This window comes from Dyadobacter chenwenxiniae (assembly GCF_022869785.1).
GTDB classification, from domain to species: domain Bacteria; phylum Bacteroidota; class Bacteroidia; order Cytophagales; family Spirosomataceae; genus Dyadobacter; species Dyadobacter chenwenxiniae.
This window is the reverse complement of record NZ_CP094997.1, coordinates 1,845,489-1,903,159: the sequence shown is the minus strand read 5'-3', so window position 1 is coordinate 1,903,159 and position 57,671 is coordinate 1,845,489. Positions and strand designations below refer to the sequence as shown.

General features: G+C 45.8%; 53 protein-coding genes (2 of these 53 cut by a window edge). 29 read left to right on the top strand and 24 right to left on the bottom strand.

Features of this window, described 5'->3' with window-relative positions; translation table 11 throughout:
• The 4 genes from MUK70_RS07865 to MUK70_RS07850 form a co-directional block, all read left to right on the top strand.
• Nucleotides 1–334: the final stretch of a DUF1553 domain-containing protein gene (locus MUK70_RS07865; protein ID WP_234655991.1), read on the top strand. 2,900 nt of this gene lie to the left of the window's left edge; only the last 334 of its 3,234 coding nucleotides appear in the window; its start codon lies off the left edge, out of view; it ends in the stop codon at nucleotides 332–334.
• 3 nt (nucleotides 335–337) lie between these two features.
• The gene (locus MUK70_RS07860) at nucleotides 338–1,849 is read left to right on the top strand and encodes a DUF1501 domain-containing protein (RefSeq protein ID WP_234655992.1); all 1,512 of its coding nucleotides are present in this window, start codon (nucleotides 338–340) and stop codon (nucleotides 1,847–1,849) included.
• A 78-nt stretch (nucleotides 1,850–1,927) separates the two neighbouring features.
• Nucleotides 1,928–2,389: a hypothetical protein gene (locus tag MUK70_RS07855; protein ID WP_234655993.1), complete on the top strand. Its 462-nt coding sequence runs from the start codon at nucleotides 1,928–1,930 to the stop codon at nucleotides 2,387–2,389.
• On the top strand, nucleotides 2,390–4,204 hold the full coding sequence (locus MUK70_RS07850) for a M64 family metallopeptidase (protein ID WP_234655994.1): 1,815 nt from the start codon (nucleotides 2,390–2,392) through the stop codon (nucleotides 4,202–4,204).
• 117 nt (nucleotides 4,205–4,321) lie between these two features.
• Here MUK70_RS07850 and MUK70_RS07845 read toward each other — a convergent pair whose 3' ends face one another.
• From MUK70_RS07845 to MUK70_RS07785, 13 genes are all read right to left on the bottom strand, one after another.
• The gene (locus tag MUK70_RS07845; RefSeq protein ID WP_234605123.1) at nucleotides 4,322–4,624 is read right to left on the bottom strand and encodes a hypothetical protein; all 303 of its coding nucleotides are present in this window, start codon (nucleotides 4,622–4,624) and stop codon (nucleotides 4,322–4,324) included.
• A 4-nt stretch (nucleotides 4,625–4,628) separates the two neighbouring features.
• Nucleotides 4,629–5,393 (bottom strand): ParA family protein, encoded by a 765-nt coding sequence (locus MUK70_RS07840; RefSeq protein WP_234655995.1) that lies wholly within the window; start codon nucleotides 5,391–5,393, stop codon nucleotides 4,629–4,631.
• Nucleotides 5,394–5,715: 322 nt separating this feature from the next.
• Nucleotides 5,716–6,978 carry an MFS transporter gene (locus tag MUK70_RS07835; RefSeq protein WP_234655996.1) on the bottom strand — a complete coding sequence of 421 codons (1,263 nt, stop codon included), beginning with the start codon at nucleotides 6,976–6,978 and terminating at the stop codon, nucleotides 5,716–5,718.
• A 15-nt stretch (nucleotides 6,979–6,993) separates the two neighbouring features.
• A complete protein-coding gene (locus MUK70_RS07830) occupies nucleotides 6,994–7,233 on the bottom strand; it encodes a hypothetical protein (RefSeq protein WP_234655997.1) in 240 nt (79 codons plus the stop codon).
• A gap of 37 nt (nucleotides 7,234–7,270) precedes the next feature.
• Nucleotides 7,271–7,858: a TetR/AcrR family transcriptional regulator gene (locus MUK70_RS07825; RefSeq protein WP_234655998.1), complete on the bottom strand. Its 588-nt coding sequence runs from the start codon at nucleotides 7,856–7,858 to the stop codon at nucleotides 7,271–7,273.
• 92 nt (nucleotides 7,859–7,950) lie between these two features.
• Nucleotides 7,951–9,438 (bottom strand): Eco57I restriction-modification methylase domain-containing protein, encoded by a 1,488-nt coding sequence (locus tag MUK70_RS07820; RefSeq protein WP_234655999.1) that lies wholly within the window; start codon nucleotides 9,436–9,438, stop codon nucleotides 7,951–7,953.
• Nucleotides 9,439–9,441: 3 nt separating this feature from the next.
• A complete protein-coding gene (locus tag MUK70_RS07815) occupies nucleotides 9,442–9,891 on the bottom strand; it encodes a PIN domain-containing protein (protein WP_234656000.1) in 450 nt (149 codons plus the stop codon).
• Nucleotides 9,888–10,169: a DUF6364 family protein gene (locus tag MUK70_RS07810; protein WP_234605110.1), complete on the bottom strand. Its 282-nt coding sequence runs from the start codon at nucleotides 10,167–10,169 to the stop codon at nucleotides 9,888–9,890. The genes MUK70_RS07815 and MUK70_RS07810 overlap by 4 nt, the downstream gene beginning before the upstream one ends.
• 48 nt (nucleotides 10,170–10,217) lie before the next feature.
• Nucleotides 10,218–10,883 carry a hypothetical protein gene (locus tag MUK70_RS07805; protein ID WP_234656001.1) on the bottom strand — a complete coding sequence of 222 codons (666 nt, stop codon included), beginning with the start codon at nucleotides 10,881–10,883 and terminating at the stop codon, nucleotides 10,218–10,220.
• On the bottom strand, nucleotides 10,865–11,365 hold the full coding sequence (locus tag MUK70_RS07800; protein WP_234656002.1) for a hypothetical protein: 501 nt from the start codon (nucleotides 11,363–11,365) through the stop codon (nucleotides 10,865–10,867). Before MUK70_RS07800 ends, MUK70_RS07805 begins: the two co-directional genes overlap by 19 nt.
• Nucleotides 11,366–11,463: 98 nt before the next feature.
• On the bottom strand, nucleotides 11,464–12,483 hold the full coding sequence (locus tag MUK70_RS07795; RefSeq protein ID WP_234656003.1) for a Ppx/GppA phosphatase family protein: 1,020 nt from the start codon (nucleotides 12,481–12,483) through the stop codon (nucleotides 11,464–11,466).
• Nucleotides 12,484–12,531: 48 nt separating this feature from the next.
• The gene (locus tag MUK70_RS07790) at nucleotides 12,532–13,545 is read right to left on the bottom strand and encodes a hypothetical protein (protein WP_234656004.1); all 1,014 of its coding nucleotides are present in this window, start codon (nucleotides 13,543–13,545) and stop codon (nucleotides 12,532–12,534) included.
• 19 nt (nucleotides 13,546–13,564) lie between these two features.
• Entirely contained in the window at nucleotides 13,565–14,257 is a 693-nt protein-coding gene (locus MUK70_RS07785; RefSeq protein WP_234656005.1) for a hypothetical protein, read from the bottom strand.
• Nucleotides 14,258–14,439: 182 nt separating this feature from the next.
• Here MUK70_RS07785 and MUK70_RS07780 point away from each other — a divergent pair, with 182 nt between their 5' ends.
• Nucleotides 14,440–15,360: a sugar phosphate isomerase/epimerase family protein gene (locus MUK70_RS07780; RefSeq protein WP_234656006.1), complete on the top strand. Its 921-nt coding sequence runs from the start codon at nucleotides 14,440–14,442 to the stop codon at nucleotides 15,358–15,360.
• A gap of 42 nt (nucleotides 15,361–15,402) precedes the next feature.
• Here MUK70_RS07780 and MUK70_RS07775 read toward each other — a convergent pair whose 3' ends face one another.
• Entirely contained in the window at nucleotides 15,403–16,404 is a 1,002-nt protein-coding gene (locus MUK70_RS07775) for an alpha/beta fold hydrolase (protein WP_234656007.1), read from the bottom strand.
• Between the two features lie 80 nt (nucleotides 16,405–16,484).
• Nucleotides 16,485–17,648, bottom strand: coding sequence for an MFS transporter (locus tag MUK70_RS07770; RefSeq protein WP_234605095.1), 1,164 nt, complete (start codon nucleotides 17,646–17,648; stop codon nucleotides 16,485–16,487).
• 308 nt (nucleotides 17,649–17,956) lie between these two features.
• On the opposite strand from MUK70_RS07770, the gene MUK70_RS07765 reads away from it, so the two are divergent.
• The 4 genes from MUK70_RS07765 to MUK70_RS07750 all read left to right on the top strand — a co-directional run bounded on the left by MUK70_RS07765 (nucleotide 17,957) and on the right by MUK70_RS07750 (nucleotide 21,005).
• Nucleotides 17,957–19,093 (top strand): serine hydrolase domain-containing protein, encoded by a 1,137-nt coding sequence (locus MUK70_RS07765; protein ID WP_244784755.1) that lies wholly within the window; start codon nucleotides 17,957–17,959, stop codon nucleotides 19,091–19,093.
• Complete coding sequence (locus MUK70_RS07760) at nucleotides 19,080–19,463, top strand: hypothetical protein (RefSeq protein ID WP_244784753.1); 384 nt, start codon at nucleotides 19,080–19,082, stop codon at nucleotides 19,461–19,463. Before MUK70_RS07765 ends, MUK70_RS07760 begins: the two co-directional genes overlap by 14 nt.
• A gap of 88 nt (nucleotides 19,464–19,551) precedes the next feature.
• Entirely contained in the window at nucleotides 19,552–20,190 is a 639-nt protein-coding gene (locus MUK70_RS07755; RefSeq protein ID WP_234656009.1) for a hypothetical protein, read from the top strand.
• Between the two features lie 194 nt (nucleotides 20,191–20,384).
• Nucleotides 20,385–21,005: a DUF6134 family protein gene (locus tag MUK70_RS07750; protein WP_234605087.1), complete on the top strand. Its 621-nt coding sequence runs from the start codon at nucleotides 20,385–20,387 to the stop codon at nucleotides 21,003–21,005.
• A 77-nt stretch (nucleotides 21,006–21,082) separates the two neighbouring features.
• Here MUK70_RS07750 and MUK70_RS07745 read toward each other — a convergent pair whose 3' ends face one another.
• The 3 genes from MUK70_RS07745 to MUK70_RS07735 all read right to left on the bottom strand — a co-directional run bounded on the left by MUK70_RS07745 (nucleotide 21,083) and on the right by MUK70_RS07735 (nucleotide 23,291).
• A complete protein-coding gene (locus tag MUK70_RS07745; RefSeq protein WP_234656010.1) occupies nucleotides 21,083–21,499 on the bottom strand; it encodes a hypothetical protein in 417 nt (138 codons plus the stop codon).
• Between the two features lie 326 nt (nucleotides 21,500–21,825).
• The gene (locus MUK70_RS07740; RefSeq protein ID WP_234656011.1) at nucleotides 21,826–22,707 is read right to left on the bottom strand and encodes a bestrophin family protein; all 882 of its coding nucleotides are present in this window, start codon (nucleotides 22,705–22,707) and stop codon (nucleotides 21,826–21,828) included.
• The gene (locus MUK70_RS07735; RefSeq protein WP_234656012.1) at nucleotides 22,704–23,291 is read right to left on the bottom strand and encodes a 3'-5' exonuclease; all 588 of its coding nucleotides are present in this window, start codon (nucleotides 23,289–23,291) and stop codon (nucleotides 22,704–22,706) included. The genes MUK70_RS07740 and MUK70_RS07735 overlap by 4 nt, the downstream gene beginning before the upstream one ends.
• Nucleotides 23,292–23,412: 121 nt before the next feature.
• Here MUK70_RS07735 and nspC point away from each other — a divergent pair, with 121 nt between their 5' ends.
• Entirely contained in the window at nucleotides 23,413–24,570 is a 1,158-nt protein-coding gene (gene nspC, locus MUK70_RS07730) for a carboxynorspermidine decarboxylase (RefSeq protein WP_234656013.1), read from the top strand.
• Between the two features lie 129 nt (nucleotides 24,571–24,699).
• On the opposite strand, the gene MUK70_RS07725 is transcribed toward nspC, so the two are convergent.
• Entirely contained in the window at nucleotides 24,700–25,602 is a 903-nt protein-coding gene (locus tag MUK70_RS07725) for a PIG-L deacetylase family protein (protein WP_234656014.1), read from the bottom strand.
• Nucleotides 25,603–25,883: 281 nt separating this feature from the next.
• On the opposite strand from MUK70_RS07725, the gene pyrG reads away from it, so the two are divergent.
• The 5 genes from pyrG to MUK70_RS07700 all read left to right on the top strand — a co-directional run bounded on the left by pyrG (nucleotide 25,884) and on the right by MUK70_RS07700 (nucleotide 33,796).
• Nucleotides 25,884–27,548: a CTP synthase gene (pyrG, locus tag MUK70_RS07720; RefSeq protein ID WP_234656015.1), complete on the top strand. Its 1,665-nt coding sequence runs from the start codon at nucleotides 25,884–25,886 to the stop codon at nucleotides 27,546–27,548.
• An 84-nt stretch (nucleotides 27,549–27,632) separates the two neighbouring features.
• Nucleotides 27,633–29,456, top strand: coding sequence for a membrane protein insertase YidC (gene yidC / locus MUK70_RS07715; protein WP_234605081.1), 1,824 nt, complete (start codon nucleotides 27,633–27,635; stop codon nucleotides 29,454–29,456).
• A gap of 122 nt (nucleotides 29,457–29,578) precedes the next feature.
• A complete protein-coding gene (locus MUK70_RS07710) occupies nucleotides 29,579–31,291 on the top strand; it encodes an ABC transporter substrate-binding protein (protein WP_234656016.1) in 1,713 nt (570 codons plus the stop codon).
• Nucleotides 31,292–31,309: 18 nt separating this feature from the next.
• Entirely contained in the window at nucleotides 31,310–32,605 is a 1,296-nt protein-coding gene (gene hemL, locus MUK70_RS07705; protein WP_234656017.1) for a glutamate-1-semialdehyde 2,1-aminomutase, read from the top strand.
• Between the two features lie 180 nt (nucleotides 32,606–32,785).
• The gene (locus tag MUK70_RS07700; RefSeq protein ID WP_234656018.1) at nucleotides 32,786–33,796 is read left to right on the top strand and encodes a glycosyltransferase family 2 protein; all 1,011 of its coding nucleotides are present in this window, start codon (nucleotides 32,786–32,788) and stop codon (nucleotides 33,794–33,796) included.
• Nucleotides 33,797–33,839: 43 nt separating this feature from the next.
• On the opposite strand, the gene MUK70_RS07695 is transcribed toward MUK70_RS07700, so the two are convergent.
• Entirely contained in the window at nucleotides 33,840–34,613 is a 774-nt protein-coding gene (locus MUK70_RS07695; RefSeq protein ID WP_234656019.1) for a class I SAM-dependent methyltransferase, read from the bottom strand.
• A gap of 57 nt (nucleotides 34,614–34,670) precedes the next feature.
• Between MUK70_RS07695 and MUK70_RS07690 the strand changes: the two genes are divergently transcribed.
• Nucleotides 34,671–35,045 (top strand): hypothetical protein, encoded by a 375-nt coding sequence (locus MUK70_RS07690; protein WP_234605073.1) that lies wholly within the window; start codon nucleotides 34,671–34,673, stop codon nucleotides 35,043–35,045.
• 36 nt (nucleotides 35,046–35,081) lie between these two features.
• Here the strand turns inward: MUK70_RS07690 and MUK70_RS07685 are convergent, their stop codons facing one another.
• Nucleotides 35,082–35,234 (bottom strand): hypothetical protein, encoded by a 153-nt coding sequence (locus tag MUK70_RS07685; protein ID WP_169719995.1) that lies wholly within the window; start codon nucleotides 35,232–35,234, stop codon nucleotides 35,082–35,084.
• Nucleotides 35,235–35,464: 230 nt separating this feature from the next.
• On the opposite strand from MUK70_RS07685, the gene hisS reads away from it, so the two are divergent.
• The 13 genes from hisS (at nucleotide 35,465) to MUK70_RS07620 (ending at nucleotide 55,209) form a co-directional block, all read left to right on the top strand.
• Nucleotides 35,465–36,835 carry a histidine--tRNA ligase gene (hisS, locus tag MUK70_RS07680; RefSeq protein WP_234656020.1) on the top strand — a complete coding sequence of 457 codons (1,371 nt, stop codon included), beginning with the start codon at nucleotides 35,465–35,467 and terminating at the stop codon, nucleotides 36,833–36,835.
• Nucleotides 36,836–36,882: 47 nt separating this feature from the next.
• Nucleotides 36,883–37,746: an ATP phosphoribosyltransferase gene (hisG, locus tag MUK70_RS07675; RefSeq protein WP_234605069.1), complete on the top strand. Its 864-nt coding sequence runs from the start codon at nucleotides 36,883–36,885 to the stop codon at nucleotides 37,744–37,746.
• 4 nt (nucleotides 37,747–37,750) lie between these two features.
• Nucleotides 37,751–39,019, top strand: a complete 1,269-nt coding sequence (hisD, locus tag MUK70_RS07670) for a histidinol dehydrogenase (protein WP_234656021.1) — start codon at nucleotides 37,751–37,753, stop codon at nucleotides 39,017–39,019.
• 28 nt (nucleotides 39,020–39,047) lie between these two features.
• Nucleotides 39,048–40,121, top strand: a complete 1,074-nt coding sequence (hisC, locus tag MUK70_RS07665) for a histidinol-phosphate transaminase (protein ID WP_234656022.1) — start codon at nucleotides 39,048–39,050, stop codon at nucleotides 40,119–40,121.
• Nucleotides 40,122–40,172: 51 nt separating this feature from the next.
• Nucleotides 40,173–40,694 carry a hypothetical protein gene (locus MUK70_RS07660; RefSeq protein WP_234605066.1) on the top strand — a complete coding sequence of 174 codons (522 nt, stop codon included), beginning with the start codon at nucleotides 40,173–40,175 and terminating at the stop codon, nucleotides 40,692–40,694.
• Nucleotide 40,695: 1 nt separating this feature from the next.
• Nucleotides 40,696–44,031 carry a UvrD-helicase domain-containing protein gene (locus tag MUK70_RS07655; RefSeq protein ID WP_234656023.1) on the top strand — a complete coding sequence of 1,112 codons (3,336 nt, stop codon included), beginning with the start codon at nucleotides 40,696–40,698 and terminating at the stop codon, nucleotides 44,029–44,031.
• A gap of 152 nt (nucleotides 44,032–44,183) precedes the next feature.
• Nucleotides 44,184–47,609 carry a response regulator gene (locus tag MUK70_RS07650; RefSeq protein WP_244784751.1) on the top strand — a complete coding sequence of 1,142 codons (3,426 nt, stop codon included), beginning with the start codon at nucleotides 44,184–44,186 and terminating at the stop codon, nucleotides 47,607–47,609.
• A 3-nt stretch (nucleotides 47,610–47,612) separates the two neighbouring features.
• The gene (locus MUK70_RS07645; RefSeq protein WP_234605061.1) at nucleotides 47,613–48,428 is read left to right on the top strand and encodes a CheR family methyltransferase; all 816 of its coding nucleotides are present in this window, start codon (nucleotides 47,613–47,615) and stop codon (nucleotides 48,426–48,428) included.
• Complete coding sequence (locus tag MUK70_RS07640; RefSeq protein WP_234656025.1) at nucleotides 48,425–49,006, top strand: chemotaxis protein CheB; 582 nt, start codon at nucleotides 48,425–48,427, stop codon at nucleotides 49,004–49,006. The genes MUK70_RS07645 and MUK70_RS07640 overlap by 4 nt, the downstream gene beginning before the upstream one ends.
• Before the next feature lie 11 nt (nucleotides 49,007–49,017).
• Nucleotides 49,018–50,946 carry a response regulator gene (locus MUK70_RS07635; RefSeq protein WP_234656026.1) on the top strand — a complete coding sequence of 643 codons (1,929 nt, stop codon included), beginning with the start codon at nucleotides 49,018–49,020 and terminating at the stop codon, nucleotides 50,944–50,946.
• Nucleotides 50,947–51,068: 122 nt separating this feature from the next.
• On the top strand, nucleotides 51,069–51,833 hold the full coding sequence (locus tag MUK70_RS07630) for a hypothetical protein (RefSeq protein WP_234656027.1): 765 nt from the start codon (nucleotides 51,069–51,071) through the stop codon (nucleotides 51,831–51,833).
• A 58-nt stretch (nucleotides 51,834–51,891) separates the two neighbouring features.
• The gene (locus MUK70_RS07625) at nucleotides 51,892–53,739 is read left to right on the top strand and encodes a chloride channel protein (protein ID WP_234656028.1); all 1,848 of its coding nucleotides are present in this window, start codon (nucleotides 51,892–51,894) and stop codon (nucleotides 53,737–53,739) included.
• 1,035 nt (nucleotides 53,740–54,774) lie between these two features.
• Nucleotides 54,775–55,209 carry a MarR family winged helix-turn-helix transcriptional regulator gene (locus MUK70_RS07620; RefSeq protein ID WP_234605055.1) on the top strand — a complete coding sequence of 145 codons (435 nt, stop codon included), beginning with the start codon at nucleotides 54,775–54,777 and terminating at the stop codon, nucleotides 55,207–55,209.
• A 103-nt stretch (nucleotides 55,210–55,312) separates the two neighbouring features.
• On the opposite strand, the gene MUK70_RS07615 is transcribed toward MUK70_RS07620, so the two are convergent.
• The 3 genes in view from MUK70_RS07615 to MUK70_RS07605 are tightly spaced (at most 25 nt apart) and all read right to left on the bottom strand, a layout consistent with a single transcriptional unit that may run on beyond the window.
• A complete protein-coding gene (locus MUK70_RS07615; RefSeq protein ID WP_234656029.1) occupies nucleotides 55,313–56,146 on the bottom strand; it encodes a DUF4097 family beta strand repeat-containing protein in 834 nt (277 codons plus the stop codon).
• A gap of 5 nt (nucleotides 56,147–56,151) precedes the next feature.
• Nucleotides 56,152–57,015 carry a DUF4097 family beta strand repeat-containing protein gene (locus tag MUK70_RS07610; protein ID WP_234656030.1) on the bottom strand — a complete coding sequence of 288 codons (864 nt, stop codon included), beginning with the start codon at nucleotides 57,013–57,015 and terminating at the stop codon, nucleotides 56,152–56,154.
• 25 nt (nucleotides 57,016–57,040) lie between these two features.
• Nucleotides 57,041–57,671, bottom strand: partial view of a zf-HC2 domain-containing protein gene (locus MUK70_RS07605; RefSeq protein ID WP_234656031.1) — the 3' portion only. Its footprint extends 209 nt past the window's final position; only the last 631 of its 840 coding nucleotides appear in the window; the start codon falls outside the window, past its right edge; its stop codon occupies nucleotides 57,041–57,043.

Genomic DNA, 57,671 nt, shown 5'->3' with positions numbered 1-57,671 from the left:
GCAAGCGCTGGTGACATTAAATGATCCAACATTCAATGAAGCAATGAAAGTAATGGGGCAGCAAATGGCAGCAGCCAGGAATGCAAATGATGCGATTATCACGAGTTATCGTAAATTAACCGGAAGGAAACCGTCTCAAAAAGAGGTCTTTTTGCTGGCTGAGTTGCACAAAAAACAGTTGGAAAAATTCAGAAAGAACCCGGGAAAAGCGGCCGGCTGGCTTGCCGAAGGGCAATTTGTCAGCGATAAAAAAATGGATTTCGCACTTATAGCAGCTCATGCGGTTGTTGCGAGCACCATTTTGAACTCGGATGCATCCCTAACCAAGCGATGAACCATGGAAAACCATCACGAAGCACCATTCAGGATCAATAACCCTGAATTTGATATACTAAATAAAAAGCTGGAAAGGCGCAATTTCCTGGTCAAAACCTCGCTCGGGCTGGGTGCGCTGGCCATGGGATCGTTATTAGGTGCCCAAAAGCTTTTTGGTTCCGGAGCTGCTTCGGGACAAGGCGCTGAAACCTTGGAAGAAAAAGTCCTGAAAGCGTTGCCGCACATTGCTCCGAAGGCCAAAAGAGTGGTTTACCTGTTCATGGCAGGCGGGCCCTCGCAATTTGAAACATTCGATTATAAACCAAAACTGGTCAATCTGGCAGGCCAGAACTTGCCTGATTCGGTCCGGAAGGGGCAGCGGCTGACTGGGATGAGCGCAAATCAAAGTTCACTGCCCGTGGTTCCGTCCATTTATAGTTTTAATCAGCATGGGAAAAGCGGAACTTGGGTGAGCGAGCTAATGCCTTACACGGCGAAAGTTGTCGATGAATTATGCGTGATCAAATCGGTTTATTCTGAGGCGATTAACCATGATCCGGCCATTACTTTTTTTCAAACGGGCAACCAGCTGCCGGGCAGACCGTCGATTGGTTCCTGGGTTAGTTACGGTTTGGGGACAGATAATCAGAATTTGCCGTCCTTTATTGTTTTGGTTTCCAAAAACGGCTCCAAAGATCAGCCATTGTATGCCAGGCTTTGGGGAAACGGGTTTTTGCCGTCCAAACACCAGGGGGTTCAGTTCAGGTCCGGGAAAGATCCCGTGCTTTTTTTGAACAACCCGGAAGGTTATGATGGCGCTGACCGCAAGGAAATGCTGGATTATCTGGCAAAACTAAATCAGCTGCAAAACGAGCCTCATGGCGATCCCGAAGTGGATGCGCGCATTGCGCAATATGAAATGGCATTCCGCATGCAGACGTCCGTGCCGGAAGTGATGGATACGGCCGGCGAACCGGATGAAGTTTTTGATCTCTACGGCCCTGATAGCCGGGATTCAGGAACATATGCGGCCAATTGCATTCTCGCGAGAAAGCTTTTGGAGAAAGATGTCAAGTTTGTGCAGCTATATCATCAGGGCTGGGACAACCATGGCGGATTACCCAAAAGCATTGCCCATCAATGTAAAAATACGGATCAGGCAACCGCTGCATTGATCATGGATTTGAAACGCAGGGGTTTATTGGACGATACGCTGGTGGTTTGGGGAGGTGAATTCGGGCGGACCGTTTATTCCCAAGGCAAGCTCACCGCCGACGATTATGGCCGCGACCATCATCCGCGCTGCTTCACCATGTGGATGGCCGGGGCAGGGGTGAAGCCCGGGATCAGCTTTGGGGAAACGGATGATTTTAGTTACAATATTGTCAAAGATCCGGTGCATGTGCATGATTTTCAGGCCACATTAATGCACCTCATGGGCGTTGATCATGAAAAACTGACCTACAAATTTCAGGGCAGAAGGTTCAGATTGACGGATGTACACGGCAATGTTGTGAAGAGTATTTTGACATAACGAATATCAAATGCAACCGTTTTCCGGGAATTCGTGTCAGCGATAATGATGAATAGACAAAGCTTTTTACTAACTGTTATGATTGCTGCACAGCTTTTGGGCTGTAAGACTGTCGAGTCAACGCTCAGTCTTCAAAATGTTCGGAATTATGATCCCGGCGCTGCTAACCACATTCTTTTCCTGGATTTTAAGATCACCAAGCGGGATGGAAGAACCGAAATCGTTGAGCTGGTAAATGCTGTTTCAGGAAGCGGGAAGTTGAAAAACCTGGCGACGCCGGTTCACAGTCCTTACCAGATCAGTGTGATCCCACGCTATTCAGTAAGTCACGCGGAGATTCCGCTGGTTTTTGAGCACCCACTTTATAAATTTGTTGAAGTCGCGAGCCAGGATGGAAAGCTCAGCAAGCAGGATTTACATACGAAAGAAGGGAATATTTCTGTTCGTATTCAAAAAGATAATGGGTTGGAAAAGCTGGAAATTCATAGTCTCACGCCAGACAAAGGGAACATTAAAATTTACACACTGAACTTAAAATAAATGACCAGACTTTTTACCCTTGCACTTGTTTTACTCTTTTCTTTCAACTCTTTTTCCCAGACTTTCAAAGTCGATACCATTTACAAGCACGGGTCGATCGACAATCGGGTTAATGTGGTGATTTTAGGCGATGGCTTTACGCAGGCAGAGCTGCCGAATTTTACGGAAGAGGCCAGAAAATTCGCTGATTTCTTTCTCAATTATGCGCCGTACAATGCTTACCGCAACTATTTCAACTTCTTCTCCATTGCTACGCCTTCCAAAGAAAGTGGCGTGAGTAATCCCGGAAACGCGCCGGATGCTTATCCCGATCAGCCGGTTGGTAAGAAAGACACTTACTACGGAGCCAGTTTTGGTGAATACATTCACCGGCTGGTGGTTGTGCAGAATTATCAGAGGCTTACTGATGTGCTCGCCTATAATATGCCAACGGCCGATCTGGTGGTGATGTTGGTCAATACGCCGTTTTACGGTGGTTCGGGCGGTGGCATCGCGGTCCACACATTGCATACAACTGCAAATACGATTGGCGTGCATGAAATCGGACACACTTTTTCTGCGCTTAACGATGAATATTGGGCAGGCCCCCAATATGGTTGGGAGGCAGCGAATATGACCGCGATCAGCGACCCGGCGACAGTAAAATGGAAAAACTGGCTGAACGAAACAAACATTGGCGTTTTTCCCCATGGAGAAGGGGAGGCCGCAAAGTGGTTTAAGCCCACACATGCAAATTGCCTCATGGAATATCTCGATCGACCATTTTGTGCAGTTTGCAAGGAGGCAACGGCCGAGCGGATCTTGCAAATTGTCAGTCCGATTGATCGGTCATTTCCGGAAAACACGCGGGAAATTGTGCTGCAAGGAGACCCTACAACATTCAGACTCGAACTTGTTGAACCCGAGCCAAGCAGCTTGAAAGTAGAATGGTTTTTGGATAAAAAATTGATAAAAACGGGAAATGAAATAAGGCTGAATGCGGCTGATATGCAGGAAGCTGAGGGCACATTGCTTGCTTCCGTTTTCGACACAACACTTTTAAGCAGGCGTGAAAAGATGGAAGATCAGCGCACTAAGGCCGTTCAATGGACATTAGTCAAAAGTAATTCTCCGCAGGCTTTCGAGTTAAAAGTTTCCGATGCAAGCATTTGTCCTGGGGAGTTCAGTGTAATTACTGCGTCGGGTTGCCGGGGAGATATAACTTGGTCGACCAGCGAAACGGGTATCTCCATTAACGTTAAGCCGGAGAAAACAACCAGCTATTCCGCCACCTGTAAAACCACTGGCCAGCCCAACTTGACTGCGAGCGCGCAAATCACAGTTTTTGAACAGCCAAAAGCTTCTGCTACCAACACAGGACCATATTTTGAGAAAGCGACCATTGAAATTGCTGCAAGCGGAGGCATTTCCTATTTTTGGAATGGCCCCGGCGGCTATCTTTCCCAAGTTCAGGTTTCGCTGATCGAGAATGCGACTGTCGCAAATGCGGGCACTTATGAAGTAAAAGTGGTTGATATCAACGGCTGCACAGCTTTTGCCACAACGGAAGTGCGAGTAGATCCCATCCTGGCGGTTGAAAACCCTTCCGACGAAATCTTACAAGTGTCGCCGAATCCAGCAAAAGGTTTTGTGAAAATAAAAACGAAGCTGGGCGGGAGGTCACTTTTCACATTGTTTGATATCAACGGCAGAAAAGTGTTGGATAAGCATTTCGAAAACCAAACTGAACTGAACGTTCAGAAGAGCGCAGGTTTGTATTTGTATCGGTTCAGCAATGGTGGGCGGGAAGTGGCCGGGAAGTTGCTGATTGAGTAAAAAGCGAAAGGTTTATGCACTTGTCTGCCTGAGCGGCCCGGTACGCCGGGCGGTTGAAGGCGCGTCACTTCTCGGTAACGCGCCTTCGACTCCGCTCAGGCGGACAGGGTCGCCATTTTACTCACTGACCGATTTCGGCTTGCGGCCTACTTTCGTGCGGTTTCTTATTTTGTCTGGTCTTGGACGGATTTCTTTGTCTTGGAAATAGAGTTTCAGGGATTCGAGAATGATGTCCTTTTGCGTGAGACCTTCCCAGTAACCGTAATCTTTCATGTTTTCCATCAGGATGTAATCACAGTCAAAAGTTACTTTCGTAGGTGCACCGTCTGCCGCCTCACTGGGTTTATTGTTATCAAGCTCCTCCTGAATGTCAGCAACCAGCGGAAGCGGTGCAAACTCAAATTTCCTTTCCTTAGCCATCGTGTCAGTTATTGATTCGTTCTAAAATTTCTCTTGTCAATTTGTAATAGTCTTCGGCCCCATTGCTGTTCGGTGCATAATCAAATATGGTTGTTCCGTTTGCCTGTGCTTCGGAAAGCGCAATGTTGTCACGGATATAGGATGTCATGAACACGTCGCCAAGTTGTTCTTTCGTGGCATTGATCAGTTCATGGCTGATCTTTTTTCTAATCTTCGGGTTATATCTCGTTGCGAAGACACCGCCCAGATTTGTACTCGGGCTAATTTTCTTGATCTCTGCTGAGTAAACCAAAAAGTTGCGGAGACCTTCATAACTCAAAAACTCAGCCTGCAACGGTACATAATATTGATGGCACGAAACAAGCGCCAACCGCGTGTTCCCGTAAAGTGCAGGCGGGCAGTCAATGATCACGAAATCGTAACGGTCCTTTATTTTTTCCAATGCAATTTTCAGGTTGAACGGAAAAACCGGGGCAGCCTTAATCGTGTCTTCGCGGTGTATCAGTTCCGCCGATCCCGGCAACACATCAATATCCCCAACCCGCTTGACGATCTCATCAAATTCATATTCGCCGGTGATGAACGAGCCGCTGTCTTTTTTGAGTCCGGCGTGTTGAATGCCGAAACTTTTGGTAAGACTGGCCTGTGCATCCAGGTCAATTACCAACACTCTTGCATTGGCAAATTTGCTGAGACCGGCAGCAATACTTTGAGCCGAAGTGGTCTTTCCCACACCGCCTTTGTTGTTGACAATACTGATGATTTTCATTTAAAAGTATTATAAGTATAAAAAGATAATAGTTTATTTCAAGTTTGATATGTAAATAAACGTAAAATAAATTTATACCTAATCCATATAAATAGAAAGTCACAAAAGTTTTTTGCTTTGTAAATGTATCAATCTTTTTAAAAGAATAATTAGTATTAAATGAATTTATTTCTAAAAATTATTAAAGTTGCTTATTTCCAGTACGTTAATAAACTTGTCAGCCTGAGCGGAGACGAAGGCACGTTACTCCTTGGTAACGCGCTTTCGACTCCGCTCAGGCTGACAAGGGGGGTAGCTTGATTGGGTTCGACTCTTACCGAGCCTATACAGTAGGCTTCACCTCTGCGTCCGGTGCAGCCGCTAGCAGTTTCGCAGTAACATATTTATGAATCCTGTACATTAAAAAGGCAGTTATGACGACAGCAAAAACAACCACATTCCCTAATGTCGGATAATGTTCTATGAATCCGGTGCTCGTCTCGGAGACGATAAATCCTGCCAGTAGCGATGCAAGTCCGCCCGCTATTTGTTGGATCGAGGAGTTGATTCCCATAAATGCACCGCGGTCCTGTGGCTCCGGCACGGCTGTCATCAGAGCCGAAGCTGAGATCATCCTGCCGGTTATGCCGACGAAAAGCAGCACGTTCAAAATAATAATAATCCAAAGTGGCGTCACGCTCAGGTTACAATAAATGAGCGTCATCACGCAAGTGATTGCAGAACCGGCGAGGAAAACTTTATACTTCCCGATCTTGTCACTGAGCTTCCCGATGAACGGACTGAAGACGAGCATACAGAGTCCGGTGATCATATACAATGTAGGAAGTTGCGCTTCGTGGATGCCCAGGTTATTCACGCCATAAGCTGTCCCGAAAGGCATCAGCATGAAACCTCCGGTTGCCAATAATGTCGTTGCTGCAAAAGCTTGAAGATAGTCCGGGCGAGACAATGTTTTGCCCAAATGCTGGAATGCATTCCGCTGTGTCTGGATTTTCAAATGTGCATTGATAGGCTTCATGTAAGTCACGATAAGTAACCCGACAATTACGCTTAAACCAACGATCATTAAAAAAGGGGCATGCCAGCTGAACTCCTTCGCAAGGTAGAGCCCGATGGGAATTCCCAAAACCTGGCTGCTGGCAAAGGCCATTTGCACAAATCCCATCACACGTCCACGCATATTGATCGGGAACAAATCTGTGATGATCGCAAAGCTGATGGATCCGATCACGCCGCCAAAAAGTCCTGTGAAGACGCGCGCCATGAGCAAAAAATGATAAGTTGGCGCAATGCCGCACAGAAAAGTACCAACCATAAAGCCGGCATAGAAGAAAAGGAGCATTTTTTTGCGATCAAACCTGTCCGCAAAGCCAGCGGTAAGTAATCCCGCCGCTCCTGCACTGAAAGCATATGCGGATACGACAAATCCGAACTGGCTGGTGCTAATATCAAGCTTGTCGAGCAGGATGTAACCCAGCGGCGAAAGGACCATGAAATCCAGAACAATAGTAAATTGTAAAGTAGCAAGAACGGCTATAATAAACTTTTCATAGCCGGTAAAAGTGGTTTTTGGGGTTTCTGACATAAGTTTTGGTTGGTTTTAGTCTGTTAATTCCTCACAATTGTAACCCGCTTTCTTCACCAGGTGGATTACAGGCTCGTGGTTGGGATGCGTTGCTTCTATCCGCAGGACATTGTCGCAGTCAGCCAGATCGATATTCCATTTAATGATCTCGGAGCAGCCGTTAAGCAGCGGAGTCAGGGATTTAACATCTTTTTTGCGATGAATGTTGGTGCGGAAGACCAGTACAAATTCTTCGTTAGTAGCGTTCGTTTTCATGTTGAGCTAAATTTTAGACGGCTGCACGCCGCCTGTCTCATGGCTTTAATGCTTTGATAACCAGGCTCAATGCAAGGTTTATTTTAGACTCATCCAAGTTAAACGGCGGTCGGCCTGGCATACTTGACTTGGCGATATGAAATTTTACCAGTTGATAGAGCGGGGCAAAAGCGATCGACCAGTAGATCTCAACCGGCAGCGGAATAATCTCGTTTCGTTCGATGGCACGGTGCACGAAGCGATGCATTGCATTCAGAAAGCGCGTATCGATATTTGAGCGGTCGACCAAAGGCGAATGCTTGACTTGCTCGGTGAAAAACATGCTGTACGGATTCTCAAAGCAATAATTCATCCGGTTAAGCCATTGCACTTTCAAGCCTTCATCGAAATGGGATTCGGGATCGAAATCACGCAATGTTGCTTCCACCATTTTTTGCATTTCCTCTGCATACAGCTGCTGGATCAGGTCTTCGCGATCTTTGAAATAAATATAGATCGTCGCCACTGAAACGCCAGCCGCCTTCGCCAGCTTGTGCATGCTCAGACCTTCAAATCCATGATCGACAATCATTTCAATGGCCTTTTCACGAATGATGGTTTCCTTGTTAATGTCCCTGGTTCTCAACTCATAATGTATAAAATTTAAATACAAATATAAATGAACGTTCGTTTATTTATTGGTTTTTTAGATTAAATAATTTGTGCCAATAAATCGGTTTAGAGCTGTTCGGGTAACTTTATGATGAAGTTTTCGATGATCTTTTTGTTGTAGCCTTTGTATCCTCCCTGAAAATCGCGGCCTGCGACAGCAATGAATTCGGCCATTCGCCGTGAGTTTAATTGGGCTAATAGCGCATCGTAGTCGCCGTCATATTTTATAAAATAGCCTGAATAAACCGTCACATCCGGATTTTCGTATAAGACAAAATTCGGGGCCAGGTTCATCGGGGAAAATATGATTTTTTTGCCAAATGTGCTATCGAGGCCTTGCGCTCGTCCGAAAGCATACCATGCAACTGCATTAGGCTTCCCATTATCACGACGTTCAAGCGCGGGTTTTACTTTAAGCAAATAAGAAAAAGTTTGAGGGAATTGTACGCGAAGATCATTTTCAGGGATAATACGCTGTTTTCCAGCCGCATCTTTTTGATAAGGAAAGAGAATATATTCCGTAACCGGATCTGTTGACAACTTCAATTTAGAAGCCTTGATGATGGGTTTGAGGATGCTTTTTTCAAGATGGACAAGCATTCCGCTTTTGCTTTTGGCATAAACAATATTTTCATCTTCACTAATGATCGAAAACAAGTAATAATCGTCAGCCAAAGTAGTTAAGCCCACAGAAATTTGGCAAACATCGCCGAGCCTCTGACCTTCAATGTGCTCAGAAGTGCTTACGGACAGTTGCCACGGCCTCAACGCAGGGAGTTCGGAATGCTGAATCTGTCGTTTCTTGTATTGCAAAACAGCGCTCTCACATTGTTCAAATACAAAATTCTCCTGATCTAAATTTCCGAAAATAGTGATCGCTGAATAGGTTGCCGTATTGCCGAAAATGGGAACGGACCCGTAATTAGTGATTTGCTTTATCTTATTGTTTTGCAGAAAATAGGATCGGAGCGGCTTTCCTGTTTCCGAAGTTAGGAAGCCATTGGGCGTAACAAAGCCGCAAGTTCCGCTGCGAGAAAGCAATTTCGAGGCCAGCTCAAAAAACGCAATGTAAGCATCCGTTGAGCCTTTTTTGCAAAAATTATAATGGGATTGAATGAATGTTCTTTGCGAAATCGGGAGATGCTGAATGCGAATGTAAGGTGGATTACCAAATATAAGATCAAACTTCAAACGTCTTCGAAGCTGTTTAAGCGCATCGCAAAGTTTCAAATTCCAGCTAACACTAATGCCTAAAGGCTCGATCAACCCATTCAAATTCATTCGGCAACTTTCCAGTGCCTCCGGATCAATGTCCCAGCCATAAATCTGGTTTAAGCGATCAGTGAGTTGGTGGGTGGGAGTAATCTTAATGATGTGTTCAGCGATCGGAACCAGAAATCGTCCGTCACCGCAAGCCGGATCAAGGATTTTTTTATTGGTCAGATCAGCATCATAAAATCCGGAATCTCGCAGGATTTTTTCAACAATATGAGGAGGCGTATAAACCTGGCCAAGAAGCTTTTTTCTCTCGTAAGTGCGTGTTTTTGAAGCCATTAATTAAAAGTCGATGCCTTCCTTAGCCCCCAGAACATTCATTACAAAATCTCGTGGTGAAAAAATCTGGATGGAATCTTTTGCGAAAGGTTTAAAATCTGAGACGTTGGATGTAATAAGATAGTCACACTCATCTTTGATCGCATTCATATATTGATATGAATCTTCCAGGTCTTTGAAAGATGAGTCTAAGCCATCCGTGAAAACTTTTTTATCAGTTTTACAAATGTGAAACATCGTCAGATATTGGTCAATTTGCATTTTTAGCCGATCTCCTCTAACGCCCTGTCTGTGCAAAACATAAGTGAATGTGTAGATGCAGCCGGATGATATTACAATCGAAACATCGTTTTTCGAAGCCCAAAAGATTAAATAGGAAATTTCAATTGGCTGTCCCGTTGTGCGCATTAAGGCATGATCTAAAAGGACATTCGTATCGAAGAAAAGCCTCATAAACCGTAACGATCTTTGATTCGCATATCCTTGATTTCGTCGTCAGTCATATTGTCTAGTGGCCCGCCTTTTGCGCAGCCCATCAGTTGATAGGCTAACGAATTTTTAAAATCCGATTGATTCTCTGCTTTGCTCGTTTTTGAATACTCTACCAAATAGTCCTCAACAATGCTGGAAAGCGAAGACCCGTCTAATTGCGCATACTTCTTGGCGTTTTCAATAGCCGATTTTTTGACTGTCAGCGTCAATTTTACCTTTGGCTCCTTTGTAGATTTCATTTTACACGTGTGTTATTGAATAAAAGCATTTAAATATACGTATAAAATTCATGATTGCAACGCACAAATCCGAAAGCCTGGCAGTCTACTGATATGACTCGTCACCACAGGAGGATCAATGTCCCGGAACAAAACTTCATATGTGTTTTCATAAAATGTGAAGGAAGTTCCGTCGGAGCGGATGCGTTTTGTTCCGCTTTTGTAAAGGGTTCCGATTTCGCCTTTTTCTAAGGCAACCTTGTCAATGAAGCCGAGCAGGGAAGCGACGGTTCCTTCCGTCGGACATTGATGGAAGGAAATGCAGAAGTAATGTGAAGTTTTTGAATTGGGTTTGTGCAGTTGGGACGACGGAATGTTTAGTACATAATCGGAGCCCAACATGCCGGTTCGGCGCTTCATGGATTTGATGTCCACTGAAAATGAATGTTCTTCTGATTTGATCAAAAAGTCCTGACCCCAATCCTGACCATCCGTTGCTCCAAAGGATTTGGCCGGTCGTGGCAAGTGATAGCAGTCAGCGAAAATGACTTCGCCCAAACTTCCGGTAAAACGCATCATTCTTGTTTGCGAAAGTTTGTCATTGTGCTTGTCCCAAATATTGGCGACATGATGATGACGAAGTGAATGCTCAACCAGCTCGCGCGCGAAAATCCGCTGATTTTCGTCGATTGAGATTTGTATATACGAGCCCTTGGTCAGAACAATCTGCTCCATGCAAATCTAATCGCTATTAAAGTGAGCACAAAACCGACTAAAATGGCACTAAATGGAACGTAAGTCCATGCTACTAAGTGGATTCTGTCGACAAACCACATGACGCCGATGAGTGCAAAAATCAATGTCAGAAATCCGGAAATTTTGCCAAAACCAGGAATGACCGAAAACGGGATCTTACTTTTGATCAACATTAATGTCAACCCCATAGAAATGATCGGCAAAAACTGCATAATGATGTTTGCCTGCCAAACACTTTGCCTTTCAAACAAAAAAAGATAAATGTTAAGGGTGACGGCGAAAATTCCGGGAATGCAGACTGCGTAAACGAGTACGGCATAAACGTAACTCCAAAATTTGACATCTTTGCTGCCATGAGCGGCTAGTCCGATAATCCAGGCAAAAACGGGTAACATAATGAAGAAGATGGCCAGCGGCCAGGGGTTTTCCGAAATGGAAGTGAAGAGTTGGGATAGTGTCATGTGATAATTTGCAATAAAAGGGAAAGATAACAAAAGAGGAGGGGAGTTTTACATTTGTAAATTTCCCCTCCTCCAAAATCAGCTTAGCTTCTGTTAACTCATAATCCTAACAAAAATCCGATCGTAAAGTTTGCATCCCAGTCGAACACAAATTGCTGGCAGCCAGTTGCGTCCGTCACCGCTTTGTAAATGTTCACGCCGGCTTTTGATTTGGCATTTGTCAATTTTGAATATGCCAATGGCGCGCTCAATGTGGTGTAACGTTCTTTTCCTTTGCGCACTTCTTTTGCCATTTCAAAAGGAACGCCGCCGATGATGAAGCAAGTTTTTCTCAAATCCTCCGGAATTTGTTTCGCCTTGGCGCTTACTTCCTGATAAACCTTGGAATCATCCGTTCCGTCCTGAAAATATTTCGCACCATAAGATTCAAGCGCAGAAACCTTTCCATTCTCAATCCAGGAAATTTTAGTATTTCCAGAACCAACGTCAACCACAAATGCTTTGCCCGCGTACTCAGTCGGCAACACAGATTTTAATGCCAATTGACCTTCCTGCTCGGCTGTAACCTGGTTTACCACATATCCTAACGACTTCAAAACACGTGTAATTTTCACGGTAACATCAGCTTTTGCAGCGCCTGAGCTCACAACAAAGTGGATGTCTTTACTGCCTACGCCGTAATCCAGCATGCCGGCAATGTATTTTTTCAGGCCGATTCTGACATCTTCATCCGTTGCCATATTCTCAGTTACAAGGCTGTTTCCGAATTCAGATTTTTCCAGTGACCAGCGTTTTTCTTTGTCAACCTTAATAATGAATGAATTAAAACCGCTTGCGCCTAGCTCAACGACACCACGCAATTTTCCGTCCACCGGAGCAGGCGGCGTGTAGCTGAATGTTGAAACTTCTGTGCTTGTTGCTTCTGAATTTTCTGTCGGTGTTTCTGCCGAAGGCAAATCGGGATCGGTGTTGCTTGCCTCTGTCTGCGGACTTTGCGCCCTATCTTCACTCATTTGGTTCAAAGCTTTTTCGCCGCCCAGATATTTATATCCCAAAAATATGGCCCCGAGAATGATAGCGGTGATGATTAACCTGCCTGCAACTGTTAGTCTTTTCATTGATATTTTGTGTAAAATGAATAATGTAAATCGAAGTAAGGAAGAATTTTAGTCCAGTAAACCTTTATAGCTCGAATCTTTCGGAGTTTCTACCGAGCGGTTAACAGGCTGCGGATTATCGAGCTGGATGAGTTTGAACTGACCGGAATTATAAGCTTCAAGCATCGCCTGACCTTTGTCCGAAAGCAATCCGTTCTGAACATCCACACCGTTGATAAAGTCCAGTGACAGATCCATCGCACGTTTCATCTCACCCAATTTCTGGCTCATATCGTCCTGAATGTATTCCATCGACTCGTCGAAATAGAACTTTTTGTCCGGATTTCCCTTAAAGATGCTGATAGCCGTACGCAATGCATTGGAGCTTTCTTTTACAATTCTATATTCCGCTTCTTTAAGTTTAACCTTTATCTCCGTCTCCTTAATAATGTAATCAGCGCTTTTGTTTACTTTTTCCATAAATTCCAGCACCGTTTTCATATTGCGTTGCAGCGGGAAAAGCTTCTCGTTCATTTCCTGTAAACCTGCTCCTTCAATCGTAGCTAGCGAGGCCGTTTCCTTCATTCCCGGACGATCCAGCATGGTGCTCGCTTTGTTAGCTTCCGCGAATTTCTGCTTGATCTGCTCATTATTCTCATTAATGTTCTTATTCAATTTCACAAGCTGACCAGCAAGTGTGTTGATCTGACCCTGCATTTTTTCTCTCTTTTCTTTCAGGTCATCAATGTAAATTTTCATGATCGCAATCGGATCCAGCTTGATAATCAGCCCTGTAATGTTGCGCATGAATGTTTTGAACAGGAAGAAAACCGCTGTCCTAACGTCTTTGCTGGTAAAAAGGAATATAACTAGCGCGAGCATAGCCATTAAAAAGCCGAGATAGAGCGTGTTTTTTGTCACTTCTATCAGGAAAGCCGCGATTTTATTCCAAAAATAAAGGGTTATCGCCCCGGCTCCTCCAAGAAAAAGGAGTGAGGTTATGCCTTCGGGTTTACTCCAGTAAGATCGCTTTGAAGCGTCTTCCTGCGAGCCTCCGATTTGAGTAAAATCTGGTGTAGCCATTGTTGATCGAAATGTTAGGTTATTTAAGATATTGATTGATTTTATTTAAATCCGATTTAATCTGGTCCACGAAACTCAGATAGGTAATTTCAAAGCTATCCTTATTCGCATTGATCTTCGCACTTTGTTCCGCCACTTCCCCTGAAATCTGACCGAGCCGACTTTTGTTCTCGTCCATTTTCTTTTGAAGGTCAGCAATTTGCTGGGCAATGGCCTTGTTCGAATCTTCCAGCCGTTTTTCCTCATCCTGCAGCGCCCCGACACGGTCTTTGATCGCTTTTTCTACGTCTTTCAAGAAGGAAGCCCGGTCTTTGTCTAAAATGCCAAGATATTGGTTGGCCGATGTGTTTAAAACCGTGGTTTCCTTCACACCGCCCATAGCCTTGAAACTGGCCCATGCGGCCTGAAACTGCTTTTCTTCTCCTAACCCAAGGCCTTCCATGCTTTGCAGCGCCTGCTTGTATTCAAAATAATCGGGCCCCGGCAGGTTGGCTTTTTCTAGCAAACTCACGAAATGTTCTGTAAATTTCTTGTCGATGTTGCCTGTGCCCGCAGCATTCGGGGCCGTGTTCGCGATGACTGGTTTGGGAGCTTCCGGTGCCGCATTAGCCGCTGCCGCTGTTGGGGTTGCCGTCGGCCTGATCGGTTCCTCACCCTCCTTGATAAAAAAGCTGAGTATTCTCTTTCCAATACCCGGTTCTGAATCTGCCATATGCGTATAAAGTGTTGATTTTGTTAGATCAATATTACTAAAATTAAAAGGATTTCGTACCGTACGATAATTACCAATGGTGACCTGAATTGATGAAGCCGCGGAAAATTTGGATAGAATTGCGGATGATTCTTGAATGCCGCCGGTTTTTTGGTGAAGTTTGCCTCAAAAACTAAATCCTTATGCTTAAACTAGGTTTTAACAGCGCCATTCTGGGCGATTTCGGCTTTGAACACGTGGTTCAGTTTGCGGGTAACCACGGATTTTCTTGCGTGGAAATGATGTGCTGGCCATCGGATAATGCGGATAGCAGGCGATATGCCGGCGTGACGCACATCGACGTGAATAATCTGACGCCGGAGCGGATTTCGGTTATCAAACATACATTAAAAGAAGCAAATGTTACGATCTCCGCGCTGGGTTACTATCCCAATCCGCTGGACCCGGACGAGGAGCGTTCCGGATATTACATAGAACATATCAAACAGGTGATCCGTGGAGCGGCGAAGCTGAACATTCCGGTGGTGACCACATTTATCGGGCGTAATCCGGCGAAGAGCATTAAGGAGAACCTGGCCAAATTTGCGGATGTGTGGCCTGCAATCGTAAAGGTTGCTGAGGAAAATAATGTGAAAATCGGAATTGAGAACTGCCCCATGTTCTTCACGGACGACGAGTGGCCGGGCGGTAAAAATCTGGCGATCAGTCCTGCGGTTTGGGACCGAATGTTTGAGATCATTCCAAGCCCTATTTTTGGACTGAACTACGATCCTTCACACATGATCTGGCAAATGATGAGTGAAACCAAGCCGATTTATGACTACAAGGAACGGTTGCACCACATTCATTTAAAGGACGCCAAAATTTACAAAGACAAACTGGATAGGGTAGGCATCATGGCAAACCCGCTTGAATATCATTCACCAAAGTTGCCTGGGTTGGGAGACGTGAACTGGCGCGCATTCTTTGCAGCTTTAACGGACGTTCGCTACCGCGGTCCTGTTGTAATCGAGGTGGAAGACAAAGCTTACGAAGGAAGCATTACGGATGTGCAAAGCGCAATTTTAACCAGCAGGAATTATCTGCGCCAGTTTCTTGGCTGAGAATCCTACAGCCATATAAAATCTGCTTGTTAGCAAGCGATTTTAAATGGCTAAAAACTTCAAAAGTGGCTGAATAAAGCGTTCAAAATCTTCAATGTGCGGCGAATGGCCAATGTCATCAAGCTCGACCAATTGGCTATTCTTTATTTTTGACTGGGTAATTTTTCCCAATGCAGGATAATTTCCAAGCGTTTTTCTCACATCTTCCGGCGCCAGATTTTTTCCAACTGCACTGCGATCACGCTGACCGATGATCAGCAATGCTGGCGCCGTTATTTTATCAAAATCATAGCAAACGGGCTGCGTGTAAATCATATCATACGTTAACGCAGAATTCCAGGCGATTCTTGGATAGTCCTTATTCAATGTCCATCCCGCAAGCAAATTTACCCAGCGGCTGTATTCAGGCTTCCATTTTCCATCATAGTAACTTGTCAACTGATAGTTCTTAATGGACTTGACATCACTTTTTAGCTCACTTTGATACCATTTATCAACGGATTGGTAAGGCACTTTCAGCTTATAATCTTCCAGCCCGATTGGATTTTCAAGAATAAATTTTTCCACCATTTCGGGATACATGACTGCGAACCTGGTAGCGACCATTCCGCCCACAGAATGTCCCAGAACGATGACTTTGGTAATTTTCAGTTCATCCAAAACCCTTTTGGTGTTCGCGGCAAGCTCATGAAAGGAATATTGGAAATGTGCTGGCTTGGACGATTTCCCAAATCCGATTTGATCGGGAATGATTACCCGGTAACCCTTGTCTGTCAATGCTTTGGTGGTTTGTTCCCAGTAAGCGCCGTTGAAATTCTTGCCATGCAGCAGCATAATGCTCTTGCCGTTCGCTCGCGTCGGTTTAACATCCATATAGGCCATTCTCAACTTTTCGCCTTGGGATTCAAATTCGAGGTAAGAAACAGAAAACGGATAATTGTAATTTTCAAGATTGATATCCAGGTTACGCAGCGAGTCTTTCTGTGCATGAAGTTGTGGAACAAATGAAATTGCAAACACGAACGGCAGGAGCAGGTTCTTCATTTTGGAAATGCTTTAAATGTAAAAAAGGATAACCTCACGATTATCCTTTTTATAACTGAAAATAGTGTACCAAAGATGCCTTACTGAATCAATTTGGCTTTCGCTGACAGAAACGCCGTCAATGATGCAAGCACGCCGACGATGCCGAATGACCATCTCAAATCAGCGAACTGCGCTACAATCCCGATCAAAGGAGGCCCGATCAGGAAGCCGATGAAGCTGATGGATGAAACCGCTGCTAATGCCATTCCCGCCGACATGGTGGTTGATTTTCCGGCCGCACTGTAAACCAGCGGAACAACCGAAGAAACGCCGAATCCAACCAGTAAGAAACCAAAGGTTGCCGGAACCAGGAACGGGAATAAAACTGCAATCGCAAGCCCCAAGCCCATTAGCAAACCGCTGATCTGCAACATTTTCTTACGTCCGATGCGGTTAGCAAGCCAGTCGCCGGCAAAACGTCCGCCTGTCATTGTGCCCATGAAAGCCACGTAACCAAGCGTAGTCAGTGATGCCGGCACGTGCACTGCTTCCTGGAAATAAACGCCACTCCAATCGAACATCGCGCCTTCGCAGACCATCGCACAGAATCCGATAAGACCCAGCATTAGCAAATCACGGTCTGGTTTAACAAACATAGGTTGCGCTTCGTCTTCGTTTTTCTCGCTATCAGGCATGGTGTGCTTGTATGCGGTGAAAATGATAATGAATGCAGCCAGCGCAATAATACTAAAATGAATATGAGGAGGGATACTAACCGAGATAAAGAACGAGCCGATCATTGCGCTTACAAAGCCTGCCAGGCTCCAAAGGCCATGAAATGAGGCCATGATGGATTTTCCGTAGACTTGCTCAACCGCAACGGCTTGTGTATTCACTGCAATGTTGGTCAGGTTTCCCCAAAGTCCGAATGCGAAAAGTGCGATGACCAGATGCTCGGTCCTTGTCACGAAACCAATAAATGATAATGTGACAGCATATAAGATAGCGCCTATTAAGACCATTTTCTTGCTGCCATAATGTGTCACCATCCAGCCTGAGATGGGTAAGCTGGCCATTAAGCCGATCGGCAACGCTAAAAGAACAGTTCCCAAACCGCCTTCGGTCAGGTGCAGCATATTCTTGATATCAGGAATACGGCTGGCCCAGGCCGCGAAGCTAAGTCCTTGCACAAAGAAGAAAGCGGCAACGGCGAGACGTAGATACTTTCTGGAGTCGGAGGGGGCAAAAATTGAATAATTCATAGGAGTGAAAATTTAATGACGGATGTGTGTACAACTATCAATTCGTGTTTATTTGTTATAACTTTTTTAAGATTCTAATTTTTGTGAATAGTGAAAAACGAAGATGGCATTTATTCCTAGCTTCTTCCTGATGCAAAATTAACGGATTTCAGCACATTTTAATTCACCGTTGTTGTACTTTTTAAATAATATTAAAAAGTATGTGTTGTACAAAAGTAAGAAACAGGATTTTTGGACAATGCTTTTTGAAAATAGCGTAATCCATTTTGTAAATTCACCTTTCAGCCATCATAAAAATCATTGCGTAAATGAAATTTGCCCTTACTTCACTCCTTAGTTTTCTTTTAATATCAAACGGTTTTGGCCAGGACAGCAGCGGCGACCGGGCTGCCAGAATTAAGGCCACATTGCCGGTGATTGAAAAAATGTATCATGATTACGCTGAAAAGAACCATTTTCCTTCTGTTGCATTCGGGATCGTGGCCGACGGCCAGCTTGTGATATCCGGTGCGACGGGCTTTTCGGAGATCGCGACGGAAACCAAAGCTTCGCCGGGCTCATTGTTCCGGATCGCGTCGATGTCCAAAAGTGTAACGGCGATGGGAATTCTGGCACTCAGAAAAGAGGGAAAGCTGAAACTCGACGATCCTGCCTATTTATACATTCCTGAGTTGAAGGAAATGTCGTCACTTACCAATGACGCACCGGCTATCACTATCAGACATTTGTTAACGCATCAGGCAGGCTTTCCGGAAGATAATCCCTGGGGCGACAGGCAGTTGGATACAAAAGACGAGCAGTTGATTGAATTAATAAAAAAAGGAATTTCATTCTCTAATGTTCCTGGTATTACTTATGAATACAGCAACCTGGGATTTGCTATGCTAGGTAAGATCATTAGCAATGTCTCGGGAAAACCTTATCAACAATACATTGACGAAGTGATTTTCAAACCATTGGGCATGGACAACACCATTTGGGAATATACTAAGGCACCCCAAAACCTGTTAGCGCACGGTTACCGTTTCGAAGATGACGTATGGAAAGAGGAAGAATTGGAACATGACGGAACCTATGGCGCTATGGGCGGACTGATCACCTCCATCGACGATTTTAGCAAATACGTTGCGTTTCATTTGTCGGCATGGCCTGCGGGCAATGTGCCTGAAACAGGCCCTGTTTTGAGAAGCGTGCGGGAAATGCAGATGCCGTGGAATTTTAATAGTTTAAATGCACAATTTAAATATCCGGGCGGCCGTCCGTGCGCGATGGCTTCGGCCTATGGTTACGGTTTGCGTTGGAGCCGTGATTGCGAAGGTCGCACAGGCATCGGGCATACGGGAGGCCTGCCGGGGCTTTGGCAGTCAATGGCAGATCTTACCAGAATACGGCATCGGAATCCTGGCCCACGCAAATCGCACATACGCAGGAATGGCCACTATTAACACCGCCGTGCTCGACACGTTCATAACGTTAACAGGCATAAAACCGCTTGCTGTGGACGTTTCACCTGTTTTGAGGGAGAGAAAAGCAGCATTACTAAGCATTTTGCCGCATTGGGAGGGAGCAGAGCAAAGCGGAATTTTTGCTGAGAATTTCTTTCCGGACAGATCCGTAGGTCATCGCAAGAAAGAGCTGGACGACCTCATTGCCCAAACAGGCAATGTGACAGGATCAACCGAAATCAAGGCGGAAAATCAGCTAAGAGGCAGTTTTATGCTCAACTGCCCGAATGGGAACATCCGCGTATTTTTCACCTTGTCACCTGAAAACCCACCGCTGATCCAGCAGCTTGACTTTTCGCTGGCCAAATGAAAGGTAAGAAACCTGTGCTGAAATAATTTTAATGTTGAAATAGGGGAGTTGTTTTTCTGGATTGTCTGAGAGAAAACAAATCCAGAAAATGATGAAAAATATACGCTTGCTAATGATGTGCTTGTTAGCCCTTTCGGCATCCGACATGCTAGCACAAGAAAACGAGACCATTTTTAAAAGCTCCGGCATCCACCGCTCGGGAGGATATGCAGCGATCTCGAACAAGTTTACAAAAATAAACGGCAGCTATGCCAATATGCCGGGCATTTACGGAGGCTGGTTTATCAATCAGCGCTTTATGCTTGGGGTTGGCTTCGCGGCAACAACAAACTACATTCCCGTTCCTGCTGAAAGCGAGCTGTTTCCGGGTAGAAAAATGACTTATCAGTATGGACAGGTCGGTTTAATGACAGAATATGTGGTGGCTTCCACCAAATGGGTTCATTTCAACTTCAATTTACTCACCGGAACCGGTTTCACACTTCAATACGACCGTCGGGATGTGGACGACTGGGATTTCGAGTGGGACGAACATGATGATCAGGATCCGAAATTTTTCTTTCTGATGGAGCCAGGCGTGCAAGTTGAGTTCAACCTTTTGAAATGGATGCGGTTTAGCCCCGGTGTTTCATACAGGCAGGCATTCGGAGGCAAGGGAAATGGTCTCACCGATTCCGATTTGAGTAACATTACTTATAATGTTACATTCAAATTCGGGAAATTCTGAGTAACCACAAGCCTGACGGATAAGGTTTGATAATGGGTAAATATGCTCCATTCAGTCCGCATTTTACCCCTAACGATTTTTTGTGAGCGGCTGCTGAGTATGCTGGAATGCTGATTACCTTTATCGTAGGCAATAGGAACGATACTTTAGAGTTATATAAACTACGCACTATTCCGACAGCAAACAGACAAAAGATGAGGGTTTCAGGGTATTTGATTTTCGGCATGTTATTTATTTCGGCGTCAATAGCCAGGGCGCAAAATGTTTACGATGTGATTGTAGCCGGCCGCACCATCGGATCTTTAAAGGTTTTCGATGACCAGGGAAAGGATAATACAGAACAGCACCGCATTGAATCAAACTTCAAGGTGATGTTTTATAAAGGTCAATATTCTACGCAGGCTAATTACTCGGGCGGAAAACTGGTTTCTGCAACCTGTGCGCACCACGTGAATGGCGATTTGAAGGAAAAAACGCTTACAAAGAGCGCTGCGAAGAGTTCGTACGAAGTGCTATTTTCCGGTGAGGATGGTGAGGATAAGCCAAGGCTCTCATTCAACACACCGATCAGCGAGACGATTACAGGCCTTTATTACAAGGAGCCCATCAATATAACCGAGGTTTATTCTGAGCGCTATGGCAAAATGTGCAGCGTCAAGAAGTTATCCGAAGGAAAATACGGCGTAACGCTCCCGGACGGTAAGCAAGGCATTTATTCTTATAAGAATGGCCTTTGCAGGGAAGTGAAAACAGATTTGGCGGGATTTAAACTCAGGATCGTGCTGAATGAAAACAAGCAGGTTTCCGGGTTATAGGATAAAACCATTGAAATCAGTCAAAAAGAAAGCCGGTTCATATTTTGAACCGGCTTTCTTTTTGGATTTAGGAGTCATTAGTCGACTGTCGGATAAGCTGAGCTGTCTGAACTATTATAATAATCAGCAACCTCCGTGTTGTTGCTGCTTGCGGTATTCGTCGGCGTTTTGTAATTCCTCGGCGAAATCAGCGGGTTGATATCGACACCTTCTGGTGTATATCTTTTCGTGATAACCAATGTAGCCGGACGCGGCGCGTACTTAGGTGTGTTGCTTACGTAGCGACTGCGCTGGTGCTTGCTGTATGTTTCGATGGTGTTCAAATTATACACAACCACATCATTTCCGCGTTTCGCCTTGGCCTTCGCGGCTTTATTCGGGTGTTTATAATTGTGAACCGAAACGCCGGGATCAACAATGGACTGCGCTTTTGCATTCAACGTTACCAGTCCTGCAAACAAAAATATAGCTATTAAAAAGGTTGATTTATTCATGATACTAGTCATTTAATCGAACAATATAACCTCCCTTTCATGGGATGGCATGAATATAAAAACTTTCTTGCCAGGTCGCTAATGGCCGATTTTTGACTAAAAATGTTGCTTTTCGATTTTTCGGGTGATATTTCAAAGAGGAAATCGGGAAGTTTTGTTAGTATGACAATATTAGGTTTTTAACAAAACGAAAATTGAAGAGAATTTTGCAAAAAATTGAAAAAGACCTGTCAAATATGCTTTCCCTGTTTGTACAAAAAAAATTAAATTTTAATCAAATTCTAAACAGATTTTAACTTCTTGCTAATAACTGTGCCATTTAGTCATTATTGCAGCAATGCGTGTGCCGACGTTTGTATGCCATGACAGATCCGTTCCATGGGCAGGTCATTGCTGTCTTCCCCAAATGGGTCTTCAATTTCCTCAGCAATCACTTCCAGGCTGGCTAAAATGTAGAACACAAACATGACGAACGGAACCACCAAAAAATGCAGGCTGAAAACATAGCCGATAGGAAGTGTAAGGCAGTAGATGAAGATAAATTTTTTAATGAATGAACTGTACGACAAGGGAATAGGCGTATTCTTGATCCGTTCGCAGGCCCCGCAGATATTAGTAAAGGATTCCAGCTCATGATTTAGCACAAGGATATGTTCTGGCAGCAAAGTGCCATTCTTCTGCAGTTCAATAACTTTCCCAAAGATTGCGGCGGCAATCTGGTTAGGAATGTGGTTGTGGACATTCAGCTCGCTTTTTGAAAATAGGGCCGAATCATCAAACTCTGCTGGTCGGTAACCGGTGCGTAAGTGGTTTTTGAGTGCAAATGCATAATTAGGAATCATTTTCATGAAAAATGCCCGCTCTAATTTATGATCTTTCCCCAAAAGCGCATTCAGTTTAAGTGCCAGATTCCGACTGCTGTTCATGAGCGAACCCCATTGTTTCCTCCCTTCCCACCAGCGGTCATAGGCCGTATTGGTCCTGAAAACCAGTAACATAGAAATTACAAATCCCAGCAATGAGTGCATCAGGGAGATGTTTTTCAGATCTGTGTTCTCTTTCAGTTTGAAGTGAATCAGCAATAGATAGGCAACCGCAGTCGAGTACACTGCGATCGTCAAAATGAGCGGGGTGAGTTTCCGGACTGTGTCTCCTTTTTGGAAATAAAAGATGTATCGGAACCACTCCTTAGGATTGTAATCGATCATTTGAGTTTAACATTGTCAATTAGTTTAAAAAACTCTTTCAGACATTTTGCCGTCAGGCGGGCGTCTTCCAGTGCATTGTGCGTTTCTTCCTCACGCTCGAATCCAAAATAGGTCGCCACAGATCCGAGGCTCAGTGAGCGGGGAACCGTCTTGCCATTCTTTTCCAAAATCTGGAAAAACAAATAGGAGACCGTGTGCAGGTCAATCAGCTTGTTGGAAAAGCCCCATTTCATTTTCTCGTTGCGATAAGCATAACGAAGGAAATTAATGTCATTAATGACGCTCTGGCCACAAATGATGACGTTGGTAAGGTTTGGCTTTCCAGCATTCAGTTTTTTGAGCCACTTTTCAAACTCCGGCAAAACATCATAAATCATCGGCGCATCTTCCAGATCTGCCATCGAAAGCCCATGCACTTCCTCTGATTTTACGGAAAAAGCCTCCTCATTTTCAGGATAAACATTTTGTAAGTAGGTGCCTAGCGAACGCCAGTTGTCGTCAAAAAACTCTGCTCCGATCTGTATGATCTCATTCCAGCCCGGTTCCGGGCCTGTCATTTCAATGTCTAATACGAGGAATGCCATGCAGTGGTTTTATTGTTGACAGAAAATACGACCTGTTTTGAAACTCAAACTTATACTTTTGTGTACAAAATTAGAGAAACATTACATTTTAGCTGATTCATTCATTATTCATTTATATAAAATGCCCATCGATTACAACGAAATACCATCACCTTGTTTTGTTCTGGACGAAGCGCTGCTGCGCCAGAACCTCAGCCTGATCGATTCGGTGCAGCAGGCGGCAGGTTGCAAGATCATCCTGGCCCTCAAAGGATTCTCTATGTTCAGCGCTTTTCCCATTGTGAAAGAATATCTCAGCGGAGCCACAGCAAGTTCGCTGAATGAAGTGAAATTGATCAATGATTTCATGGGTTACCAGGCGCATACATACATGCCAGCGTATCTCGACAGCGAATTTGGTGAGATCATGGAACGAAGCAGTCACATTACATTTAATTCGCTGAGCCAATGGGAGCGGTTCAGCGATAGGGTAGAAGCATTCAAAACCGCCAACCCGGATCATGCGCTTTCGTGTGGTATTCGTGTGAACCCACAGTATTCGGAAGTTGCCACGGATATGTATAACCCCTGTGTTCCGGGATCACGGTTAGGAATCACGCGCGACAAAATGCCTGACACACTGCCCGAAGGAATTGACGGCATTCATTTCCACACGCTTTGCGAGAATGGCTCAGACACTTTGGAGCGAACATTGGAAGCGCTGGAATCCCGCTTTGGAGACTTGCTGCATCAGGCCAAGTGGTTAAACATGGGAGGCGGACATTTAATGACAAGAGAAGGCTACGATATTGAAAAACTAATAAATTTAGTTAGTAATATAAAGGCTAAATATGATCTGGATGTGATACTTGAACCAGGTTCAGCCATAGCCTGGCGCACCGGTGTTCTGGTCACTACTGTGCTGGATGTGATGGACAGTCAGGGCATTGATGTTGCGATCCTCGACAGCTCGTTCGCAGCCCACATGCCCGATACTCTGGAGATGCCTTACAAGCCCGCCATCACAGGTGCAAGCATGGAAGCTGTCATAGGAAAGCCTACATATAGAATGGGCGGGATGACATGCCTGGCAGGAGACTTTATTGGCGACTATTCATTCGACAGACCGCTAGCTGCTGGAGATAAAATCATATTTGAGGATATGATACACTACACAATGGTGAAAACTACAACATTTAACGGTGTTAATTTACCTTCCATTGGTTTGAAGGATATGGAAGGCGATTTTAAATTGATAAAATCGTTTGGTTACGAGAGTTTTAAATATAGGTTATCGTAGTAAACACTCCTTTTTCACGGGCGTATCGATTGAAAAAGTAATCCCTCGTTCAGGTTATCGTCATATTTTGACGATCCGAACGAGGGATTTTTGTTATATCAATTAGCGAATTAGTTCGGGTTTATGACATTAATTTCCCTGTGGTAACATGGGGAAAAGCCTTCTGATCTCTTCCGGTGAAGGCTGTTTTCCATATTCGGTAATCTCAAAAACTTCCACAAATCTGACCTTCTCAGCTTGCTCTTTTCCATACCACTTTTCTACCGTAAGCTTGATCTCCGGTGTGATAGAAGAACGTTTTTCCGTCGCTGCCAGCAGCCACTTTTTTCTCTCTTCCGTGCCTTTGGGAACATTAGCAAGATCCTGACTTGTCCAGGGTAGCCATTCATAAAACTGCGAGACATGTGCATCCAGCCCATCCACTTTTTTAGTAATAGCAGTTGTAATATCAATAGCAATGTCCGGGCGGAATGGATTCGGGCGCTGAAAGCGGTCTCTGAAATAGAGGAAAACTGGATTTTTGACCAATGGAGGCACACTACTAAGAATATTAGGCACGATAACGAGGTAAGATGCATCCTGTACAACCACGCCAGTATTGCGGTGATCAGGATGGTAATCGTTGGTTCTGGGTGCAATTACTACATCTGCACTCCATTCGCGTATTTTACGGATGACGGCCAATCGGTTTTCCAATGTCGGAAAAAGCTCGCCGTCGTGGTTGTCGAGCACGTCGTATTCGATGCCCAGTCGCTTCGCCACTTCTTTTGTTTCATTCAGCCTGCGTCTGGCGAGCTCTCCGCCGCCGATGTCCTGATGGCCCGCGTCGCCGTTGGTAAGCGAAACAAATTTCACCTTATGGCCCATGGAGGAATAAATGGAAGCGACACCGCCTGCACCCAGGTCGCAGTCATCGGGATGTGCTCCGAAGACGATAATTTTCAATGGCGTTTTCTCCGTTTCCTTTGTGGTTTGTGAATAAGCGACCGTTTGCCAAGTTAGCAGGACAGTCAGAAATAAAAATTTCTTCATCGGTTAAATTGATTTAGGTTGGGAATACTGCAAAATAGGAATTAAAATTTGTAGTTTTTTTTATTAAAAACTTTGTGCATTTTTTGAAGTCATCGCATCCGTTAAATGTGATGCAAAAGCGTCTTTTGGAGAAATGAGAGCAGAAAAATTTAGCCTTGTTAACATGCCAGATTCACAACCGGTTAATGTTCAGCGGCAAATATTTAAAGTGCCCCCGCTAAGATTCTTCTAATATTCCTGTATCTTTGTATCCCGTAATCATAGAAAAAAAGCAACGTCTTATGGCTTCCAAAGCACGAAAGACCGCGAAGTACATTTTCGTTACGGGCGGTGTAACATCTTCACTTGGCAAAGGAATCATTGCCTCTTCATTAGCAAAACTACTGCAAGCCAGAGGGCTTTCTGTTACGATTCAAAAATTCGATCCATATCTGAATATTGACCCGGGTACAATGAATCCTTACGAGCACGGGGAGTGCTATGTAACGGACGACGGTGCCGAGACGGATCTCGACCTGGGCCATTACGAGCGTTTTCTGAACGTCCGTACTTCTCAGGCCAACAATGTCACCACGGGGCGCGTTTATCACAATGTCATCACAGCCGAGCGTCGGGGCGATTTCCTGGGGAAAACCGTCCAGGTGGTTCCACACATTACCGACGAGCTGAAAAGAAACATGCTCCTGCTCGGGCAAACCGGCGATTACGATATTGTCATTACGGAAATCGGCGGCTGCGTGGGGGACATTGAGTCACTTCCTTTCCTGGAAGCAGTGCGTCAGGTAAAGTTTGAAATGGAGGAGCACGATACGCTCGTGATCCATTTGACATTGATCCCCTATTTGAATTCTGCAGGCGAGCTCAAAACCAAGCCGACGCAGCACTCTGTTAGAATGTTGCAGGAATCGGGAATTCAGCCTGATATCCTCGTCTGCCGCACAGAGCATCCGCTTCCTTATGATATCCGTAAAAAAATAGCGCTTTTCTGTAATGTTCAGGTGAATTCGGTCATTGAGGCGATGGACGCGGACACAATTTATGCCGTTCCTTTGCTTATGCTCAAAGAAAGGCTGGACCAGCGTGCGCTTTATATGCTGGATATTTATAATGACAAAGACGTTGACCTTGATTCCTGGAAAACATTTTTGTCCCGCTACAAAAATCCGGTCGATTCCATCCGCATCGGACTGGTAGGGAAATATGTGGAGCTGCATGACGCTTACAAGTCCATTGTTGAGTCGTTTATCCACGCCGGAGCTGCCAACGAATGCAGAGTGAATATAGAGTGGATCCACTCCGAAAGTCTGACGGCCGAAAACGCTGTTGAAAAACTGGAAGACCTGGACGGCGTTTTGGTAGCACCCGGTTTTGGGGAAAGAGGGATCGAAGGAAAGATCGCAGCGATCCAGTATGTGCGTGAAAACAACATTCCGTTCTTCGGGATCTGTCTGGGAATGCAAATGGCCGTTATCGAATACGCGAGAAATGTGATAGGCTGGAACGGTGCCCATTCTGTGGAGATGGACGCAAATACCGATCATCCGGTGATTCACTTGATGAAAGATCAGAAAGACGTTTCCAATAAAGGAGGCACAATGCGTTTGGGCGCATATCCTTGCAAGATCAAAAAGGATTCCCTCGCAAGCCGTATTTATGGCAAAACCAACATTAGCGAGCGCCATCGCCACCGCTACGAATTCAACAACAAGTATCTCAAAGATTTTGAGGAAAAAGGCCTGGTTGCGACGGGAATAAACCCGGAGAATAATCTGGTCGAAATGGTGGAGCTTCCGGGACACCCGTTTTACATCGGTGTTCAGTTTCACCCTGAGCTGAAAAGCACGGTGATGAACCCGCACCCTATTTTTGTGAATTTTGTGAGTGCCGCACTCGCTTATTCGCTCGAAAAGAGAGCAGTCGGTTCGCTGAACCCCTCAATCCACTGATCACAAAAAAGGCCAAAAAGGAAAAATCTTATTACCTTTGCCGTCCCGTAACGGGTATACTATTTCAATAATTTTAAGTAAATAATGGATAAAAATTTTATCATCGGCTTAGTATTAATCATGCTAATGCTGATTGGCTACCAGATCCTGGTTCCAAAACCTGTGGAACCTGCACCTGTGGAGCAAGTAAAACAAACTACTACAAAACCCTCTGTTTCAGCACCAACAGTTACGGATTCAACCACTTTATCTTCATCCACTGACTCGAATGCGGTAGCGCAGGTCGCTCCGAAGGACCTGGTTATTGAGACTAATGACACCCGTGTTGTTTTCTCTAACAAGGGCGGGATCATGAAGGAGGTAATGTTGAAAAAATACAAAACCTACGATCAGAAGCCGCTTTATCTGATCGCAGAAAATCACAATACTTTCCGCATTAATTTCCCGACAACTACCGGTGATGTGCATCTGACAGACATGTTCTTCACGACAGACGCGCAGGATCAGAAACTGGGGGAAAAGGATTCAGTAATAGTAACTTATCGCGCAAGCTTGAAAAACAATCAGTTTGTAGAGCAGACTTATGTGGTAAGGGGATCTGGTTATGTGATCGATTACGGCATTAAATCCAATACTACAGGAGCAAGCAACAAAGTCGTTCAGCTGGATTGGAACAATGACCTGCTGCAACTGGAAAATGATATGCACAAAAACCGTGAGGTGGTGACGATCAACTATTATACGGATGATCTGCAAAGCCTTGCCACAAGCCCGACGGAGACACAAGAAGAGAAGACTGCCGAGCCGGTAAAATGGTTTACGATCAAGCATAAATACTTTTTGGCTGGTTTGATTTCCGAGAAGCATCCGTTCAGCAATATGGCGATGCGGGCGGACGTCAACCCCGCCGATTCCACGGTTGTGAAAACCATGCACGTTACTGCCGGAATCCCGATGTCGGCCATCCAAAAAGGAGAAGCGAACTACCAGTTTTTCCTGGGCCCGAACGATTATCACCTTGTAGATAAAGTGAAGGCAGAGAATTTTGATCAGAATGTTTATCTCGGATATGCTTTCTTGAAGCCTATCAACAAGTTTTTCCTGGTTCCGTTATTCAACTTCCTGGAAAAATTCGTGAGCAATTACGGTCTTCTGATCATTCTGCTGGTGATTTTTGTAAAGACGATTTTAACGCCGCTGACTTACAAGTCTTACATTAGTATGGCCAAGATGAAATTGCTTGCGCCTGAACTGGAACAGATCCGGAGCCAGAACCCGGATGATATGGCTAAGCAGCAGCAAGATCAAATGAAGTTGTATCAGGAAGTAGGCGTAAGTCCGTTGAGCGGCTGCATTCCCGTGCTGGCGACGATGCCCATCCTGTTTTCGCTGTTCTTCCTCTTTCCCAATTTGATAGAGCTGCGACAGCAATCCTTCCTCTGGGCAAGCGACCTTTCCACCTATGATTCGTTCATTAAATTGCCATTTACCGTTCCCTTCGGTGTAGGGAACCACATCAGCTTGTTCACGGTTCTGATGACCGCTTCCAGCATTGGTTATGCCTATTATAACAACCAGATCACGCCAACACAACCTGGTCCGGTGAATATGAAAGTTCTGGGTTATATCATGCCTTTGATGTTCATGTTTGTATTGAATTCCTTCCCGGCCGGTTTGACGTTCTATTATTTTGTTTCAAACGTCGTGACGATCGCACAGCAGCTTTTGATCAAACGCTTCGTGAATGAAGACAAGATCAGAAACATTCTGGAAGAGAACAGGAAGAAAAATGCGAACGGCGAGAAGAAGCAGACCAAGTTTCAAAAGTATCTTGAAAAGTCACTGCAAGCCGCCGAAGAGGCCAAAAAGAAGCAGGCCGAACTCGATAAGCGTACGAAAAAGAAATAAAAGATTTATTACTTCGTAATATACAGGGCAATGTTTCCAACCGGAAATATTGCCCGTTTTTTTCCTCTTTGACCGGATTTTGTAATTTGTCCGCGTTTACTCAATTTTCACCCACTGTTCCAATGAAAGTAATTATCGTAGTCATCTTCATCCTCGCCGGTTTGAGCGATGCAGCCTTTGCCCAGAACATCGCGCAAACGGAAAGCAGATACAAATCAGCGCTGGCCGACTATAAACAAGGACGTTATGCAGCAGCTATGGAAAAGCTGTCTCCGCTGACGAGCGTAAATGCGAAAACGACATACTCGGCTTACGCGCACTATTACTATGCGCTTTCAGCCTATCAATTGAAACGCTATAAAGAAAGCAGGCAAATGTTACTGCAACTGCAGAGCCGCTATCCAGGCTGGAACAGGATCGGTGACGCCCAGTATCTGCTTGGTGCGATCGCGTTGGAAGCAGGACAGCTGGATGAAGGTTTAGGGTATTTGGCTAAAATCAAAGATTCTTCATTGGCCAAGGACATATTTTCATTAAAACAACACTATTTCGGGGCAATTACAGATCTTGCCAAACTGAAAGAGCTGCAAAAACAGTATGCAGACGATCGGGATATTGCATTGACGTTGGTCCACTTTATTGAAACATCGCCAAGCTCAACGCAAACCGATTTCCAGGTTGCAGACCAGCTGCAAAAGCAGTTTAAGTTCAGTAAAAAGGAAAAAGTTGCAGTTGCTGAGGAAGCACCCAAGCGCAGCGTTCCTAAGTCAGAAGGCCAGTGGACAAAAGGCTACTACGATGTTTCCGTGCTGCTTCCATTCCGGTTGGACGAATTCAGCACAGCCAAACGCCGTTCCAATCAGTTTGCCTATGACTATTATCTTGGCCTCACTATGGCAAAGGAACAGCTTGCAGCAGAAGGGGTGAATGTCAATCTCTGGGCATATGACGTCGGGGCAGACGCAAAAGCCGTTCAGCCGATTGTGGATAACAAGAATTTTCAGCAATCCGATATGGTGATAGGTCCGCTTTACCCGGCGACATTCGAAGCGACTGCCGGTTATTTCGCCAATGCAAATGCTGTCATGCTAAACCCGCTTTCCACGGATGGCAATCTTTTAAAAGTTGGTTCCAACATCTATCTGGCGCATCCTTCGATCGCTTTTCAAATGCAGAAAGCTGCACAATGGATGAAGACGCAGGCTATGGGCACAAATTCGGCGATTTATTATGGAAACACCCCGAAGGATTCAGCCATGGCGTTTTCCTATGCCGGCGAGTGGACGAGCAAAGGAGGAAAAGTGATGGAGATGGTAAAAATCCAGCCCAACAGGGAATGGCTCGAAACCAATATACCGGCATTTGAAACCAGCAAACCATCACATGTAGCCCTTTTTTCAACCGATGGTTCCTCAGGTCCCATGCTAATGGAAGTCCTGAACGGCCGTAAATTGATTTCAACGCCTGTCCTGAGCACAGCAACCAGTTTCAGTGCGCAGCAATCGAGGTTGAACAGATATGCGTCCAGACTTTATTTGATTGATACAGATTATGTGGACCGTGAAAAGGATAGCATTCGCGAGTTCCAGAAAAACTATTGGAACAAAACCAACACATTCCCGTCCGTTTATTCCTATCAGGGTTATGATCAGCTGCTGTTTTTTGCCAGGATGCTTGCCAAGCATAAGGACAGATTTCAGGATGGCTTGCGTTCCGCACGACTTGGCGAAGAGGAATATCTCCTGTCAGGATTTAATTTTACAAAATCAAACGAGAACCAGATTACACCTGTTTTGAAATATAATGGCTCCAAATGGATGCCAGTAGACAGGTAACCCAAATTAGCGTATCCAATGAACATTGCAACGAGTCAGCAACTTTTCGAAAAAGCACAACATTTTATTCCGGGGGGCGTGAATTCTCCGGTTCGGGCATTCCGGGCGGTAGGAGGGTCTCCGGTCTTCATTAAGTCAGCAAAAGGGCCGTACGTTTATGATGAGGACGATAATGAGTATATAGAGCTCATCAATTCCTGGGGGCCGATGATCCTGGGGCATGCCAACGAACTGATCCAAAAAGCCGTTTATGATGCCATCCAGCATTCATTCTCTTTCGGCGCCCCTACGCGCAGGGAAGTGGAAATGGCCGAGCTGATCGTGAGCATGGTGCCTTCCATTGAAAAAGTAAGAATGGTGAATTCCGGCACGGAAGCAACCATGTCGGCTATCCGAGTTGCGAGAGGATTTACGGGCAGAGATAAAATTATCAAGTTTGAAGGCTGCTATCATGGTCATGGCGACAGCTTCCTGATTGCAGCAGGAAGCGGCGCGGTAACATTCGGCACGCCAGACAGCCCGGGCGTGACCAAAGGCGTCGCAAATGATACATTGACTGCGCCATTCAATGACCTGGCGGCGGTTCAAACGCTGGTTAATGCAAACAAAAACGCCATTGCAGCGTTGATCCTCGAACCCGTGGTTGGTAACATGGGTTGTGTGCTTCCGGCAGAAGGTTTCCTTCAGGGGCTGCGCAAAATTTGTGATGAAGAAGGAATCGTCCTGATCCTGGATGAAGTCATGACCGGCTTCCGTCTTGCAAAAGGCGGAGCACAGGAAAGATTCGGAATTAAGCCGGATCTAACAACGTTAGGAAAAATAATAGGTGGAGGAATGCCCGTAGGAGCTTATGGAGGCAGGGAGGACATTATGAACAAGGTTTCGCCGGCTGGCCCGGTTTACCAGGCCGGAACATTGTCAGGCAACCCGATTGCGATGGCAGCAGGCTTAACTATGCTGCATTATCTTAATGATCACCCGGAAGTTTACACGCAGCTGGAAGCATCTGGGGAAAAGCTGGCCAATGGTTTCCAGGCATCTATGCAAAAGCTTGGCCTGAACTATACATTGAATCAAATCGGGTCCATGTATACGCTTTTCTTCACGGAGCAGCCGGTCACAGATTTTCCATCCGCAAAATCATCAGACCTTCCATTATTCGGCAGATATTTCCACGCCATGCTAAACCGCGGCATCTACATGGGCCCATCCCAATTCGAAAGCATGTTCCTATCCACCGCATTGGAAGACAAACATTTAGATACAATTATAACAGCCAACGAAGAGTCTTTAAAGGAAGTTTTAAGTTTATGAGTCTAAGAGTTCAAGGGTCTATGAGTCAATAAGTCTACGAGTCTATAAGGATCATTAAAGGCAGGATAAACTCCCTAAACATTCACTCATTCACTCATTCGCTCATTCAATCATTCGGTCATTCGGTCATTCAATCATTCATCGCACCGGCGACCCGGTCATTCACTCATTAAAAATCAAATGCGCCTCTACTCCATCATCATCCCTGTCTACAACCGTCCCGACGAGTTGCAGGAATTGCTGGAATGTCTTGTGCAGCAGACGGTTAAGCATTTTGAGGTGATAATAGTGGAAGATGGCTCGAAGATCAAGGCGGATGCCGTCGTAAAATCCTTCGGGGACAAACTCGATATTAAGTATTTTTTCAAAGAAAATGGCGGGCAGGGCTTTGCAAGAAACCACGGTTTTGAGCGAGCTTCGGGCGATTATTTTATTTTGCTGGACTCCGATGCGCTGATTGAGCCGAATTATCTGGCTGTTGTAGAAGCGAAATTAAACACAGATTACGTCGATTTATATGGTGGCCCCGACACAGACCATCCTTCCTTCACGCCGATCCAAAAAGCCATTAGTTATTCGATGACTTCCGTTTTCACCACAGGTGGGATCAGGGGAAAAAAGAACAATATGGGTGGGACTTTTCATCCCAGGAGCTTTAATATGGGACTGTCCAGGCAGGTTTGGGAAAAAACGGGCGGCTTTCTGACCAGCAGGATGGGAGAGGACATCCTGTTCAGCATCGGCGCATTACGCCTGGGATTTCGCTCCGCATTGATCCCGGAAGCATTCATCTATCACAAGCGCCGCACTAAATTTTTGCCGTTTTTCAGGCAATTGAAATTCTTCGGAAGAGCAAGGATCAACATTGCCCGTTTCTACCCGGATGAGCTGAAACTGGTGCATACATTTCCGCTCCTTTTCACATTAGCGGTTTGCAGCATTCCCTTGTGGTTTCTGATTTTCAAACCGTTTTTCTATCTCGGTTTGATCGGATTAGCCACATACATTGCGCTGCTTTTTGTTGATGCTTTGCGAAAAACCAAAAGCACTGAGGTTGCATTTCTGAGCGTCGCCGCCGCATTTGTACAGCTTTTCGGCTATGGAGTCGGCTTTATGGAAGAAGGATGGAAAAGGCTTTTCGAAAAAAAATCGCATCGGGAAACCGGCGCGACCATTGAATATCCATCATAATAATTTTTCAATTGCCCCGGGCTTAAGCCCGGGGCAATGAAGATTATAGTTTTTGACAGAAATAAACAATCTCTTCTCCTGGCAAGGCATATTTTTGGACTTCTGCTTTTGATAATTCATCCATCACGAAGCGATCCTCTTTCACAGTGAAACCGCCCTTTTCCAATTCCTGGCCATAATTTCTGCCAAACAACCTTAAATGGTCATTTTGTAAAAAATACTTTTCCCTTTCCTTCGGATCGGTGATCGTGGCATCTTCATAAGTCACTTCGTACTTCATGTCCTGCGGCGACTGGATCAGTGCCCAACCACCCGGTTTCAACACGCGGTGCAGTTCACTCATGGCCAGAATGTAGTCATCCACATGCTCCATAACGTGATTGCAAAAAGCCACATCGAACGTATTTTCCGGAAAAGGAATGGAATGAATATCCATTTTCACCTTGGCCAGCGGCGACTCAATGTCGGCGGTAATGTAATCCAGATTTTTCATCTGCTCGAAGCGATCAATAAAGCAGTATTCAGGCGCCACGTGCAGGACTTTGAGATTTGCAGTAAAGAAATTAGTCTTTCTTTTCAGGTAAAGGCCCATTAATCTGTGGCGTTCCAGCGATAAACAGCTTGGGCAAAGGGCGTTTTCCCGGCTGGAAGTATTTCGGCCGTAAGGGAGGAACTTACGGTAATGGCTTCCACACACAGGACATTCTACCTTATTTCCAATGTAAAAAATGCTGAGAAAACGGGCAACCCAGTGACCAACCAATTGGAGATAGGGGCGGGGAATATACCTTAATACTAAACTAATGATGGATTTCATTAAATCAATTAACTAAAAATTAATAATTTTAGGATCATACAAGGAAAAAAGTAATAAATGATTCCATCAATCGATCCAAAACCACCTGGCAAAAGGCTTATCAAACGAATGTCGACGCGTACCAAATGGATGATATTAGCTCCATGCGGCTTGTTGATTTTCAGTTTTGGCCTTACTGTCCTGAGCGAGGCAGCGCACCAGCGCCGGACAGGAGTTCCTACGCAGGTTTGGGTTGTATTGGGCTTATATAGTCTCGCGCTGATCAACGGTGGCCTGATTATGTTCGGTGAGGCACTCCGTTTCCGCATTTTACTGGATGTTCGCAGGGAAACCCGGCGCAGCATGCGTCAGCTCGCTCGTAAGATCAGCATCAAAGCTGCGGGTAAGCATAAGCCAGGTAAAAAAGCAAAAAGCCCTACCAAAACAGATTGACAGGGACTAGTTGATTCCTTTTCGTAGATGCTAAAATTATTTTTTATTAGCTTCAAACTGAGCTTTTATTGCTTCAACATCGACGTTGCGTACTTCTGGCTTGCGTAAAAGATCTTTGATTTTCGCTGTGCGGTTATTAGCTACTGCTTTGTTTCTGCGACTCTTACGTTTTAATTCCGTAACTCCCATTGTAAAATATTGTTTTGTGAAAGAGCCGCAAAATTAATCATTTTCGTGTAAATAATGCAGACAATAGTCACAAATATTGCCTAACCTGCCCTAACTTTACGGTTAAATTGGCTCACAAGCCAAATTAATTACAAATACTGACACCAATTGACGTTCGATAGCCGGCAACTTTCCTTGTCGGCTCATCACTTTCAGGTTGCGGTGAGCAGTAAATTTACTGAATGAATTCAATGAGTAAACCATCCCTTGCCCGCGGAACCCGAGACTTCGGTCCCGAACAAATGGCAAAACGTACTTTTATTTTTGACACCATCCGCCGCTCTTTCCAACGTTACGGATTTTTGCCTCTGGAAACACCAGCCTTTGAAAATCTCTCGGTTTTGATGGGCAAATATGGTGACGAAGGCGACCAGCTTTTATTCAAGTTGCTGAATTCCGGAGATTTCAGCGGAAAGCTCGCCGACGCTGACTGGCAGGAAGGCTACAAACCATTAACTTCCAAAATTTCGGAAAAAGGACTTCGCTACGACCTCACAGTTCCATTTGCCCGCTATGTGGTGATGAACCGCGGAACATTGGTTATGCCTTTTAAAAGATATCAGATCCAGCCTGTGTGGCGCGCCGATCGTCCGCAAAAAGGTCGTTACCGCGAATTTTACCAATGTGACGCAGACGTTGTAGGGACCGATTCGCTGCTTTGCGAGGCGGAAATCGTTTTGCTATTGCACGAAATTTTGCCCGCATTAGGCATCAATGATTTTACAGTAAAGATCAACAACCGCAAAATCCTGACCGGCATTGCGGACATGATCGGCGCACACGGAATGGAAGGCCCGCTTTGTGTTGCGATTGATAAGCTCGATAAAATAGGAAAAGATAAAGTGGTTGAAGAACTGGTCGAACGCGGATTTTCAAACGAAAGCGTTTACCAGCTCGATCCAGTTTTCACCCTTTCCGAAGGCGCAGAGCCATTCACCGCGCTGAAAAACTGGCTGGGAAGTTCGGAGATTGCCATGAAAGGCGTCCGGGAATTGAAAGAAGTCTGGGACTTGGTAAAAGTGCTTGGACTTGAAAATCCGAAAATCCAGTTTGATGTGACATTGGCGCGCGGCCTTTCCTATTATACAGGGGCCATTTTTGAAGTGAAAGCCAATAATGTTCAGATTGGCAGCATTTCGGGCGGTGGCCGCTATGATAACCTGACCGGCACTTTTGGCGTGCCCGGCATCTCGGGCGTCGGCATTTCGCTGGGTGTTGACCGGATTTATGATGTAATGGAGGAGCTTAATCTCTTTCCTGAAAACCAAAAGACGGCAACTAAGGTTATGGTTTCAAACTTTGACCAGTCAGCATTCCGTTTTGGACTGTCTGTTTTGCCAAAGTTGAGAGCAGCAGGCATCAACGCGGAAATTTATCCGGACTCCGTAAAGCTCAAAAAGCAGCTGGATTATGCCGACAGGAAGAACATCCCATTTGTAATCCTCATTGGATCAGACGAAATGCAAACCGGCCAGCTCACTTTGAAAAATATGAAAACAGGCGAACAACAGAAATTGAATGCTGACGACATCATTACATTACTCGCCGGAAACAATATCTAAACTCAAATTACTGAACCAAAAGTTGCTTAGCAGAAGCCCACAAAACAATGAATGACAACATATTAAGAATAGCAATACAAAAGTCCGGAAGGTTAAGTGAAGACTCTCTGAAACTGATTAAAGAGTGTGGGATTCGGTTTGATAATGGTGCCGGGAAATTAAAAACGGACGCTACAAATTTTCCTGCACAAATCCTTTTCCTTCGGGACGATGATATTCCGGGGTATGTTGAGGACGGCGTGGCACATCTGGGCATCGTTGGTGAAAATGTTTCCGAGGAGTCAAACCGCGACGTGGATACGGTTCACAAGCTTGGATTTTCTAAATGCAGATTGTCGATCGGTGTGCTGAGAGAGCATGATTATAATAATGTAACTGATCTGGAAGGGAAAAGCATTGCTACAACTTACCCGCGCTTATTGGAAAAATATCTGAGCTCCAACAATGTAAAAGCACAGATTCACGAGATCAGCGGATCGGTGGAAATTGCGCCGAGCATTGGCCTGGCGGATGCAGTTTGTGACATTGTAAGCTCAGGTAGCACACTTTTGAGCAATGGTTTGAAAGAGGTTGAGACCATTTTCCGTTCAGAAGCGGTGATGATCGCCAGTAAGCACCTTTCGGATGTTCAAAAGGATTTGCTGGATCAATTGCTTTTCCGCATTAAGTCCGTTCAGGCTGCCAAGAATAACAAATATATTTTGCTAAACTGTCCAACCAGCGCCGTGGAAAGCATTACTAAGTTCCTGCCCGGAATGCGTGCCCCCACGATTCTGCCATTGGCAACAGAAGGCTGGTGCTCTTTGCATTCTGTTATTAATGAAAATGAGTTTTGGGAAAACATTGAGAAAATCAGACAGGCTGGTGCAGAAGGGATTCTTGTTATTCCAATTGAAAAAATGATCTTGTAATTGTATGAATATAATTCCATTTCCTGAAAGAGACCAATGGCCCGCATTGCTGGCCCGCCCCGTTCAGGAAGCACAGGATATTGAAGCGAAAGTAAATCCGATCCTGGAAAAGGTGCGGAAAGAGGGTGATAAAGGCATTAAGGAACTGGCGTTGAAATTTGACAAAACGGTTCTGGATAACATTGCTTTTACCGAAACAGAATTGACTGGCGCTGCTGACAAGCTGGATGAAGCATTGAAGCAAGCGATAGGGCAGGCTTACCAGAACATTTACAAATTTCACGAAGCCCAGCTCCAAGCTCCCGAAAAAATTGAAACGATGCCCGGCGTAACCTGCTGGCGGAAAAGTGTCGGCATTGAGAAGGTCGGCATATACATTCCCGGCGGCTCTGCACCGTTGTTTAGCACTGTGTTAATGTTGGGAATCCCTGCCAGAATCGCGGGTTGCAAAGAGGTTGTGTTATGCACGCCTTCGGATCATCCGGCGATCTTATATGCGGCCCAGTTAGTGGGTGTAACCAAAGCATTCCGGATAGGAGGAGCTCAGGCGATTGCTGCAATGGCTTACGGAACGGAAAGTGTTCCAAAGGTTTACAAGATATTTGGCCCTGGAAATCAATATGTTACTACGGCTAAAATGCTGATCAGCAAAGAAGGCATTGCCATTGATATGCCTGCCGGGCCTTCGGAAGTTGCTGTTTACGCAGATGATACAGCGATCCCAGCGTTTGTTGCGGCAGATCTTTTGTCCCAGGCCGAGCACGGGCCAGACAGCCAGGTGCTGCTCGTTTCGACCAGTAAGAAGCTTTTGGCATCAGTGAACCTGACATTATCCTCACAAATGGACAAGCTTCCCAGACGCGATCTGGCGGCACAATCCATTACTAACAGCAAAGCCATTCTGCTGGAAACAGAGGAAGAGGCAGTTGATCTGTTGAACCAGTATGCAGCAGAACATTTAATTTTAAGTGTTGCAAATGCAGAAGAGGTTTCGGAGAAAATAGTAAATGCCGGTTCGATATTCCTGGGGAATTACACACCTGAGTCATGCGGGGATTACGCGTCCGGAACCAACCACACATTGCCCACAAACGGATACGCCCGTGCGTATAGCGGCGTTTCCGTGGATAGTTTTGTGAAAAAAATTACTGTTCAGAACATTACAAAAGAGGGAATCGGCAGCATTGGCCCGGTCGTAGAAGCCATGGCAGCAGCCGAGTCACTGGATGCCCACAAAAGAGCCGTTAGTATCCGGCTAAATAGTCTTTTGTAATAGGATTTCAATTATGAATCTTTGCAGCATGAAAAATACATTCGACCTTAATAAAATCCTTCGCCCGCACATTCTTTCTCTGGCACCTTATTCTTCGGCCCGGGATGAATATACGGGGCATTCGGGCATATTCCTGGATGCAAACGAAAATCCGTATGGATCGGTAACGGAGGAAAATTATAACCGTTATCCCGACCCGTATCAGGCCGAAATCAAGCACAAGCTGGCACCCATCAAGAACATTAGCGTTGACCGCATTTTTCTGGGGAACGGCAGCGACGAGCCCATCGATCTGCTTACCAGGGCAACCTGCACGCCTAGCCAGGACCACGTTATAATTTTGCCGCCAACTTACGGAATGTACGAAGTAAGTGCTTCTATCCACGACGTGATCATTGATAAGGTGTCATTAACGGCTGATTATCAGATCGATGTAGAGGCGGTGTTGAATGCGGTCACGCCAAAGACAAAGATCATCTGGATATGTTCTCCCAACAATCCGACAGGCAATGTCATGCAGGCTGACGCCATCCGCACAGTCTTGGAAAGCTTTGACGGCCTGGTGGTTGTGGATGAAGCTTACATTGATTTTACAGACACGCCATCCTGGGTCCGGCATCTGGATCAATATCCAAATCTGGTGGTGCTGCAAACATTCTCCAAAGCCTGGGGACTTGCGGGGATCCGTGTCGGAATGTGCTTCGCAAGTCCCGAGCTGATCCGCATCCTGAACAAGATCAAACCGCCTTATAATATCAGCCTGCCTGCTCAGAAAGCATTATTGGAAGGTCTGGAAGGAATTGCTAAAAAAGATAAAATGATCACAGAAATTCTGAAAGAAAGGACTTTTTTGTGTAACATGTTAACCGATTTATCGTTGGTGATAAAAGTGCATGCAACAGATGCCAATTTCCTGCTGGTTCAGTTTGATGAAGCAAAGGCCATCATGGATTATCTGATCCGTGAAGAGATTATCGTCAGAGACCGGTCGCGCGTTCACCTGTGTGACGGATGTTTGCGAATTACGGTCGGAACACGGGAAGAAAATGAAGCCTTAATTGAGTCATTAAAAAAATACCAACAGAAAAGTGTAGCTGCTTAGCACGCTTTTTATAATGCACAGAAAAGAAAATTTCCCCGATAAAAACTCATTATGAAGAAATTAGCCTTAACGTTTGTCTTTATCCTCAGCTTTGGTTTCGCACATGCCCAATATGATAACTGGGCCGTTGGTTTTAAATTAGGAGAACCAACAGGAATCAATATCCGCAAGTATTTCAACAATATCCACGCATTGGACGTCACTGTGGGTACTTATGGCGGGATTTTGTCCAATGACCGCAAATACAGGGGCGACGAAGGGATTTACAAAAACACCGGTGTGTCGGTACAGGTGCATTACTTATGGCATACGCCGCTATTCAACTCAGAGGCGGTACACGTGTATTATGGATTGGGCGGGCAGGTTAATAGCCGCAGATCTTACCCAAAACGTTTGAACGGAAACTTCGAGAAAGACATTTCGCTGGGCGGATCTGTTCTTGGTGGATTTGAATACTACATTCCGGACAACCGCATTTCGGTATTCCTGGAAGGCGGAACCTACGTTGAGTTGCTGCCAAGGCCATTTTATCTGAGCCCAAACATTTCGGGAGGCATCCGCTTCAATCTGTAAGGTGTTTAAGGTTTATAGCTCATCAGCAGGGTCGGGTAAGACGTATACGCTTACAAAAGAGTATCTTAAACTCGCCCTGCACTCGAATTCAGACACATATTTCAGGCATATCCTGGCTGTAACATTCACCAATGCCGCAGCCAATGAAATGAAAGACCGCATCCTGCTTATGCTGCGGGTCTTTTCCGATTCTTTCAATTCCGACGCCGTTCCCCCTCCCATGCTGCGTGATGTGGTGACGGAAATGTATCCGGATACACTTCAAGACAATACACTTTTTGAAGGCGCCTGTCAGCTCATCGCAGGCCGGGCGCAGCTTGTTTTCAGGCAGATCCTGCACCGTTACTCTGACTTTTCGGTGATGACCATCGACAAGTTTACACAGCGGCTTATCAGCAGTTTTACGGACGAGCTCGGCATACCATTTATTTTTGAAACGCAGCTGGACAGCGATCTGCTGGACGACGCGGTGGATCGTTTGCTGGCGCGAATCGGGCAGGATGGTGAAGAAGTGCTTACGGAAATTGTTGAAAAATATTATCTTGAAAGTGCCGAGGAGGGCAAAAGCTGGGGCAGCTTACCCATGCAGATCCGCGGCACGGCAGGCACATTGCTGAGTGAGCAAAGCTACATGCAGATGAAGCGTGTGGAAGATCTCAAAATGCAGGACTGGATCGCAATCCGTAAGCAGATGCGCACTTTTGTCCGTGAACGCGAGGCGTACGTAACAAAGTTATCGAAGCAGGCTCTTGAATTAATACAATCCACTTTCCTTACTGAAAAAGATTTTCACCAGGGCGGCCGCGGCATCTATGGTTATTTCCGTGATCGTGCCGAAGAGAAAAAGCGCTGGGCGGAACCCAATTCCTACGTTTACAAAACCATTGGTGAAGGCGTTTGGTATGGGGCCAAAGCACCCGTTCTGATCAAAGACGAGATCGAGAAGGTAAGGACCGATCTTGAAAATTACTTTCACCAGATCGAAAATGTGCGGAGCTCTGAATCGCAGAAGATCACATTATACGGCCTGCTGGACAGGCATATTTATAATTTGTCGCTGCTGGGTGAGATCAGGAAGGAATTTGATGCGCTTCTGAAACAAAATAACCAGGTCCATATTTCTGATTTTAACAGGAAAATCGTTGAAATCGTAGCACGGGAGCCTGTTCCGTTTATTTTTGAAAGGCTGGGAGAGCGGTATAACCACATTCTGGTTGATGAATTTCAGGACACTTCCAAGCTGCAATTTGCCAATCTGCTTCCTTTGATCGAGAATGCATTGTCCGGCGGATTTTTCAATTTGATCGTTGGCGACGCCAAGCAATCCATTTACCGATTCAGGGGCGGTGATATGGATCTTATTTTACATCTCGCTACCAGCCAGGTGATGGCGCTGGCCAATGTGCTGGGCAACAATTCGTATAATGCAGAGCGGTTACTTAGCATTGATAATTATCTGGATGTAAATCACCTGAAAGTAAATCGCAGGAGCCGTCGCGAAATAACCGATTTCAATAATAAATTTTTCGCATTTGTTGCCGAAACGGTTGGTGCGGAAAATATGCTCATTCAGGACGTTTATGACCAGAATTTTCAGCAGGAAATTCCGGAAAGTGTGCCCAGTGGCGGCCACGTCGAAATCGAGTTCCTGGAAATGCACGAAGATAGTGATGATACGGACGAAGGCAATCCCGCAGACAGCATTGTGAAGCGTTCGCTCGAACTGGTGACGGAGCTCAGGGCACAAGGATATGACTGGCGGGATATGGCCATTTTGTGTAGAAAAAAAAAGGAAGCCACGGCGTTGGCCAGCACATTGAAGGAAGCCGGACTTCCCTTGATTTCGGACGATGCACTTTCGCTGGGTTACTCGCGTTCCGTGCATTTTATTATCTCGTTCATGAAAGTGCTGCTCAGCGCCGATCATCGGCTGGCACGTTACGAAGCTGCTTATCTCTTTCACCACGTTATCAGGCGGGAAAATCCCGCAGCGGGTGAATACGAGCAGATCCGCATCTTGTGCGAAGAAAGCGGTTTGGATACTTTTTTGGAATATTTTAAAAAATGGAACATTAACCTGAGTTCTTTTCGGATGCGGCAACTGTCTGTTTTCGAGCTGAGCGAGCAGTTGATGCAGCGTTTCGGGTTGTTTGAAAACCATTTCGAAAACGAATATTTGTTCCGTTTCCTGGATGTAGTGCTGGATTTTGGCAACAGAAAAAGCAATCATCTGGGCGATTTTCTCACTTATTGGGAATCCGCCAGGCACAAACTTTCGATCACAATCCCTGACGAAACCGACGCGATCCGCATAACCACCATTCACAAATCCAAAGGACTTGAATATCCGGTTGTGATCGTGCCTTATGCGCATTGGAAGGTTACGCCTAATGCCAAGCTGGACCGTCTCTGGATTGATCTGGACGAAGTGGACTATGAAGAACTTACATTGGCAGGCGAGCCCGGTTATGCGCCGAAAAAGCTTCGCAGCTCCATGGTTTCCGTGGTAAAAGATCTGGAAAACACGGCGATAACTACGCAGTATACAGATGAGCGAACACGCACATTGGTCGAAAATCTCAACTTGCTTTATGTAGCTTTTACGCGGCCCGTGCAGCGTTTATATATTTTGGCAAAAAGGGAGCGGCGGTGGGAATCCGGCCAGCAGGTGAGCAACTGGCTGCAAAATTATCTCGCGCAACAGGACTTTGAACCTGCATGGAATGAAAGCGAATCCAAATACATTATTGCCGACGGTCACAGCGCCCTCATGCACGCACACAGGAAATCGGATGCGCAGCCATTTGTATTAAACCATATTCTCAGCAATGACCGCACCGAATCATTGCGCCTCAGAAGAATGGCAGACCGGATTTTTGACGTGGAAACATTTGAACCTAAGCACGATCGCTTACAAAAGATCCGCTATCTGCTCACACGCCTTAAAACCATTTCGGATTTGCCGCTTGCGCTGGATCGATTGGTAGGCGAAGGGATTTTTACAAAATCGGAAACAGCTGAAATTGAGGCGCAAACAATTGATTTGCTGAATGATCCCGACTTGCTGAGCCTTTACCAGGACGTAAGCAAAGTGCAGACAAACAAGGAATTGCTCATTCCCGGCGGTACGTTGCTTCACATTGACCGTGTTGTTGAGCAGGCCGATGGCGAGTTCATTTTCATGTCATTTGTAGGCGGAAGTAATGCGGATGAACCCCGCAGGCACTTACGGAAACTGATCAAAACGTATGAGGGTGCCGGTAGGCGATGCCGGGGCGTGCTGATCACGTTGGAAAATGAACTGGTGGAGTGGATTTCTGTCAAAGGCAATGAATAGGACTGTTCTTAGTAGAACTAGTTCATAATCAACATTCGCTGTTAAACCTTAAAATAGTTCTAAAAAACACTGCCAATTAGCCAAATTTTGGTTTTTTTTTGCGGATATTGACTGGAAATTACAAATTGATGTATTCCGCTACTTAGAAGTTTATGCGCATCTCTTTCCAGCAACAGATTTTATTTGGAATAATCTTCTCCATTGTCCTCGTTGTTGTCGTCGGGCTTACCTCTTATAATGCGATCAGGATGCAGCAGGAAAACACCGGCTGGGTCAATCACACGAGAGAAGTCATGGCCAACTCCACTTCTGTCAGAAACCGGTTACTTACAGCAGAATCCAACCTCCGGGGATTTGCAATTACAGGAAATGTAACCTTCGAGAACAATTACCGCGCTGCTGTTGACAATGTTTGGTCACAACTTGAGGCCATGCGCAGGTTGGTAAGAGATAACAAGAGGCAAGTGGGCCGCCTGGATACGCTTACGCCATTGATACAAGTGCGTTTGGATCTGATGTCGGAGCAATATGAAATACTGAAATCCGGAAGTTACCGGCCCGATACGGTCAAATCGATCATTCTGAAAGGAAAAGTGCTTTCTTCTCAGATTGATTTTGTATTCAAAAGGATAGAGAATGAAGAGGTGGGGCTGCTTGAAGAACGGGAACAGGAGGCAGCTGAAAGCTCTACCCGTGCAACCCGGTACATTCTTTTCGGAACGCTGGCATTTCTGTGCGTCATCTTCCTGCTCTACTATTTTATAAGAACAACTTATAATGCACAAATCGCTTCGGAGAACGAAACAATCAAGGCCAATAAACAACTCGAACAGCTTTCGGTTGAAGACCAGGAGAAAAACTGGATCTTAAACCATGCCGTTGCGCTTGCCGAGGCGATCCGCGGTGAGCCAACACAGCATGAACTGGCCAGAAAGCTATTGAGCAAGCTCGTTGAAGTGACCGGTTCGCCAGTAGGAACAATGTATCTCGTTAACCGAACAGGTGAGCAATTGGAACTTGCCAGCAGTTACGGAATAGACGGATCGGTGTGCGTGCCTGAGGCGATCGTTTTAGGTAAAGGGCTGCTCGGACAAATGGCCGCGGACCGGGTTAGCATTAAAAAAATCTCCGTACCAGCAGGATACCTTAAAATTGCGAGCACAACAGGAAGCGCAGATCCGGCAGTGGTTTATATCAAAACCATTGCATTCGAAGGTGCGATAACGGCAGTGATGGAAGTGGGATATTTGAATGATCCCGGCGAAAAAGTATCCAAACTGTTGGAAATGGTTTCGGACAATGTTGCCGTTGCCGTCATGGCGGCGCACGCACGCCAGACCACAAACGAGTTACTCGAAAAAACCCAGTTACAAGCTGAGGAACTGGAAAGCCAGCAGGAAGAGCTTCGCGTTACGAACGAGGAGCTCATTCGCCAGACATCGCTCTTGCAAGTTTCCGAAGAAGAACTGAGGGTGCAGCAGGAAGAATTGAAACAGATCAATACAGAGCTGGAAGAGAAAGCTTTTATGCTTGAAGAGCAGAAGAGCACCATTGAGGAAACCCGGGACCAGATACAGATCAAAGCCGACGAACTGGAAAAAAGCGGCAGGTTTAAAAGTGAGTTCCTGGCCAACATGAGCCATGAATTAAGGACGCCGCTTAACAGCATTCTGATCCTGTCCAGGATTTTGGGGGAAAACAAAGGGGCGAGACTGAATGAAGAAGAACAACGTTACGCCTCGGTTATTTTTAATTCAGGAAACGACCTTTTGACGCTTATTAATGATATTCTGGACCTTGCCAAAGTAGAATCGGGCAAGATCGAACTGATATACGAGCAGGTTAATACCGAGCTTCTGGTGTCTGAAATCAGGAATACATTCCAGAAAATTGCTGAGAACAAAGGATTAAACCTTAAAATAGAAAAAGCGCCATCCTGTCCGGATATTTTGTTTGTGGATCAGGTCCGGTTGTTGCAGATCATCCGTAACCTGGTTTCCAATGCGGTGAAATTCACGTCTGCGCCGGGCACCGTTTCGGTGAACATTCGTCAGGAATCTTCCCACTTGTTCTTTGAGGTTTCCGACACGGGCATCGGAATTGCGCCTGAAAAACAGCAATCTATATTTGAAGCATTCCAGCAGGCCGACGGTTCCACGAGCCGGAAATATGGCGGAACAGGTCTGGGGTTGTCGATCAGCCGCGAGCTGGCCAATCTTTTCCAGGGCTCTATCTCTCTAAAAAGTGAAGCAGGTGTAGGATCCACATTCACGCTCAAGATTCCCGTAAAAAACGAGGTCGAAAATTCAGGAGAAATCGAGGTGCCTGTGGAAGTTGTTAAGGCGGCGGAGCCGGTTAAGCCAACCCAGGCATATGACAATGGCAAAGCACATCGCCTGCTGTTGGTAGAAGACGATGAAATATTCGCAGCCGATATGTACGCAAAAGCGCGTGAAAGCGGGTTTGAGGTTGTTGTCGCAGAAACCGGTAAGAAAGCCATGGAGCTCGTTTTGAGTTTCCGGCCCACGGCTATCATTCTCGATATGCATTTGCCGGATATGTCCGGGGATGAAGTTTTAAAAGCGCTTAAAGCCGATTCGATAACCAGTTCTATTCCAGTTCACACGGTTTCGTCCGGCTCATATCTGGACATGGATATGGTGAAGGAAGGCGCGATCGGTTTTATGCAAAAGCCGGTGGACGAGAAATCGGCAGAACACATTTTTACTTTGCTCAAACTGGAATCCGGCAAAACGGAAAAGCAAAAGATCATGCTCGTTGAAGACGATCAGTATCAAAGCAAATATCTAGGCGATTTCCTGACTGCCAACAACTTTTTTGTACTCTATGCATTTTCAGGAGCGGAAGCAATGTCCATTCTTAATACAGAAACGGTTAACGGCATCATTCTCGACATCCGGCTTTCCGATATGAACGGACTGGATTTTCTGGATCAGATTAAGAAGAACCCTGCATGGAGCGCAGTGCCGGTGGTTGTGAACACGGCCGAAGATCTCAATCAGGCTGACCTGACAAGGGTCATGAAATATGCGCATCCGGTTGTGATGAAGACAAGGAAGTCCAATGAACGTTTATTGGATGAGGTGAAACTGTTCCTCAAAAATATTCAGCCTAAAACGGTTAAAGCACCCGAAAAACGGGAGGCATTCAGCAATCCGGTGGTTCATGCCGAAAACGTATTTTTAGGTAGAAAAATCCTCCTTGCCGACGATGATATGCGGAACATTTTCGCATTAAGCGCGGTGTTGGAAGAGGCTGGTTTTAAGATAGAAATCGCCACAAACGGAAGAGAAGCCATTGAAAAGCTGGAAGCTGCACCGGAAATCGACCTCGTGCTGATGGACGTGATGATGCCGGAAATGGATGGGATAGAAGCCACGCGCAAGATCCGGGAAGTGAACAGATGGGCCAACCTGCCGATTATTGCGGTCACCGCCAAAGCCATGCAGGGAGACCGGGAACAGTGTCTCGCTGCTGGCGCAAACGACTACATTTCAAAGCCGGTAGACGTGGATAAGCTGCTTGCTTTAATCAAGGTGTGGTTGCATTCCTCGTAACATATGGCAGTACTAGAATATACCCAGCTCGAAGAATTGATCATCCGCATCCGTGATATCTCCGGTTTCGATTTTTCCGGTTATGCACGGCCTTCGCTGCTGAGAAGGGCCGGGCGTTATCTTGCAAAACATGATATGGACCTCGTCGGGCTCCTAGAGCACATTGAACCCGGCGGAAGCATTGTGTATGAGCTCATCCAGGAACTTACGGTTAATTACTCAGAAATGTTCCGCGATCCCGAATATTTCAAAAGGGTCAGGACAGAAGTTTTCGGTTACCTGGAATCCTATCCGGCGTTGCGGTTCTGGGTTGCCGGTTGTGCATCCGGCGAAGAAGCATTCTCCATGGCCATCATGCTGAAAGAAGCGGGACTGCTGAGCCGCTCGCTGATATACGCCACCGATCTGAGCAACAAAGTGCTTGCTTCGGCAAGAGAGGGCGTCTTTACGCTCGGAAACACAAGGACATTCTCAGAAAGTTATATGCTGGCAGGCGGCAAGCATTCCCTGTCCGATTATTACCACGTTGCTTATAACCAGGCAGTTATTTCGCCTGAACTTAGAAGAAACATTGTTTTTTCATTACACGATCTTACGGGCGACGGTGTTTTTAATGAATTCCAGTTTATCAGCTGCCGCAATGTGATGATTTATTTTACGCTGGAATTGAGGCAGCATGTTTTCCGGCTGTTGTACGATAGCCTGAGCATGTTAGGCTTTCTTTGTTTGGGGAAACGAGAGACTTTGCGTTATTCGGGGCTTGAAGCTCATTTCAAGGTAATCGATAGTAAACTGAACATTTATCAGAAAATAAAATGAACAGTGCGAGGGATGAATCGCTAAGTCTTGTACTGATTGGCGGCTCGTCCGGAAGCTTTGTGATCTTTGAGGACATTATCAAGCAGTTGAAGAACCCGATTTCGTTTGCCGTCATTTTTGTATTGCACAGGGGAAAATACAGTTCATCGGTTCTGCCCGATTTATTTAAAACTAAAACCGACGTTAATATGAGCGAGCCGCATCATCTTGATCCGATCACCGCAAACAGCATTTATTTTGCATTGCCGGATTATCATTTGCTCGTCGGTGAGGACCACCGCTTTTATTACGACCATACAGAACCGGATTTTTTTTCCCGCCCGTCGATCGACGCCACTTTTATTTCGGCGGCGCTGTCCGGCATTCCCGTGAAAGCGGCAATGCTGTTTTCGGGTTCTAGCCAGGATGGTGCCGAAGGGCTGAAATTGTTAGCTGAGAAAGGGTTTCCTACCTATGTGCAAGACCCGGAATCTGCTGAATTTCCAAGAATGCCGCAGGAAGCTTTGTTAAAATACCATCAACATAACCTGTTAGAGGAGGATAAGTTTTACAAAACGATCGCCGACTTACTTTCATAGCATTAATTAAAATGGAAAACACAAAAATTCTGCTGCTGGACGACCGGGAAGAAAATCTGATTTCGTTAAAGGCGATTCTTAGCAGGGATGATATTGAAATATACTCCACAACTTCCGCGAATGAGGCACTACGCATTGTTTGGGAAAATGAAATTGCGGTAGCGCTGGTCGATGTGCAAATGCCCGGCATGGATGGTTTTGAATTTGCTGAAACATTATTATCCAATCCCAAGACAAAAGAGATACTCATCGTTTTTGTAACCGCTATTTCAAAAGAGACTACTTATGCCGTGCGGGGATTGAAGACGGGCGCAATTGATTATCTGTACAAACCGCTCGATCCATACATTACCAACGCAAAAGTTGATTCGCTGATCAGGCTCGCCCGAAGTCAGAAAGAGATCCGTGATAAAAATAAGCTGCTGGAAAATTACGCGACGATCATTCTTAATTCTCCCGACATTATCGCCACCGTTGAGCCGGAAACAGGCAATATTATTTCTGTAAACCCTTCTGTTGAAACGATCTTGGGTGCGTCTCCGAACCATTTGGTAGGAACAACGATCCTGGACCTGCTGGTGGACCCCCTAAATTCATCTCTACGCGAAGTTCTAGTTAAGAAAAGTTATATCGGAGGGGAAACAAATGTGGTGGAAGACCGGTTTTTTGGTCGTTTACGGCAGCCGGTGTGGCTGGAACTGCGTATTATGTACAAAAACAGACTGCTGTTTGTAAATCTGCATGATGTTGAGAAGAGAAAGGCGCATGAGCGGGCGTTGATCGATGCACAAAGCCAGGCTGAAAAGGCCAGAAAAGTGAAAGAGGCGTTTCTTGCCAACATGAGCCACGAAATCCGGACGCCGCTGAATGGCATCATCGGGATAGGTAACTTGCTGAGCGCTACGCAATTGGACGAATCTCAACGGGATCTGCTCGGCATGCTGCGGCAATCGTCCGGTTCGCTCCTGAACATTCTCAACGACATTCTGGATATTTCCAAAATTGACGAAGGCAAATTCTCAATTATCCCAACGTCCACTGACCTCCGTGCCCTGGGAAAAGGCATCATTGATCTCATGCGGTTCAAAGCGGATGAAAAAAATCTGACATTAAAATTGGTTACGGATAACCGGCTTCCCGACTGCGTAATGGTTGACGGCATGCGGCTGAACCAGATCTTGCTAAACCTGATTGGCAACGCCTTAAAGTTTACCCAGGCAGGCCATGTAACTTGCAAAATGGAACTGGTGTCAGAAACGCAATTAGGCCACAAAATCAAAATCAGCGTCGAAGACACGGGCATAGGGATGTCGAACGAGCAGCTGGCCAACATTTTCTCCGAATACGGACAAGCGTCCGAAAGTATATCGCATCAGTACGGCGGAACAGGCCTGGGGCTTACGATTTCTCAAAAACTCGTGCGGCTCATGGGAAGCGAACTGGAAGTGAACAGCAAATCCAACGAAGGCAGCCAATTCTTTTTTACGCTGATCCTGCCGGATGCGAATGAGAAAAGTATCGAGATAAAACCCTCGATCGCGTTTCAGGATCTGCCGCCGTTTGAAGGAAAGACCGTTCTTGTAGCCGAGGATAATCCCATCAATGCATTGCTTTTGAAAAAATATCTCAAGACCTGGCAATTGGACACAACCATGGTGCTAAATGGTAAAGAGGCCGTTGACGCATTAAGGGAAAGGATTTTTGACCTTATTATCCTGGACACCCGTATGCCGGAAATGGACGGTTTTCAGGCGGCCAGCTTTGCCCGCAAGCAGCTTATGGTCAAAACACCCATTCTTTCACTCTCAGCCACCGTATTGCCCGAAGAAGTGCAGCAAGCGCTGGAATCCGGCATGAACGATACATTATCCAAACCATTTGAACCCGAAAAACTGCATAAGAAGATCGCCGTTCTGCTGGGCGGGGATGACCGTGGCTGAAAATTTGTTCCATAGTTCTGGTAAGGCTGAATAATATTGCAACGATTTATTTTTGTTTGTAGTAATGATTAATTGAAGGATTTCGTTTATAAAATTAGTCATAATCGTTATTTACAGACAAAATGAAAATTATAAGAAACAGTTGGTCCCTGCTGTTGCTCGTTGCCCTCGCCGGATGCAGTTCTTCCAAAACGATGACTTACGAATCGAAGTGGAATGCGCCCTTCTCATACGTGGATGAAATCAAACCGGATCAGCAAGATCAGAAGTCAAGACTCAGATATGGCATCATCAATGATGAACATTACGTTTATCTGACGCTCAAAACAAAGGATCCGACAACCATTCAGAACATTCTTTCAAGCGGCCTGAAAATCTCCTTCAGCCCCGACGGACAGAAGAAGGATCAGTATTCGCTCTTGTTCCCGGTTGTGATGAAAGAGGACAGGAAAGCGCTCAAACGCGTCGACACCGATCTCCCGAACAGCCTGGGCCTGGACCTGCTTCTGGATTCCTACAATAAGGAAGCGGTCTGGAAAGATAAGCAAGGACAGCATTTCATTAACCTGGTGGCTCAGGACGGGAGCATCAAATCCAAAATTCTGATGGACCAGAATGGTGAGCTTACAGAGCAAATTGCGATCCCGTTTAGTCTTATGGGCGTGAATGCGAAGGAAACTGCCATGCTGGGCGTCAACATTAAAGTGGACGGACAGTCATCACAATCCGGATTCAGTCCCCGCATTGGCATAGGTTTAGGAGGAGGAATCGGAATGGGCGGCGGAATGGGCGTGGGTATCGGTTCAGGCGGTTATAATTCACGGTATAACGGCAACGACCGAAATGTCGACATCAAGTTGGAAGTTCAGCTTGCCCGTGCTAACTAGCATTGCAAATGGAAGTCCGCCGGCGCTCCGGCGTTCCGGCGGACCAAAACGTTAGATTGTGAACAACAGCAACATTAAGCGATTACTCGGTTTTTTAAAGTTCAGAAGAAACTTCATCAGATACAGCCTTAACAAGGCACGCAGTTATGAAATTGTGCTTTTCTGGTTGAAAAGTGTGCTCACACGATCCCAGTTTTTGATCTTGTCGGGTATTTTGGTCGGCATCACATGCGGCCTTGCTGGCGTGATCCTTAAATCGCTCGTTCATTACATACATTATGTGATCACCTACAAGGTTTATTTTGAGCAGCAGGTTTTCTTTTACATTTTGTTTCCCTTTCTGGGGATTGTGGTCACGACGCTGGTTGTGATTTTTGTGTTTAAAGGCCAGGATAAAAAAGGCATTCCTGTCATTCTGTATGAAATCGCCCAAAATTCGAGTGTGGTTTCCTCTGTCAAAATGTACTCTCAGATCGTTCAAAGTGCAATCACCGTAGGGTTGGGAGGGTCGGCGGGTTTGGAGAGTCCTATCGCCGTAACAGGCGCCGCAATCGGTTCTAATTTTGCACAGACTTACAAGCTGGATTACCGCGAGCGCACCTTACTGCTCGCTGCGGGTGCAACGGCGGGAATTGCTTCTGCTTTTAATGCGCCCATAGCCGGGATGATGTTCGCGTTTGAAATCTTGCTCACCGGCGTCGTTTTTTCCGACTTCATTCCGCTTGTTGTGGCTGCGGTTTGCGGAAGTTTGATTTCAAGGATCCTGTTGCAGGAAGATGTGCTGTTCCAGTTCAAAACCCGCAGCCCGTTCGATTACCACAACATTCCTTTTTATCTTGTCCTGGGCGTTCTCTGCGGCCTTTATGCCAGGTATTTTGTTTTAATTGCCAAATACATCGACGAGTTCTTTCACGGGCTGGAACTCACCCGCATTAAAAAAGCGATGCTTGGAGGCGCAATCCTGTCGGTTTTGTGCGTGCTGTATCCGCCGCTATTTGGCGAGGGTTACGACACCATTAAGGCAATCACAAACGGGCAAATACAATCCGTTATCGAGAACAGCTTGTTCCGCTTCATTGGTTACCGCGAGTGGGTGGTTGTGGTCTTCGTTGCATTGATTTGTCTACTCAAAGCATTCTCCGCTTCGATCACCATTTTCAGTGGCGGTAACGGCGGAAATTTTGCACCCTCGCTCTTTGCAGGCGGCTCGCTCGGTTACGTGTTTGCGCTGGTTTGCGTGCAGCTCGGCGTGACGGATGTGCCCATTAATAACCTCGTGATTGTAGGCATGGCGGGTGTAATGAGCGGCGTTCTTTATGCGCCTTTGACCGCTATATTTCTGATCGCGGAATCCACCTTCGGCTACGACCTCTTTATTCCGTTGATGATCGTTTCCGTTATTTCTTTTTTGATGGCAAAATGGTTTTCCCCCATTTCTCCTGATCTGCAAAAACTCGCAGAACAGGGCAAAATTTTCACCCGCGAGCACGACCGCAATCTGCTCTCGTTGCTGCACATTCTCGACCTGATCGACAAGGATGTTCAGACCATTCATGCGCACGCAACACGGGAAGATCTGGCTGAGCTGGTCCGGGCCGGAAAGCGCAATATGATTTCCGTGGTGGACGAAGAGAAAAAGCTGCTCGGCACCATTTCCCTTGACGACATTCGTCCGTTACTTTTCAACCCGGACCTCTACGATATGCTGACCGTTTCAAACCTGATGAAAGTCCCGTCCGTCGTAATCAGTGACTTCGACAGCGTGGTCAGCGTCATCAAAAAATTCGACGACACAGGCGCATGGAACCTGCCCGTGGTGAAGACCTCCGGCGAGTTTGTCGGCTTCATTTCCAAGTCCGCAATCCTGAATAGTTACCGCCAGTTACTACGCGCGCATTCGGGATAAATGACATTGCTCACCGTAATGCTCAACTTCGAATAAAAATCCTTTTTTACGAGGCTCGGAATCTTAAGAGTCCAATGCCGGAGCCATGGAATCTCGGTAGCCAAATCGGGTCACGGCGGAAACACGAAAATGCCGGAGGCATAAAATCCTGGTAGGCAAAAACGATGGCGGCAAACCAGCACGAAAATGCCAGAGGGACGAAATCTCGGTAGGGAAAAACGATGGCGGCAAATCAGCACGAAAATGCCGGAGGCATGAAATTTTGGTAGGGGAAATCGATGGCAGCACACCAGTACGAAAATGTCAGCGGCATGGAATCTCGGTAGGGAAAAATGATGGCGGCAACCAGCACATAAATGCCGGAGGCATGAAATCTTGGTAGGGGAAAACGAGTCACGATGGAAACGCAAGAATGCCGGAGGCATGTAACAGGATTGGGGTTGCATTTTTGTGGTGGAAGCGTGGGTAAAGTCGTTGCATCGCTCCGCGATTTTATGGAATGCTAGGATGGCTTTTTTTGCTACCAATATTGCGTCGCTCCGCGACTTTTCGTTTTGCCTGGCGGCATCTTTGCTCTGTGCTTTTCGTTTTGCCTAGCGGCATCGTTGCATCATTGTGCTTTTCGCCTAGCCTGATGTGCATCGTTGCAATATGGTGCTTTTCGTTTTGCGTGATGTGTAGCGTTGTACGCGCCTGCCGTTTCCTACGCGAACATCGTAGCGTAGCGTTGTCAATCACCACCGTCAGATTCAAGAAGAAAAAACGACTTCCTTCTGGCAAGATTTACACCTCAAAATCGCAGTATAACAGCTACCATTACGCGCTGAATTCCAGCAAAAAGCATTTCACTTACGCCCGCAAAAAACGATCCACGTGAAACATTGCTGAAATGGTGCTCAGAGATATCAAAAACGCACTTTTTATGAAAAAATAATGCAACGACTTGTTTGACAATGCTTTGAACTTGTTATATATTTGCTAAATACTTGAATAGTCAACTATTAATCAACAATAAAACAAACACATTTCAATTATATGTCAACCATAGCGCAGCCCTTAAAATTGTTCCTGAACCTAACCACAGTTCAAGCCTTGATTACCAAGCGATTCGACTCCAAACTGAGTAGCCACGGCGTTAGTTTGAACGAATTTTTGATCCTGTTTCACCTCGGAGAAGCGCCGGACGAAAAGATGCGGCGTGTGGATTTAGCAGAAAAAATTGGCTTAACAGCCTCCGGAATCACCAGAATGCTGACACCTCTGGAGAAACTGGGCATGGTCAAGCGGGAGGCAAACAGCCGCGATGCGCGGGTGTCTTACGTGAAGCTGGCCAATGCCGGCAAGCGGGTTTTGACTGAGGCGACTTCAACAGCCGAAGGTTTGGCAGACCAGATTCTAGCGCCCGTCAAAACTAAAAAACTGGATGAGATCTCAAAAATGCTCCTGGAATTGGGCGGGACGATTGAATAGAAGCGGGACGATATTCGGATCAATTCGTACACAAAAAGGAAAACCCACCGGATTGCTTGACGGCGTCGGTGGGTTTCGTTGTTTCCAGCGTACTGAGGCGGTTTTACTTCGCTTTTCGGACGTAAATATTGCCATTCATATTCTTCATCATAATTTCGCTTCCACCGCCATTGATCTTGCCTTTTACCCAGTCGTCGATAGACACTTTGTACATGCCATCCTTGGCACTCCGCGTTGCCTGCGGAGTGCTTTTATCCACGTCCACGTCGAAGTCGCTGTAAATTTCACCGCGGTCGGATTTCAGTTTTACGTCGAACTTGGCAGTGGCCGGAATCGTCACATCCACGTTGCCATTGAGCGTAGAAAAAGCCATGGGCGAGGACGTGTCGATGGTCTTGAAATTGGCTTTCAATGTTCCGTTAATGGTGTTCGCAACAGCCGAGCCGGAGATGTTGGTGAGCGTAATATCTCCATTCACATTTTGGATTTCCATCTCCCCGGAAACATTGTCAATGACGATGTCGCCATTGTTTATCGTGCCTACTTTCAGCCCGAATTTCCGAGGCACCTTGATCTCCAGAAGCATTGTTGTGTTGACCATTTTGGTAGTCAGTTTTACAACATTATGCTCCTCCGTCGCCGTTAGTTCCAGGCCACCGTTCCGGCTGATCCGCTTCATGCCGCCAGCCGCTTCGCTCTTGGGTTTTTCATCATTTTCGGGGCTCTTAACAACCGCGTCGATCACAACCTGATTGCCCGAATAACCCGTCACCCGGATGGTCCCATTGATGAGATTGACTTGCAAAGATCCCGGTTTTCCAGCGTCCGATAACGGGACGACAAGCTGCTCTTTCGCGCCCGTTTGCGCCTGGGTAGGACTGGCAAAACAGGCTAGTAAAGCGGCAATCGAGAGGGTTAATAGTTGGTTGGTTTTCATTTTTGTTATGATTGTTTTTTAATATAAATATTCCCGTTGAAAGTTTCAAACTTGTAGGTCGGGCCACCTTTTCCGATGCGGATCCTGGTTTCTGTACTGAGCTTGTAAACCGTTTTATTCGGCTTATTCTCCTCATTTTTTATCACCTTTACCGGAAGCGATTCTGTGTTTGGAAAGTCTGTGTAAAATTCGCCATTGAAGCTTTTAAACTGGCAATCTGCCGAGAATGCTGACGGGTAACTGATCTTGATATCTCCGTTCAATGTCTTAAAGTCAGATTCTCCGGGAGGCAGCGACACGTAATTGGCAACCACATTGCCGTTAATGGTCCGCGCAATTGCGGCGCCTTTTGCATTCTCAATGGTAATGGCCCCGTTCACATTGCTGACCCCTAACGTGCCTGTAACGTCCTTCACATCCACATCGCCACCGTTCACAGTAGAAACGTGTATGCTCATTGCGTACGGCACTTTTACAATGAAGTCCAGTTCAAAATCGTATTCGATTTTTGGGCCATCCCAGTTTCTTCTGCCATGATTGGGCCGCGAGTCGAACGGTTCGGAAATGTAGGCGGTAATGCTGTCCGCTTTCTGGTCAAAATTAAGCTTAAACTCCTGCCTGCCCTTGTCCAGGATCTCACTTGTTTTGCCTGTTATGGTTTTATCAATTTCGACTAGAACCTTATCTCCGTCGTAACCTTCCACTTTTATTGAGCCATTGATGTTGTAAATGGCCAGGACATTGGTCGTCGGGCTTTGCGTCAGGTTAAACTCTTTGCTTACATGTTCCTTGAATTCAAGCTTTTGTGCGGGAGCCTGGGTACAACAAAGCACCGCTCCCGCTAATAAGGGGATTGCAAAATATTTCATGGCTAACAGTTGGATTATGGTTTATTTAAGATAGTTCCTTGATTGTCTGCTCGATCTTGTTCTTAACCAGATCATTCAGCCCTTCTCTATCGAGTAATTTGCGCAGTTCTTTTACAGAGCCTTTTTCCTGTAATTTCACCATCACATCGGCCAACGCAACCTGCACCATCGGAGAATCCTGGACTGCAAGCGATTTAACCAAACCTTCCCTCACCACCGCGTCCGTAGCAAATTGCGTCAGCGCTTCCAGAGCCACGAGGCGCACATTCACGTTGGCATCGTTGTTTAATGTGGTGAAAAGCGCATTAATCACCTTCTCGTCGGCGTGCGTAATGTCGCTTGTATAACCCACGGCACGAAGTCTTTCAGTAGCAGAAGGATTTTCAATCAGCGCCAGCATCATGGTGCTTTTCATCTCCTCCACCTGCGTCGCCAGTGTTTCGATTTGTGCCTGGTAGGCCGTTGCGGACACATTGTTTTTGCTTGTTTTATGACCTATTACCCATCCTAATCCAACCAGCAAAAGGCTAAAAGCAACCTGGATAGTCCATTGTGGAAGCAGGAACTCACGGAGTTTTTCAAGCAGAGCCTGGAAAGAAAATGGCTTGCTGGTTTCCTCTGCGGCTTTAAAATCATCCAGCATGGCGTAAAAGCTG

What these genes read in the sequence shown, in the direction of transcription:
- MUK70_RS07700 (WP_234656018.1), top strand. Translation starts at nt 32,786, where the DNA reads ATGCGCCTCTACTCCATCATCATCCCTGTCTACAACCGTCCCGACGAG.
- MUK70_RS07830 (WP_234655997.1), bottom strand. Translation starts at nt 7,233, where the DNA reads ATGAAAACGAACGCTACTAACGAAGAATTTGTACTGGTCTTCCGCACC.
- MUK70_RS07710 (WP_234656016.1), top strand. Translation starts at nt 29,579, where the DNA reads ATGAAAGTAATTATCGTAGTCATCTTCATCCTCGCCGGTTTGAGCGAT.
- MUK70_RS07765 (WP_244784755.1), top strand. Translation starts at nt 17,957, where the DNA reads ATGAAATTTGCCCTTACTTCACTCCTTAGTTTTCTTTTAATATCAAAC.
- MUK70_RS07735 (WP_234656012.1), bottom strand. Translation starts at nt 23,291, where the DNA reads ATGGCATTCCTCGTATTAGACATTGAAATGACAGGCCCGGAACCGGGC.
- MUK70_RS07650 (WP_244784751.1), top strand. Translation starts at nt 44,184, where the DNA reads ATGCGCATCTCTTTCCAGCAACAGATTTTATTTGGAATAATCTTCTCC.
- MUK70_RS07750 (WP_234605087.1), top strand. Translation starts at nt 20,385, where the DNA reads ATGAGGGTTTCAGGGTATTTGATTTTCGGCATGTTATTTATTTCGGCG.
- MUK70_RS07685 (WP_169719995.1), bottom strand. Translation starts at nt 35,234, where the DNA reads ATGGGAGTTACGGAATTAAAACGTAAGAGTCGCAGAAACAAAGCAGTA.
- MUK70_RS07775 (WP_234656007.1), bottom strand. Translation starts at nt 16,404, where the DNA reads ATGAAGAACCTGCTCCTGCCGTTCGTGTTTGCAATTTCATTTGTTCCA.
- MUK70_RS07615 (WP_234656029.1), bottom strand. Translation starts at nt 56,146, where the DNA reads ATGAAAACCAACCAACTATTAACCCTCTCGATTGCCGCTTTACTAGCC.
- MUK70_RS07850 (WP_234655994.1), top strand. Translation starts at nt 2,390, where the DNA reads ATGACCAGACTTTTTACCCTTGCACTTGTTTTACTCTTTTCTTTCAAC.
- MUK70_RS07660 (WP_234605066.1), top strand. Translation starts at nt 40,173, where the DNA reads ATGAAGAAATTAGCCTTAACGTTTGTCTTTATCCTCAGCTTTGGTTTC.
- MUK70_RS07790 (WP_234656004.1), bottom strand. Translation starts at nt 13,545, where the DNA reads ATGGCTACACCAGATTTTACTCAAATCGGAGGCTCGCAGGAAGACGCT.
- MUK70_RS07760 (WP_244784753.1), top strand. Translation starts at nt 19,080, where the DNA reads ATGGCCACTATTAACACCGCCGTGCTCGACACGTTCATAACGTTAACA.
- MUK70_RS07855 (WP_234655993.1), top strand. Translation starts at nt 1,928, where the DNA reads ATGATTGCTGCACAGCTTTTGGGCTGTAAGACTGTCGAGTCAACGCTC.
- MUK70_RS07800 (WP_234656002.1), bottom strand. Translation starts at nt 11,365, where the DNA reads ATGACACTATCCCAACTCTTCACTTCCATTTCGGAAAACCCCTGGCCG.
- MUK70_RS07785 (WP_234656005.1), bottom strand. Translation starts at nt 14,257, where the DNA reads ATGGCAGATTCAGAACCGGGTATTGGAAAGAGAATACTCAGCTTTTTT.
- MUK70_RS07620 (WP_234605055.1), top strand. Translation starts at nt 54,775, where the DNA reads ATGTCAACCATAGCGCAGCCCTTAAAATTGTTCCTGAACCTAACCACA.
- MUK70_RS07860 (WP_234655992.1), top strand. Translation starts at nt 338, where the DNA reads ATGGAAAACCATCACGAAGCACCATTCAGGATCAATAACCCTGAATTT.
- hisC (WP_234656022.1), top strand. Translation starts at nt 39,048, where the DNA reads ATGAAAAATACATTCGACCTTAATAAAATCCTTCGCCCGCACATTCTT.
- MUK70_RS07820 (WP_234655999.1), bottom strand. Translation starts at nt 9,438, where the DNA reads ATGGCTTCAAAAACACGCACTTACGAGAGAAAAAAGCTTCTTGGCCAG.
- hisG (WP_234605069.1), top strand. Translation starts at nt 36,883, where the DNA reads ATGAATGACAACATATTAAGAATAGCAATACAAAAGTCCGGAAGGTTA.
- MUK70_RS07740 (WP_234656011.1), bottom strand. Translation starts at nt 22,707, where the DNA reads ATGATCGATTACAATCCTAAGGAGTGGTTCCGATACATCTTTTATTTC.
- MUK70_RS07840 (WP_234655995.1), bottom strand. Translation starts at nt 5,393, where the DNA reads ATGAAAATCATCAGTATTGTCAACAACAAAGGCGGTGTGGGAAAGACC.
- MUK70_RS07695 (WP_234656019.1), bottom strand. Translation starts at nt 34,613, where the DNA reads ATGAAATCCATCATTAGTTTAGTATTAAGGTATATTCCCCGCCCCTAT.
- MUK70_RS07725 (WP_234656014.1), bottom strand. Translation starts at nt 25,602, where the DNA reads ATGAAGAAATTTTTATTTCTGACTGTCCTGCTAACTTGGCAAACGGTC.
- hisS (WP_234656020.1), top strand. Translation starts at nt 35,465, where the DNA reads ATGAGTAAACCATCCCTTGCCCGCGGAACCCGAGACTTCGGTCCCGAA.
- MUK70_RS07805 (WP_234656001.1), bottom strand. Translation starts at nt 10,883, where the DNA reads ATGGAGCAGATTGTTCTGACCAAGGGCTCGTATATACAAATCTCAATC.
- MUK70_RS07645 (WP_234605061.1), top strand. Translation starts at nt 47,613, where the DNA reads ATGGCAGTACTAGAATATACCCAGCTCGAAGAATTGATCATCCGCATC.
- MUK70_RS07845 (WP_234605123.1), bottom strand. Translation starts at nt 4,624, where the DNA reads ATGGCTAAGGAAAGGAAATTTGAGTTTGCACCGCTTCCGCTGGTTGCT.
- MUK70_RS07770 (WP_234605095.1), bottom strand. Translation starts at nt 17,648, where the DNA reads ATGAATTATTCAATTTTTGCCCCCTCCGACTCCAGAAAGTATCTACGT.
- MUK70_RS07610 (WP_234656030.1), bottom strand. Translation starts at nt 57,015, where the DNA reads ATGAAATATTTTGCAATCCCCTTATTAGCGGGAGCGGTGCTTTGTTGT.
- MUK70_RS07745 (WP_234656010.1), bottom strand. Translation starts at nt 21,499, where the DNA reads ATGAATAAATCAACCTTTTTAATAGCTATATTTTTGTTTGCAGGACTG.
- MUK70_RS07810 (WP_234605110.1), bottom strand. Translation starts at nt 10,169, where the DNA reads ATGAAATCTACAAAGGAGCCAAAGGTAAAATTGACGCTGACAGTCAAA.
- MUK70_RS07640 (WP_234656025.1), top strand. Translation starts at nt 48,425, where the DNA reads ATGAACAGTGCGAGGGATGAATCGCTAAGTCTTGTACTGATTGGCGGC.
- MUK70_RS07630 (WP_234656027.1), top strand. Translation starts at nt 51,069, where the DNA reads ATGAAAATTATAAGAAACAGTTGGTCCCTGCTGTTGCTCGTTGCCCTC.
- MUK70_RS07755 (WP_234656009.1), top strand. Translation starts at nt 19,552, where the DNA reads ATGATGAAAAATATACGCTTGCTAATGATGTGCTTGTTAGCCCTTTCG.
- MUK70_RS07835 (WP_234655996.1), bottom strand. Translation starts at nt 6,978, where the DNA reads ATGTCAGAAACCCCAAAAACCACTTTTACCGGCTATGAAAAGTTTATT.
- MUK70_RS07795 (WP_234656003.1), bottom strand. Translation starts at nt 12,483, where the DNA reads ATGAAAAGACTAACAGTTGCAGGCAGGTTAATCATCACCGCTATCATT.
- nspC (WP_234656013.1), top strand. Translation starts at nt 23,413, where the DNA reads ATGCCCATCGATTACAACGAAATACCATCACCTTGTTTTGTTCTGGAC.
- pyrG (WP_234656015.1), top strand. Translation starts at nt 25,884, where the DNA reads ATGGCTTCCAAAGCACGAAAGACCGCGAAGTACATTTTCGTTACGGGC.
- MUK70_RS07815 (WP_234656000.1), bottom strand. Translation starts at nt 9,891, where the DNA reads ATGAGGCTTTTCTTCGATACGAATGTCCTTTTAGATCATGCCTTAATG.
- hemL (WP_234656017.1), top strand. Translation starts at nt 31,310, where the DNA reads ATGAACATTGCAACGAGTCAGCAACTTTTCGAAAAAGCACAACATTTT.
- hisD (WP_234656021.1), top strand. Translation starts at nt 37,751, where the DNA reads ATGAATATAATTCCATTTCCTGAAAGAGACCAATGGCCCGCATTGCTG.
- yidC (WP_234605081.1), top strand. Translation starts at nt 27,633, where the DNA reads ATGGATAAAAATTTTATCATCGGCTTAGTATTAATCATGCTAATGCTG.
- MUK70_RS07690 (WP_234605073.1), top strand. Translation starts at nt 34,671, where the DNA reads ATGATTCCATCAATCGATCCAAAACCACCTGGCAAAAGGCTTATCAAA.
- MUK70_RS07635 (WP_234656026.1), top strand. Translation starts at nt 49,018, where the DNA reads ATGGAAAACACAAAAATTCTGCTGCTGGACGACCGGGAAGAAAATCTG.
- MUK70_RS07780 (WP_234656006.1), top strand. Translation starts at nt 14,440, where the DNA reads ATGCTTAAACTAGGTTTTAACAGCGCCATTCTGGGCGATTTCGGCTTT.